The organism is Methylobacterium oxalidis, from assembly GCF_007992195.1.
Lineage (GTDB): Bacteria > Pseudomonadota > Alphaproteobacteria > Rhizobiales > Beijerinckiaceae > Methylobacterium > Methylobacterium oxalidis.
In genome coordinates this window covers 1-52983 of record NZ_BJZU01000019.1, presented here as the reverse complement: position 1 = coordinate 52983, position 52983 = coordinate 1, and the positions used below count along the sequence as shown (strand labels likewise).

Here is a 52983-nt window from a genome sequence, read left to right as displayed (position 1 = left end):
GGTGAGGGGTGCGACATCTCCGGATAATCCTGTGTCTCTCACCCAGTCCTCTTCCGAGGAGAGCGGACCCGCGCCCGGCGTCCGTGACGGCGGCATTCCTGTCGCGAGGTCCGGCTCCTCGTCTCATCCGGCAAGTTCTCGGTCGACGCGGCCCGCCGCCTCCTCGGTGACGTCGAGGGCCTCGGCCAGCATGCGCAGGAACTGGCGCTCCTGCAGCGTGTCCGCGTCGATGGCGAGGCGGGCGGCGGCGTAGATGCGGGCCGCCGCGTCCGGATCCTTCACGGCGTCGGCGATCTCGTCGATGTCGGCCGGCTCCGCGAGCTCGCGGTCGAGCCAGGCCCGGCCGTCCCTGTCGAGGCCAGCCCCATCGACGGCCGCGTCGAGCCGGCGCCGCTCCTCCGCGTCGACCATCCCGTCGGCGACGGTGGCCGCCACCATCGCCCGCAGCATCAGGCGCGCCTCGTCCTCGCCGACCTCGGCGAAGGGCGCTGCCGCCGCGGCCGGAGCGGCTTCGCCGCGCACGGCCCGGTAGGCAAGGCCGGCGACCAGCGCGAGGCCGCCGAGAGCGGCGCCCGTCGCGAGCCCGCCCGCCCGGGAGCGCACCAGCGCGTCCACCAGTCTCTTCGCATCAGCCATGACGTCAGATCTCCGAACTCGATCACAGGATCGGTCCGGCAACGACGGGAGGGCGGTCCCGGTTCAGTCCGGCACCTACTCCGCTGCGACGCGCGGGGGATAGATTCGGGGGTCGTTGGCGACGAAGCCCGGCGGCGCGAAGGGGATCTCGTCCTCCGGGTCGTCGCGCTCGCCCACGAATCGGCCGAAGACCCGCGCGAACAGGCGCGAGAGGTCGTCCATCAGCACGAAGAAGGCGGGCACGAAGATCAGCGAGAGCGCCGTCGAGACGATGAGGCCGCCGATCACCGCGATCGCCATCGGCGCGCGGAACTCGCCGCCGATGCCGAAGGCCATGGCGGAGGGCACCATGCCGGCCGCCATGGCGATGGTGGTCATCACGATCGGCCGCGCCCGCTTGCGGCCGGCATCGACGATCGCGGTCGTCCGGTCGACCCCGCGGGCCATCTCCTCGACGGCGAAGTCGACCAGCATGATGGCGTTCTTGGTCACCACGCCCATCAGCATCAGGATGCCGATGACGACGGGCATCGAGATCGGGTTGTGGGTGACGAGCAGCGCGAGGATCGCGCCGCCGATCGACAGCGGCAGCGAGAACAGGATCGTCACCGGCTGGAAGAAGCTGCCGAACAGGAGGATCAGGACGCCGAACACCATCATGATGCCGGCGCCCATGGCCAGGGCGAAGCCGCCGAACACCTCGCCCATGATCTCGGCGTCGCCGGTCTGGCTGATGGTGACGCCCTGCGGCAGATTCCTGGCGGTCGGCAGGCTCATCACGTTCTCGATGAGCGAGCCGAGCGCGTCCGAGCCGCGCATGTCGGCCTCCAGCGCCACGCGCACGGCGCGGTCGTAGCGGTCGATCGCGGTCGGGCCCTGGCCGAGGCTGAGGTCGGCCACCGTCGAAAGCGGCACCGCGGCCCCGCCCTTGACCGGCACCTTCAGGGTCGCGAGCAGCGCGAGGTCGCCGCGCAGGCGCTCGGGAAGCTGCACCCGGATCGGCACCTGCCGGTCCTTCGCGTTGAACTTGGCGAGGTTGGCGCCGATGTCGCCGATCGTGCCGACCCGCACCGTCTCGGCGATCAGGTCCGTCGAGACGCCGAGATCGGCCGCGACACCCGGCTTCGGGCGGATGCGGATCTCCGTGCGGTCGAGGGGCGCCGTCGAGATCACGTTGACGAGATGGGGCACGCCGGCCGCCTCGCGCTGCAGGCGCGCGGCGACCTCGGCCACCACCGCCTTGTCGGGGCCGGCGATGATGAGGGCGAGGTCGCGCTGGCCGCCCTCGCGCAGGGCCCAGAAGCGGATGTCGGGCTCCTCGCGCAGGATGTCGCCGATGATGACGTCGATCTGCTTCTGCGTCAGGTGGCGCGCGTTCTTCGGGGTCAGGTTGATGGTCAGGCTCGCGAGCCGGACCTCCTTCTTGCCCGGAAGCTGGCGGCCGCCGTCCACGAAGACGCTGCGGACCTCCGGCAGCGCGCGGATCTTCTCCACGAGCCTGTCCGTGACGCGGGTGGTGTCGGCGAGGCGGGCGCCCGGCGGCAGCTCCACCACGAACAAGGTGCGGGCCGCGTCCTCGGCCGGGATGAAACCCGCCGGCAGGAGCCCGGTGGACATGATCGAGGCGGTGAAGCAGCCGAGGCCCGCGACCAGCGTGATGTACTTGTGGCGCACCGACCACGCCACCGCGCGGGTGTAGGCGCGCATCACGATCCCGTCGCGCTCCTCCGGGTGTCCGTGGTCGCGCAGGAAGTAGGCGGCGAGCAGCGGCGTGATCAGGCGTGCCACGAGGAGCGACATGAACACCGCCGCCGCGATGGTCAGGCCGAACTGCTTGAAGTACTGGCCCGCGATGCCGCCCATGAACGAGACGGGGGCGAAGATCGCGATGATGGTGGCGGTGATCGCGATGACGGCGAGCCCGATCTCGTCGGCCGCCTCCAGCGCCGCGCGGTAGGGCGACTTGCCCATCCGGATGTGGCGGACGATGTTCTCGATCTCGACGATGGCGTCGTCGACCAGGATGCCGGTCACCAGCGTGATCGCGAGGAGGCTCACCGCGTTGAGCGAGAAGCCGAGCGCGCTCATCACCCAGAAGGTCGGCAGCACCGAGAGCGGCAGGGCGATCGAGGCGATCAGCGTCGCCCGCCAGTCGCGCAGGAACAGGAAGACCACGACGACCGCGAGGAGCGCGCCCTCGATCAGGCCCATCATGGCCGAGTGGTAGTTGCCGATCGTGTTGGTGACGGAGGTGTCGATCAGGTCGAAGCGCACGCCAGGATTGGCCGCGTGCAGATCCTCGATCTTGCGTGCGACGGCGTCGGAGACCTCCGCGTCGCTCGCCCCGTTCGCCCGCGAGATCGCGAAGCCGACCACGGGCTCGCCGTTGAAGCGGGCGAAGGTGCGCGGCTCCTCGGCCCCGTCGACCAGGGTGGCGAGCTCGTCGAGCCTCACCTTCCGATTGCCGGGAACGATGATGGTCGTGGACGCCAGCGTGTCGAGGCTCGCCGAGGCGGCGAGCGTCCGGATCGACTGTTCCTGACCGCCGACCTCGCCGCGCCCGCCCGCCATGTCGGCGGAGGTGAGGCGCAGCTGACGGTTCACGTCCGCCGCCGTGATGCCGAGCGCCAGCAGCCGGTCCGGCTTGAGGGTGACGCGGACCTCGCGGGCGACACCGCCGAGCCGCTCGACGCCGCCGACGCCCTTCACGCCCTGGATCTGGCGGGCCACCACGTCGTCGACGAACCAGGACAGGTCCTCCGGCGTCATGGCGGGGGCCGAGGCGCCGTAGATCATGATCGGCAGGCCCGCGATCTCGACCCGGTTGATGATCGGCTCGTCGATGGTGCGGGGCAGGTTCACCCGGATCTTCGAGATCGCGTCCTTGACGTCGTTCACCGCCCGGTCGGTGTTCACCTCCAGGCGGAACTCGACCGTCGTCACCGAGGAGCCCTCGGTGATGGTCGAGAGGATGTGCTTGACGCCCTTCACGCCCGCGATCGAGTCCTCGACCCACTTCGTCACCTGGGTCTGGAGCTCGGACGGCGCGGCGCCGGCCTGCGTGACCGTCACGGCGACGATCGGGATGTCGATGTTCGGGAAGCGCGTGATCGGCAGGCTGCGAAAGCTCACGAGCCCGAGCACGCCGAGCACGATGAACAGCACGATCGACGGCAGGGGCTTCCGGATCGCCCAGGCTGAGATGTTGAGCCGCATCGCGCGTCGTCCGATCCGTCAGCGGGGGGCGGCGTCGGCCGCGGCCTGGGGCTTCATCCCCTCGGGCGGCACGGCCCGCACCCGGTCGCCGTCCCGCAGGAAGCTGCCGGCGCGGGCCACGACCATGTCGCCCGCGGAAACGGTGCCCCGCACCTCCGTGACCCCCTCCGCCGAGAGCCCGGCCGTGACGGGACGGGCCTCGACGCGCCCGTCGCGCACGACGAGGACGCTCGCGCCGCCGTCGGTCGCGAAGAGCAGGCTCGAGACGGGTACGGCCACGCCCCGCCGCCGCGCCACCTCGACGGTGCCGCGGGCGAAGGCGCCGATGCGCAGCGCCGGATCGTCCGTGAGCGAGATGCGGACCTTGCCCAGGCGGGTCATGCGGTCGACCTCCGGGTAGATCCGTCGGACGCGGCCCTCGAGCTTGCGCCCCTCGTCGAGGTCGAGGGCGGCGGCGTCGCCCACGTGCATGCGCGGCATCACGGTCTCGGGCACCTCGCCCTCGAGCTCGATCTCGCCGCGGGCGATCAGGCGGAACAGCGGCTCGCCGATCGCCGTCGCGGTGGCGCCGACGCGGGCGGTGCGGCGGTTGACGATGCCGGACTCCGGCGCCCGGATCTCGGTGCGGGCGCGCCGCAGCGCGATCTCGGCGGCCTGGGCCCGCGCGGTCGCGAGGTCGGCCTCCGCGGCCTGGAGCCCGCCGCGGGCGGCCGCGAGCTTGCCCTCGGCCCCTTGCGCCGTCGAGACCCGCTGCTCCAGCGTGACGGCGGTGGCGTTACCGGTGCGGATCAGCGTCTGGGCCCGCTCCAGCGCCTGCCGCGCCTCGGTCTGGGCGGCCTCGGCCTGCACGATCTGGCTGCGGGCCTGCACGATGGCGGCCTCCGCGCGGGCGATGGCGGCGAGGTTGGCCGCCTCCTGCGTCTCGATCATCTCGCGGGAGAGGCGCGCCAGCACCTGGCCCCGGGCGACGCGGTCGCCCTCCTCGACGAGGAGTTCGGTGATGCGGTGACCCTCGATCTCGGGCGAGACCAGGATCTCGTCGCGCGGCACCAGGGTGCCGGTGACGATCGCCCGCTCGACGATCTCGCGATCCTCGGCCGGCACCACCGTGACGGCGGGCGCCAGCGCCTCGGCCGTCGGCACGGCCGCGGTCTCGGCGGCCCGTGCCGGCGCCAGGGCGATCGGCAGAAGCGCCGCGAGGAGGAAAGGAAGACGCAGGCCGGGCATTGCACTACCAGTCGCAGTCACGGCGGACCTCGTCGTGGCGGCTCCGCTCCGGGGGCCGCGGCCGGTCTCTCGCCGCTCAGGCCGGCGTTTTGATGGCGCATCATACACGCGCATCCGGCGCGGCGTCGCTGCGGCGCGCGGGCTCGCAGACATGGAACGCCGGCCGGCGCAACCAGAGACGCCGAAACTCGTTACCAATTCGTCAACGGCCGGCCGGCGAGCCGGGATGAACGGGGCGCTCGATGAGCATCTTCCAGATCAGGCAGAAGACGAGCGGCGCGATCCTGTGGACGGGATCGGCCGACGACGAACAGACCGCACTCGACGCCATGGCCCGCGAAGCCGGCTACCGCGACTTCGCGGCGCTTCCCGATTCGATTCGTGCCAGCGGTCTGGAAACGGCGAAGCTCGACATGATCTCCTGAGGCGGGAATTCACGGCCGCCGGGCGGCCGCGATCCCGCTCGAGGAGGGCCGAAAGGCCGGGGCGCCCGCATTCCGCGAGGCGCCCTTCGGCATGCCCGGAACCCATCTGTTCCGAGCAAGAAAAACACTTCTGCCGCGCTTCGGAGGGTCTTGTCAGCCTCCGCGCGGCCGGCCTACCATCCTCCCTGCGCGACAGGACCGGCGGTTCCCAGAGGGCTGCCGGGCACCGCCGCCCGATCGCAGATGAAGGAGGTTGGCCATGCACGCTCATGCCTCTCGCTCCCGCCCGGCGCGCACCGCCGACGGTGATCAGGACACGCCACCGGACCATCCGCGACAGGGATAGTGGCTCTCGGGAGGGCTGGAGGCGCCCGCCGCGACAGGAAGACGATCGCGGGGCCGGCGCCGAGACCCATCAGGAAACCCTCGAACCCGAGCGCGTGGACCCTGCCAGGGCCCGTCGGCACACGCCGCCGGGCCTTTTCTCTGCCCCGACACGACGATGCAGCCGCCCTCAATGCACCGGACCGGATCCTCCCGCAGGCAGGTTGAGAGCCTCCGAGAACGGAAACTCGAAGACGATCTCGTCGGCCTCGTCCGTCACGACCATGGACGCCGAGAGCAGGCGGGGATCGGCGCTCGTCGCCATCAGGTCTACGATCATGGCGCGGGCCGCCTCCCAGGCGGCGTCCGCATCGTCGAGGCTGCGGATGTAGGGTTCCGCCGGCGCGTCGGCGCCGATGATGACGGTGAAGGCGTAGCGGGGCATGGCGGCCTCGTCGGTGGGGCAGGCGCGGGCGGATCGCTGTCCCGGTCCGGGAGCCGCCGCCGTGCGCCACGGTACCGGTCCGCGCCCGCCGCGTCATCGGGCGCATTTGCGCCGGCCGGCGCCGGGGCGACCCGAGAGCAGCGTCCACCGCGACGCCGAAAGAGAGCCTGCCGGTGACCCCACAGATGAGTACCCCGACCGAGCGGCACCTCCGTCAGATCGCGCAGCACCTCGGTTTGCCGCTCTCCGACTTCTTCGACGAGGAGTGCCTCGTCCCGCCGGCCCTCCGCACGCCGCCCGAGCCCGACGCCGCTGCGCTGGAGATGCTCGGCCTGTGGTCGCTGATCCGCGACCCGAGAGACCGCGAGCGCTGCCTGAACATGCTGCGCTCCTGCGCGGCGCGGACCGAGTCCCCGCTGCGGCTCCTGCCGCCACAATTCTGAGCGGCGGCCTCACTCGGAATTCGGGCGGCCGACTTGGCGTTGCCGGCTTGCACAGACGGGGCGCGGCGAGTACAGCACGCCACCCGGCTCGAACGGACCGCCCGCGCCCTGCGCGCCGGCCCGTCCGCGCCGGCTCCGGAGGGGTGGCCGAGTGGTTGAAGGCGCACGCCTGGAAAGTGTGTATACCGGAAACGGTATCGCGGGTTCGAATCCCGCTCCCTCCGCCAGCCGTTCCTTCCCCCTTAGGTTATTCGCCGCGATCTGAGCCGGGCTGACGTTGCTCGGCTCGCCGCTGATCGCCGCGACCCGGACCGCGCCAGCTGAACCAAGTCGTGTTTCCGGCTCGGGACCGTCGATACGCGGTGTGCCGGCACATATCCGTGCAGGTACTTCCTGGAATGCTTCCGAATTATCTCGGTCCACTATCGTACCGATGATTTTCAGCTCGGCGCGGCGCGCGGGATGTTGTCTTCGTCGTGTATTGCTCACTGGCAACAGCGCCGGAGAAACTTGAGCATGACGGCCGTGGCCGGAAATCCCGCGTTGACGCTGCCTGATCGGCGACCGTAGGAGTGCTGCATGCGCGGTAGCCTGCCCTTGCCGGTTCACGGTCGCGCGGTCATCGCCGTGATCGCGCTCTACGCGCTGTTGATCCAAGCCTTCCTCGGCGGCCTCGCTCCCATCGCTCTCGGTCCCTCCGGGGGCGAGATCTGTGCGCATGACGGTACGCCGGGCGACGACGGAGCGGCCTGTCACCAGCACGCCTGCTGCACGCTCGCGCAGGCCGTCCAACTGCTCGCGCCGCACCTGTCCGTGTTCGCGGTCGTGCTCTGGGAGCAGGGAGCCGCCGCACCGGCCCCGTGGCGCGCCGCCGAGACGGTCCGCGCTCGGGCTCCTCCCGACCAGTCCGTCAGTCCGAGAGGTCCGCCGACACCCTGACCGATCCGTCTCCTCGATCGCTCAGACCCGGACCTGTCCCATGTCGCAATCCCTTCACGGCGACGCCGCGGCGTTCGATGCCGTCACGGCCGCGCGCCCGTCGCGCGACGCGGTCTACCGCGCCGTCTGGCGCTGGCACTTCTATGCCGGCCTGCTCTGCCTGCCGTTCCTGATCCTGCTCTCGGTCACCGGCTCGCTGTACCTTTTCAAGGACGAGATCAACGCGACCCTGTTCGCGCACCGGACCGCGGTCGTGCCCCAGGCCATCGCGCCGATGAGCCCGGACCGGCTGCTCTTCAACGCCACCGAGGCGGTTCCGAGTGCGACGCCGGTCGCCCTGACCGACCCGGCCGACCCGACCTCCACGGCGGTGGTGACCATGGCCGAGGGCTCCGGGAAGATCCTCGTCTACCTGAACCCCTACAACGGCGACGTGCTCGACCGCGTCTCGCGCGACGACGAGTTCATGATGGTGGTGCGGCGGCTGCACAGCCTCGCCTATTTCGGGCCCATCGCGAACGGCGTGATCGAGGTCGTGGCCGGGTTCGCCGTGATCCTCGTCGTCACCGGCACGTACCTGTGGTGGCCCCGCCAGCAGCGCGGCGGGGTGATCAGCCTGCGGGAGACGCCGCGCCGGCGCGTCTGGTGGCGCGACCTCCACGCGGTCACCGGCCTCTTCGCCGGCGCCGGCCTCCTCTTCCTCGCGTCGACCGGGCTGCCCTGGTCGGTCTGGTGGGGGCAGCAGGTGCGGACGTGGTCGAACGAGGCGGGCCTCGGCCAGCCGCGTGCCCTCTGGGCGGACAAGGCGGTCTCGAACGTGCCGATGCAGGAGATGCTGACCACCGCCGGCTGGGCGATGCAGGACGCGCCGGTGCCGGTCTCCCGGCCGTCGGCCGGGCCCGCGATCGGCCTCGGCCGCGCCGTCGCGATCCTGCGCGACCTCGGGATGCCGGCGGGGTTCGAGGTCTCCCTTCCGGTCGGCGAGACGGGCGTCTACGCCGCGGCGGCCTACCCCCACGACGTCGCCCGGCAGCGGATGATCTCGCTCGACCAGTACACCGGCAAGCCGCTGGTCGACGTCCGGTTCGGCGATCTCGGCGGCGTCGCGCAGGCGATCCAGTACGGAATCGGCATCCACAAGGGCGAGCACTGGGGCCGCGCGAACCAACTCGCGATGCTGGCCTTCTGCCTCGCCACGATCCTGCTCGCGGTCACGGCCGCGGTGATGTGGTGGAAGCGCCGGCCGGCCGGGCGCCTCGGCGCGCCGCCCTGGCCGCGCGACCGGCGCGTCGCCGTGACGGTGACGGTCCTCGTCCTCGGCCTCGGGGCGCTGTTCCCCCTCACGGGCCTCGTCATCCTCGCCATGGTCCTCCTCGACCTCGGCGTCCAGGCCGCCCGCACCCGTTCGACGTCCTGAGACGGGCGCCGGGCACGCTGGCCCGACCCGACCGAGACGTCATCCACCCTTCCGGGCCGCCCCGCGCGCGGCCGCACTCCGATCCGACGAGCCCCTGTCGTGCCCTTCTCCCTTCATACCGTCTCCGGTGCCCGCATCCTGGCCGGCGCTCTCGCCCTCACGCCCGCGCAGGCGCTCGCCCAATCCGGCGCATCGGTGACCCTGGAGGAACTGTCGGTCGCCGGTGAGGGCCGCGGCCTCGGCCAGGGGACCGGCCAGGGCGTGGGTCAGCCGGCCGGCGCACCGCCGCGGGCCGCCGCCCCGACGCCGCTCGACAAGCCGGTGGGTGAGGTCGTCACCAGCGTCGGGCGCGAGGGCGTGATCGACAACCGCGCGGCCACGACCGTCGCGGACATCCTGCGCAACAGCCCCGGCGTGACCGTCCGCCAGGGCAACGGCCCGCGCGACATCGTCGTCTCGATCCGCGGCAACAATGCCCGCTCGACCGGCGTGAACCGGAACATGGTCGTTTTGGAGGACGGCTTCTCGGTCACGCAGGCGGACGGATCCTCCCGCTTCGACCTGACCGATCCGCGCGCCTACAACCGCATCGACGTGTTCCGCGGGCCGCAATCACCCTTCTTCGGCAACTACGCGACCGGAGGCGCGCTGAACTTCGTGACGCGGCGGGGCGCCGAGATCAACGGCGCCGAGTACGGCGTCGATGCCGGCAGCTTCGGCTACCTCAACAACTACACGGCGATCGGCGGCGTCAGCGGGCCGTTCGAGTACAGCCTGTTCGCCAGCGACACCCGCGGCAACGGCTTCATCAGCCACAACTCGTTCAACACGCAGACCATCAACTTCCTGGGCACCTACACGCCCACGCCCGACAACCGCTTCACCCTCAAGATCATCAACAACACGCTCTTCACGCTGCTGCCCGGCCGGACCTCGTTGAACCAATTCGAGATCAACCCCTTCCAGCGCGGCTGCCTCACGGCGGCCACCGCCGCGCCGGGCTGCACGACCTTCAACCTGCTGGCGAACGGACGCTTCGGGGCGACGGTGCCGGTGACGGCCGACCAGGGCGCCTTCCTGCGCGACGACCGGCGCACCATCGTCGGGGCGCGCTGGGAGCACGACATCGACGCCTTCACGACCTGGCGCACGCAGCTCGTCTTCGACGATCGCAACATCAACCAGCCCTTCTACACGACGGCTGCGCGCGGCGATTTCCCGGGCTTCAACTTCCTCTCGGACGTGACCCGGCGCGGCGACCTGTTCGGCCTGCCGGCCACCGGCTACGTGGCGCTCGCCTACAACACGCTCGACAGTTTCAGCCGGACCTACAACCGGGTGCTCGGGGTCGGCCCGGCGCTCGGCGCGCTCATCGCCGATCAGGACACCGTGCAGGCCAATCTCGGCGGGCGCGCCCGGGCCGAGGTGCAGCTGAGCGACCGCTGGATCGCGGTGGCCGGGATCAGCGCCGAGAACACCACCATCACCGGATCGAACACGAGCTACACCTACACGGCGGCCCGCACCACGGCGGCGATCGCCAACGTGGACCGCAGCTTCCTCAACGTCGCGCCGGAGCTTTCGCTGCTCTACCGCCCGAGCGAGGCGTGGCAGCTCCGTGGGCGGGTCGCCACGGGCTACGGCACGCCGTCGGCCGGCAACCTCTTCGTCACGCCGGCGGGCGTGCCGGGCAACAACACGCAGCTCAAGACGCAGGAGAACCTCGGCTTCGATCTCGGCTTCGACTGGACGCCGGTCGAGACGGTGCGGCTGAGCGTGACCGGCTTCTACGAGTTCTTCCGCAACGAGCTGATCTCGCAGTCGCCCGGGGCAGGCCTCCTGAACTTCACCTTCAACGCGCCGGCCTCCGAGCATCGGGGCGTCGAGGTCGGCGCGACCTGGGCCTTCGCGCCTGGCTGGAGCGCGACCGCCGCCTACACCTATGACGACCAGTTCTATACCAAGTACGTCGAGCAACTGAGCGCGGGCACCCGCACGTCGCGCTTCAATCGCGCCGGCAACCAGATCCCCGGCGTTCCGGCCAACCAGCTTCTCGCCCGGGTCGGCTACGAGCAGCTGACCGGCCCCCTGGCCGGTCTCGGCGGCTATGTCGAGACGGTCTTTCAGGACGACTTCTTCATCGACAACGCCAACCTGCTGCCGGTGCCCGGCTACACCCTGGTGAACCTGAACCTGCACTACGCAACGGATCTCGTCGGCGGCTATGCGAAGCGGCTGAACCTGTTCTTCGAGGTGCGCAACATCTTCGACAAGACCTACGTGGCCTCGGCGCAGAACCTCTCGAACTCGATCAGCGCCACGACCGGCTTGCAGAACGGTGCCGCGGTGCTCGCCAACACGAACGGCTCGATCTTCGCGGGCGCCCCGCGCAACTTCGTCGGCGGCATGAAGCTCGCGTTCTGACGAGGCGGGCCTCGGCCCGACTCCCGCCGGCAGGGCAACCCGGTTCGCACAGGCGCCGTCAAATGTGATATGGGACGGCCCTGCCTCGGCGGTTTCGACCGGCCGCACGGTTGACAGGATAGCCCCCGCCTCGCCACATCCGCCGGATCATGAGCGCCGACAACACGAATCTCTCCGCCTCGGACGGGGCGCCCGCCACGGGGGCCAAGCCGCCCCTCGAGATCCTCCTCGCGGCACCCCGCGGCTTCTGCGCCGGCGTGGTGCGGGCGATCGACGTCGTCGAGCGCGCCCTCGCGATCTACGGGCCGCCGGTCTACGTCCGCCACGAGATCGTCCACAACAAGTACGTGGTCGAGAGCCTGAAGCGCAAAGGCGCCGTGTTCGTGCGCGAGCTCGACGAGGTGCCGGACGGCGGGGCCCCGGTGATCTTCTCCGCGCACGGCGTGGCCAAGACCGTGCCGGCCAACGCCGATTCCCGCGGTCTCACGACGATCGACGCGACCTGTCCTCTAGTCACGAAGGTCCATCGCGAGGCCGAGATCCATCACAAGCGCGGGCGCCACGTGCTCCTCGTCGGCCATTCCGGGCACCCGGAGGTCGTCGGGACGATGGGCCAGCTCCCGAAGGGCTCGATCACCCTCGTCGAGGATCTCGACCAGATCGCCGCCCTGACGCCCGAGAACCCGAACAACCTCGCCTGGGTGACGCAGACGACGCTCTCGGTGGACGACACCCGCCACATCGTCGAGGCCCTGAAGGCGAAGTTCCCGAACATCACCGGGCCGCACAAGGACGACATCTGCTACGCCACCACGAACCGCCAGGAGGCGGTCAAGCAGATCGCGCCGCTCGTCGATGCGCTGATCGTGGTCGGCTCCTCGAATTCCTCGAACTCGCAGCGCCTGCGCGAGGTCGCGGAGCGGGTCGGCTGCCCCATCACCCGCCTCGTGCTGCGCGCCGAGGAGATCGACTGGCCGGCCTTCGCCAACGTGCGCAAGCTCGGCCTCACCGCGGGCGCCTCGGCGCCGGAGGTGCTGGTGGAGGAGATCATCGACGCCTTCGCCGCCCGCTACGAGGTGACGGTCGACACGGTCTCGACGGTGGTGGAGGACATGTCCTTCCCGCTGCCGCGCGAGCTGCGCAGCGAGGCCGCGGAGTAGGGCTCGACCCCGCTCCGACCGATCCCGAGCAGGCCGGCAGGGGCGCCCGAGCGGCGCCCTTTTGCCGTGCTCCGAGCCTCGTCAGCAATCCCGAGACATCCCGAGCGCGACACGTGGCCGTCTACACCGAGGTATCCGACGAGGCGCTCACCGCCTTCCTCTCCGCCTACGAGATCGGCGGCCTGCTCTCCTACAAGGGCATCGCCGAGGGCGTGGAGAACACGAACTTCTTCCTGCACACCACGCAGGGCTCCTACATCCTCACCCTCTACGAGAAGCGGGTCCGCGAGGAGGACCTGCCCTTCTTTCTCAACCTGATGGAGCATCTGGCCACGCGCGGGCTCGCCTGCCCGCAGCCGATTCGCAACCGCACCGGCACCGCGCTCGGGCGCCTGTGCGGGCGGCCCGCCGTCATCGTCAGCTTCCTCGAGGGCGTCTCGGTCAAGCACCCGGGCGTCGACCATTGCCGGGCGCTCGGCGGCGCGCTGGCGCGCCTGCACGCGGCGGGCGCCGATTTCGGGATGCGCCGCGAGAACAACCTCTCGGTCGCGGCGTGGCGGCCACTCTTCGCGCAGGCCGAGCCGCAGGCCGACACGGTCTCGCCGGGCCTCGCCGCGCGCACGCGGGCCGATCTCGCCGCGCTGGAGGCGGGCTGGCCGCGGGGCCTGCCCGGCGGCGTCATCCACGCCGACCTCTTCACCGACAACGTGTTCTTCATCGGCGACGACCTGTCCGGCCTGATCGATTTCTACTTCGCCTGCACGGACGCCTTCGCCTACGACCTCGCCATCTGCCTCAACGCGTGGTGCTTCGAGGCGGACGGCACCTTCCACGCGAACATGGCCGCGGCGCTCATCGCCGGCTACGAGGGCGTGCGGCGGCTGGAGCCCGCCGAGGTGGACGCCCTGCCGATCCTCGCGCGCGGCGCGGCGCTCCGCTTCCTGCTGACCCGGCTCGTGGACTGGCTCGACGTACCCCCCGGCGCCCTCGTGCAGCCGAAGGATCCGCGCGAGTACGACCGCCGCCTGACCTTCCACCGAAGCGCGCGACACGCCCGCGATTACGGCTGGGCTCCGTGAGCGCGGTCTCGGACAAGCGGGTCACGATCTACACGGACGGCGCCTGCTCCGGGAATCCGGGGCCGGGCGGCTGGGGCGCGATCCTGATCTACGGCGACACGGAGCGCGAGCTCTCCGGCGGCGAGGCCCACACCACCAACAACCGCATGGAGATCCTGGCGGCCATCGAGGCGCTGGAGGTGCTCAAGCGCCCCTGCCGCGTCGACCTGTTCACGGACTCGCAGTACCTGCGCCAGGGCATCACCGAGTGGATCCACGGCTGGAAGGCGCGGGGCTGGCGCACCGCCGACAAGAAGCCGGTGAAGAACGAGGATCTCTGGCGCCGCATGGACACCGCCCGGGAGCGCCACGACGTGCGCTGGCACTGGGTCAAGGGTCACGCCGCCGACCCGCTCAACAACCGGGTCGACGCCCTCGCGGTGGCGGCGATGGCGCCGTTCAAGATAAGGGCCTGAGGCCGGGGGCTGTCGGCCCCCGGTGCGTGTGGCCCGAGAGGTGGGGTGCCGGCCCCGGCTCAGATGACCTTCAGGAGCGCCTCGGCGCCGGACGCCTCGGCCTTCGAGGGTGATTCCTCGACGTTGAGGACGCGCACGACGCCGTCCTCGATCAGGGCCGCATAGCGCTTCGAGCGGGTGCCGAGACCGAAGCCGGTGCCGTCCATGTCGAGGCCCGTGGCCTTGGCGAAATCGGCGTTGCCGTCGGCCAGGAACTCGATGCCCTCGGCGCCGGATGCCTTGGCCCAGGCATCGAGCACGAACACGTCGTTGACGGAGGTCACGGCGACCGCGTCGATGCCGCGGGCCTTGATCTCGGACAGGTTCTGCACGAAGCCCGGCAGGTGGTTGCGGTGGCAGCTCGGCGTGAAGGCGCCCGGCACCCCCACCAGGACCACGCGGCGGCCCTTGAACACGTCGTCCGTGGTCTTCGCCTGCGGCCCGTCGGGCCCGTTCACGCGGAAGGTCGCCTGGGGCAGGTGGTCGCCAACCTGAATCGTCATCCGCTCTTCTCCTCGATCGGCGTCGGGGCCGCGCTTCCGCCGGCTCGGCCGGGCTCGGAGCCCCGCCCGTCTAGCGTGGCCGCCCACCCCTGTCGAGGCGATCCGCACCGGACCGCACGATGGGTCGAACTGGACCGCTTTGTCCGCTGGACAACGGGATGGGGGGGCGTAGCATAGGCGCATGCACACTCCCCGGACCGGTGGCAGCGCCTATCTCGACGGTCAGTTCCTGGTTGCCATGCCGGGGCTTGCGGACAGCCGTTTCGCGCGCTCGGTGATCTACGTCTGCGCCCACTCGGCGGACGGGGCGATGGGCATCATCGTCAACAAGCCCGTCACCGACCTGAGCATGCCCGATCTCCTGGTGCAGCTCGACGTGGCGCCCGCCGCGGACGCGATCCGCCTGCGCGAGCGCGTCGGCCACATGCCGGTGCTGATGGGCGGGCCCGTCGAGGGCAAGCGCGGCTTCGTGCTCCACACCGACGATTTCCACATCGACCAGTCGACGCTGATCATCGACGACGGGATCTGCCTCACGGCGACGGTCGAGATCCTGCGCGCCATCGCCAACGGCGACGGGCCCGCGAGCGCCGTGCTGGCGCTCGGGTATGCCGGCTGGCAGGCCGGCCAGCTCGAGAGCGAGATCATGGCGAACGGCTGGCTCAACTGCCCGGCCGATCCGGAGCTGATCTTCCACCCGGCGCTCGACACGAAGTACGAGCGCGCCCTGCGCAGCAACGGCATCGACCCGGCGATGCTCTCCCTGAGCGCCGGCCGCGCCTGAGCCCGCCTCACTCGGCGATCGGGCCCCCGCCGGCCGCGTCCGGGTTCATCCCGTCCACCACGGGCTTGCGGCGCGGGCGCGGCGCCACGGCGGCGGTCGGCGCCGCGGTGTTCGCGCCGAGGCGCGTGGCGAGCGCCAGGGCCCGGGCCTCGGAGAAGCGCAGGTGGCAGAAGCCGTGCGAGCCCTCGCGGGCGTAGGTGCGGCAGACCTGCTCGCGGTCGGAGGAGAAGGCGGCCTGCTCGGTCACGATCGGGCGGATATCCTCGCGGCGCGCCCGCTGCGTCATCACCTTGTAGTTCTCGCGCACCGCCTTGTCGGCGACGCCGCGGGCGGTGTCGAACTCGGCCGAGCGCGGGATCAGCGTGGCGGCGCCCGGTCCCCACAGGCCGCTCGGCGTCGTCGCGCAGTCGGCGGCCGAGAAAGTGCAGACCGGGTTGCCGCCGAGCGGCGTCACCAGCACGCCGCCCTCCAGCACCTCGAAGCGCAGGGGGCACTCGGCCGCGGCGGCCTCGAAGCGCGCCACGCCGTCCGGCTTGCCCGCCGCGGTGAGCGTCACCGGCTGGCCGCCGGAGAGCGGCACGGAGCAGGATTCCGTCGGCTGCGAGACCTTGGTGCCCGGCAGGGTAATGCGGGCGGTCATGTTGGCGCCCGCGCGCTCCATCTTCATGCTACCGTTCAGGCCGTTGAGGAGGAGGTCCTGGCCCACCACGTTGTCGTCGGCCGGTGCCTTGAGGACGACCGGGCGCATGGGGGCGGGCGCGGCGGGCTTCTGCGCCTCGGCGTTGGGATCGAGCGGGGCCCCCGGCGCTCCGGGGGCGCCCGGCGGCACGGCGCCCGGCTGGGCGGGCGGCGCCGCGTTCGGAACCCCGCGCGGCGGCACCGGCGGACGGGCCGCCCGGCCGATGCCGAACAGCTCCTCGAAGAAGTTCTGCGCGGCCGCCTCCCCGGCGAGGGCGCCGAGGCCCGCGAGAGCGAGGAGCGGGGCGAGGAGAACGCGGGTCGGACGCATCGGGTCTATCGAGCCTTGGGGCTTGCACTGAACACCGCCCGCGCCGGCACCGGGCGGCAGGTCCGTCTCGTGGCGATCAAGTCTAACACGCGATCGATGGCGCGGGCGTGGCAGCGGAGCAACAAAATCTGGACCCCGCCGGCATGGGCCGAGGCGTCCGCCCGGCAGGTTAACCCAACGCCGCCAACGGGATAGCGGAGATCGCCCGGATCGCGGGGCTTCGCCTTGCGAGCCCGCTTTGACCTTCTTATATCCGGCAAGGCGCGGGATTAAGCGCCGGATCCGGCCGTTCCCGGCCGTCAATCCGGCCCTCGTCCCGACCTCAAATTTCCAATCCGCACCGCCATGGGCCGAGCTGCTTCGGGGCTCGGCGGTCTGCTTGAACAGAACAACAGAGGGATCCCACCATGGGTAAAGTCATCGGCATCGACTTGGGCACCACCAATTCCTGCGTGGCCGTCATGGAAGGCACGCAGCCCAAGGTCATCGAGAATGCGGAGGGCGCCCGCACCACCCCGTCCATCGTCGCCTTCACCGACGACGGGGAGCGCCTCGTCGGCCAGCCCGCCAAGCGGCAGGCCGTCACCAATCCGGAACGCACCTTCTTCGCCATCAAGCGCCTCATCGGCCGCACCTACGACGATCCGATGACGCAGAAGGACAAGGGCCTCGTGCCCTACAAGATCGTCAAGGGCGACAACGGCGACGCCTGGGTCGAGGCGGACGGCAAGAAGTACTCGCCCTCGCAGATCTCCGCCTTCACCCTGCAGAAGATGAAGGAGACGGCCGAGTCGTACCTGGGCCAGCCCGTCACGCAGGCGGTCATCACGGTCCCGGCCTACTTCAACGACGCCCAGCGCCAGGCCACCAAGGACGCGGGCAAGATCGCGGGCCTCGAGGTCCTGCGCATCATCAACGAGCCGACCGCGGCCGCGCTCGCCTACGGCCTCGACAAGAAGAAGGCCGGCACCATCGCGGTCTACGACCTCGGCGGCGGCACCTTCGACGTCTCGATCCTGGAGATCGGGGACGGCGTGTTCGAGGTGAAGTCGACGAACGGCGACACGTTCCTCGGCGGCGAGGACTTCGACAACCGCGTGGTCGAGTACCTCACGAGCGAGTTCAAGCGTGAGCAGGGCATCGACCTGACCAAGGACAAGCTCGCCCTCCAGCGCCTCAAGGAGGCCGCCGAGAAGGCGAAGATCGAGCTCTCGTCCGCGACGCAGACCGAGATCAACCTGCCCTACATCACGGCGGACGCGACCGGGCCGAAGCACCTCGCGCTGAAGCTCTCGCGCGCCAAGTTCGAGAGCCTCGTGGACGACCTCGTGCAGCGCACGATCGAGCCCTGCCGCAAGGCGCTCAAGGATGCGGGCGTCTCGGCCTCCGAGATCGACGAAGTCGTCCTCGTCGGCGGCCAGACCCGCATGCCGAAGGTGCAGGACGTGGTGAAGGCCTTCTTCGGGAAGGAGCCCCACAAGGGCGTCAACCCGGACGAGGTCGTGGCGATCGGCGCGGCCGTCCAGGCCGGCGTGCTGCAGGGCGACGTCAAGGACGTGCTGCTCCTCGACGTGACCCCGCTCTCGCTCGGCATCGAGACGCTGGGCGGCGTGTTCACGCGGCTCATCGACCGCAACACCACGATCCCGACCAAGAAGTCCCAGGTCTTCTCCACGGCCGAGGACAATCAGAACGCGGTCACCATCCGGGTCTTCCAGGGTGAGCGCGAGATGGCGGCCGACAACAAGCTGCTCGGCCAGTTCGACCTCGTCGGCATCCCGCCGGCGCCCCGCGGCATGCCGCAGATCGAGGTGACCTTCGACATCGACGCCAACGGCATCGTCAACGTGACGGCCAAGGACAAGGCGACGAACAAGGAGCACCAGATCCGCATCCAGGCGTCGGGCGGCCTCTCGGACGCCGACATCGACCGCATGGTCAAGGACGCCGAGGCCAACGCCGAGGCGGACAAGAAGCGCCGCGAGCTCGTCGAGGTGAAGAACCAGGGCGAGAGCCTGATCCACGCCACCGAGAAGTCGGTGAAGGAGTACGGCGACAAGGTCTCGGAGGCCGACAAGGGCGGCATCGAGACGGCGATGACCGCGCTGCGCACCGCGCTCGAGGGCGAGGACGTCGAGACCATCAAGGCCCGCACCACGGACCTGATGCAGGCCTCGATGAAGCTCGGCGAGGCGATGTACGCCGCGAGCCAGGCCGGCGGACCCGAGGCCGGGCCCGAGGCCGGCGCCGAGAAGAAGGACGACGTCATCGACGCCGACTTCCAGGAAGTCGACGAGAAGGATCAGAAGAAGCGGGCGTGATGCTTGCGAGCACGGGACCGGAGCGCTCCGGTCCCGTATCTTCTCACCAGATGATTCGATGACGGCGCGGTCCCCGGGTGCAAGACCCGGGGATCGGCTTATGAGGGACCTTGGGGCCGAGGAATGTCGAAGCGGGATTACTACGAGATTCTGGGCGTCTCAAAGACCGCGACCGACGGCGAGATGAAGGTGGCGTTCCGCAAGCTCGCCATGACCTATCACCCGGACCGCAACCCGGGCGACAAGGAAGCCGAGATCAAGTTCAAGGAGATCAACGAGGCGTACCAGACGCTCTCGGACGGGCAGAAGCGCGCGGCCTACGACCGCTTCGGCCACGCCGCCTTCAGCCAGGGCGCGGGCGGCCCCGGATTCGGCAACGAGTTCGGCGACTTCATGTCGGACATCTTCGACAACTTCTTCGGCGACGGGCGCGGCGCGCGCGGGCGCGGCGGCCAGCCTGGCCGCGAGCGCGGCTCGGACCTGCGCTACAACCTCGAGATCACGCTGGAGGAAGCCTTCAGCGGCAAGACCGAGACCATCAAGATCCCGACCACCATCACCTGCGACGTCTGCGCGGGCAGCGGCGCGAAGTCCGGCTCGAAGCCGCGAACCTGCCCGACCTGCGCGGGCTACGGCCGGGTCCGCGCGGCGCAAGGGTTCTTCGCCATCGAGCGCACCTGCCCGAACTGCCACGGGCGCGGCGAGGTGATCGACGATCCCTGCCCGAACTGCTCGGGCGCCGGCCGCGTCAGCCGCGAGCGCACCCTCTCGATCAACGTGCCGGCGGGCGTCGACGACGGCCTGCGCATCCGGCTCGCGGGCGAGGGCGAGAGCGGCATGCGCGGCGGACCGGCGGGCGACCTCTACGTCTTCCTGTCGATCAAGCCGCACGAGTTCTTCCAGCGCGACGGCGCGGATCTGTTCTGCCGCGTGCCGATCTCGATGGTGACGGCCGCCCTGTCGGGCGAGATCACCGTGCCGGTGATCGACGGCTCGCAGACGCAGGTGCGCATCCCGGCGGGCACGCAGACAGCCAAGCAGTTCCGCATCAAGGGCAAGGGCATGCCGGTGCTGCGATCGCGCGACGTCGGCGACCTCTACATCCAGGTCTTCGTCGAGACGCCGCAGAACCTGACCAAGCGCCAGCGCGAACTGTTGCAGGAATTCGACCAGACCGCCTCCGACGAGAACCACCCCGAGAGCGCCGGCTTCTTCTCGAAGATGCGCGACTTCCTGGGCGGGCTCAGCGGCGCGGCGCGGCAGTGAGCGTCGCCGGGATCCAACCGCCGGCAAGCCCGGTTATCGGTCGTGCGGCGGGGCGCCTCGGCCACCCGGAAGGTCGGCCGACTGTGCGCCATGCGCGCTGCGCGGCTTGACTGGGGTGCGGCTTTCGTCGTCTAGCCTGTTCACACGCCTGCCAATTCGAGGGACTTCGGTCTTGCCGCCGTTACGTCGTTCCAGGGCGAAAGCCATGGTTGCAACCGGTGTGGTGCGCGAGCGGCGCGATCCGCTGGAGGACGAGGCGCGGTTCCTGCGCTCGTGGTTCGAGCGCCCCCTCGTGACCGGGGCGGTGACGCCGTCCGGCAAGATGCTGGCGCGCACCATGGCCTCCTACGTCGACCCGCGGGTCGAGGGGCCTGTGGTGGAACTCGGCCCCGGAACCGGCCCGGTCACCGAGGCGCTGATCCGGCGCGGCCTGGCGCCCGAGCGCCTTGTCCTCGTGGAGTTCAACCCGGGGTTCTGCGAGCTGCTGCGCCGCCGCTTCCCGGGCGTCACCGTGATCCAGGGCGACGCCTACAACATCCGCCACACGGTCGGCGATCTCCTGCGGCGGCCGGCCGCCGCCACGATCTCGAGCCTGCCGCTCTTCACGAAGCCCCTGGACCAGCGCCTCGACCTGCTGAACAGCGCGCACGACCTGATGGTGCCCGGGAGCCCCTTCGTGCAGTTCACCTACGCGGTGGTGCCGCCGATCCCGGCCCGCTGCGAGGCGGGAAGCTACACCGCGAGCCGTTCCAACCGCGTCTGGCTCAATCTGCCGCCGGCCCGCGTCTGGGTCTATCGCCGGCCCTGACGCTGCTGCGCCCCGGAATTGCAACGAAATGTAGCGGTCCCCGTCAGGACGCATTCAGGCCGTGCGCGTTAAACCCGTACCGATCCGGCAATCCTGCCGGCCCATCGGAAGCAGGAGAACGTCCATGTCCCTGAGCAAGCGCTGGTCAGGCCGCGGCCTCGCAGCCGCCTTCGCCCTCGCCGGTGGCCTCGTCCTCGGTGCTCCGCTCGCCCAAGCCGCGCCCGTCGCGCCCGCGCCCGCCGTGGCCGGCGAGAGCGACGGCGCGCTGATCCAGGTGCGGGGCGGCCACCACCACCATCACGGCTGGGGTCATCACCGTGGCTGGGGCCACCGTCACCACGGCTGGGGCCACCGCCACCGCCACTGGGGCCATCATCACGGCTGGCGCCACCGCCACCATCACCACCATCACCGGCACTACCGCTGGTAAGGCGTTCGCCCTCCTCCGGATCGGGTCCGCCCGATCCGGAGGCAAGCCCCCATCTCGGCCAGCCGGAGCAGGGTGAGCCCCGAGGTCACCCGACGCGCTCCAGCACCGCCGGCCGCTCCGTCTCTCCCGCCTGTTCCCGCCCGAGCCCGTAGGCCGCGCGGAGCGCCGCCTCGGCCGTCTCGGCCGCCGCCTCGTCCCGGGCGTGCACGATGCCGAGGAGCCCGCTCGCGTCGCCCGGCCGCGCCAAGTCCGTGAAGCCGACCGCCGGGTCGATCCCGTCCTGCGGGCGGGTGCGCCCGCCACCGAGGCCGATCACGGCGAGCCCGATCTCCCGCGTCGCGACGGCGCGCACGACGCCCTCCGCGCGGACCTCCTGCACGATCGGTGCCTGAGGCAGATGCCGCTCGCAGCCCTCCAGGAGATCCGCGGGTCCCCCGAGCCGGGCGACCATGCGGGCGAACACCTCGGCGGCGCGCCCCGAGGCGAGAGCCTGCTCCAGCCGCCGAGCGGCCTCGTCCCGGTCGGCGCAGAGACCGGCGAGCACCAGCATCTCGGCCGCGAGCGCCAGCGTCACCGCGTGAAAGCGTGGCTCGCACTGTCGCCCCGTCAGGTAGTCGATGGCGTAGGCGACCTCGACCGCGTTGCCGGCCGCCGAGGCGAGCGGCGCGTCCATGTCGGTGATGAGCGCGCGGGTCGGCAATCCGGCTCCGTTCGCCACCGTGACGATGCTCTCGGCGAGCGCGCGGGCCGCGCCGAGATCCGGCATGAAGGCGCCCGAGCCGGCCTTCACGTCCATCACGAGGCCGCCGAGACCCGCCGCGAGCTTCTTCGAGAGGATCGAGGCGGTGATCAGGTCGAGGGATTCCACCGTGCCGGTCACGTCCCGGATCGCGTAGAGCCGCCTGTCGGCCGGGGCGAGATCCCCGGTCTGCCCGATGATGGCGCAGCCGACCGCCCGCGTGACGTCCTGGAAGCGTTCGAGCCCCGGCGCCACGTCGTAGCCCGGGATGCTCGCGAGCTTGTCGAGGGTGCCGCCCGTGTGCCCGAGCCCCCGCCCGGAAATCATCGGCACGTAGCCGCCGCAGGCCGCGACCATCGGCGCGAGCGCCAGGCTCACCGTGTCGCCGATGCCGCCCGTCGAGTGCTTGTCGAGGACGGGACCCGGCAGGTCCCAGGCGAGCACGGTGCCCGAGCCCGTCATGGCCTGTGTCAGCGCCACGCGCTCGGGCAGGGAGAGGCCGCGGAAGAACACCGCCATGGCGAAGGCGGCCGCCTGCCCCTCCGTGACGGACCCGTCCGTGAGCCCGGCGATGAAGGATGCGATCTCGGCATCCTTGAGCGCGGCCCCGTCGCGCTTGCGCCGGATGGTCTCCTGCGGAAGCGTCACGGGACGCGCGCCAGGGCCGCGGTGAGCTCACCGTAGAGGCTGCTCGCCCCGAGCCGGAAGGTCGCCGGTTGCGCCCAGTCCGGGCCCATCACGCGGTCGGCGAGGGCGAGATAGGCGGCGGCGTCCGCGACGCTGCGCAGGCCGCCCGAGACCTTCAGGCCGATCCGCCGGCCGGCCCCGAACTCGCGGATCGCGCCGAGCATCGCCTCGGCCGCCTCCGGGGTCGCCGAGACCGCGCTCCTGCCCGTCGAGGTCTTCAGGAAGTCCGCGCCCGCCGCGATGGCGAGGCGGGAGGCCTGCCCGATCCGCTCCGGATCGCCGAGGACGCCGGTCTCGAGGATCACCTTGAGGCAGGTCTTCCGGCAGACGTCGCGCACCGCCTCGGCGAGCCCGCTCGCGGTGGCCGCGTCGCCCCGCATCAGCGCGCGGTAGGGCAGGACGAGGTCGATCTCCTGGGCGCCGTCCGCGATGGCCTCGGCCGCGTCCTCGACGGCGCGCTCGACATCCTCGCCGCCGGCCGGAAAGTTGACGACCGTGGCGACGCGCACCGGCGTCCCCTTGAGAGCGCGCGCGGCCTCGCCGACGTATTGCGGCCAGACGCAGACCGCCGCCACGCCGCCGGCGCGCGCATCCCGGCAGAGTGCATCGATGTGGCTCGACGTGCAGATGTCGGCAAGGTTCGTGAGGTCGAGGAGCGGGAGCGCCCGACGGGCGATCTCCGTCGCGTCGGAGGGCGGCGCTGCCATGCTGTCATCCGTCATGCTGTCGTCCGTCCCCGTCTTCGAGGCGTTCCACGAAGGCCGCCGCCAGCCGCGCGAGGTCCGCGGCGGCAGCCGCCGCTTCGGACTTCGTCCCGGCGTGGTTCGGATCCCCGCCGCCGATCCCCGCCGCCCTGTTCGTCACCACCGAGAGCGCGGCGACCCGGAGCCCGAAGAAGCGGGCGAGGATCACCTCCGGCACCGTCGACATGCCGACGAGGTCGGCGCCAAGGCGGCCCGCCATGCGCACCTCGGCCGGAGTCTCGAAGCTCGGGCCGGAGAACCACGCGTAGACCCCCTCGTGCAGGGTAAGGCCGATGGAACGGGCGGCGTCACGCATCAGCGCGCGCAGGCCCGGATCGTAGGCATCGGTCATCGGCACGAAGCGCGCGTCGCTCGCCTCCCCGATCAGCGGGTTGAGGCCGGAGAGGTTGATGTGGTCGGCGAGCATCACGAGGCTGCCCGGCCCGGCCTCCGGCATCAGCGAACCGGAGGCGTTGGTGAGGAGGAGCGTCCCCGTGCCCACGCCTGCGAGCGCGCCGATCGCCGCGCGCATGGCGGCCGCCTCGCCCCGCTCGTAGGCGTGGGCTCGGCCCTCCAGCACCAGCACGGACCGGCCGCCGAGGCGCCCCCGGTGCAGGGTGCCGCCATGCCCGCTGACACCGTGCTGGGGGAAGCCGGGGATCTCGGCGTAGGGCAGGCTCACCCGCTCCGCCAAGCTCTCGGCCAGGAGGCCGAGCCCCGTACCCGTCACGACCGCGCAGGCGAAGGGCCCCGCGAAACCCGCCGCCCCCAGCGCGGCGACGGCGCCGTCCACGGCCGGATCAGCGCTCGCCACCGAGGGTCTCCGGGCCGAAGGAGTGGGGCAGAAGCTCGTCGAGGTCGAAGCTGCGGCGCAGGCCTTCCGGGCCGGCGACGAGGATCCGCGTCGCGTCGTCGGCGAACTCACGGATGCGCTGGCGGCAGGCGCCGCAGGGCGTGACCAGGGCCGCCCCGTCGCCGAGGACGAGGATCTCGCGGATGCGCCGCCCGCCGCCCGCGGCCATCGCGGCGATGGCGCCCGCCTCCGCGCAGGTGCCGACCGGGTAGGCGGCGTTCTCGACGTTGCAGCCGGCATGGACCGCGCCGGCCTCGTCGCGGAGCGCCGCGCCGACCCGAAAGCCGGAATAGGGTGCGTGTGCCCGCGCGCGCGCGGCGCCCGCCGCCCGGAACAGCTCCTCGATCTCCGGGCTCATGCGGGGAGGCCCGCGGCTCGGGGCCCGCGCGGGCCCGTCGTCTCAGCGCACATGCGCCGATCTTTGGCACCGGGTGGCCCCCGCGTCGAGGCCACATCGACAAGCGTCGACCGGGCTCCTATGAGCGGAGCGAGGATTTCTCGAACCGGGAGAGCGGGATGCTGGGCCGTTACGAGCGCGGGGCGAGCGGCGAGGCGGTGGTGGAGTACGGCGACGGCACCATGCGGGTGATCAAGCCGGGCAGCTACGTGCGCTGCGCGGTGACGGGCGAGCCGATCCACCTCGACGCCCTGCGCTACTGGAGCGTCGAGCGCCAGGAAGCCTATGCCACCCCGGAGGCCGCCATGCAGCGGCTGAAGGAAACCGGCGCCAGCTGAGGCCGCCTCAGCGCGCGGCGAGGAGCGCGCCGACCTGCCGGCTCAGGGCCTCCGGATCGGCGAAGCGCAGCGCGACCGGGAGCGTGCGCACGCGCGACCGGAACTCGGACGGCAACCGAACCGCGTCCTTCTCGGTGGTGACGAGTTCGACGCCGGGACGCTCGGCCGCGGCGGCGAGGGCCGCGAGATCGGCCGCGCGGTAGGGGTGATGGTCGGGGAACTCCCGGGTGCCGGCGATCTCGGCGCCGACCGCCCGCAGGCTGGCGAAGAACTTCTCCGGACGCCCGATCCCCGCGAAGGCGAAGACGCGCCGCCCCGCCAGACCCTCCCCCGCCGGCACCAGGGCGGCGCGGTGCACGGGCAGGCCCCGCCGCTCCGCCGCCTGCGCCGCAGCCTCGCCGGCCGCCCCGTCGCCCACCAGCACGAGGCCCCCGACATGGCGCCACTGCCGGTCGAGGGGTGCGCGCAGCGGGCCTGCCGGGAAGGGCAGGCCGTTACCGAGCCCCGCCTCCGCGTCGACCACGGCGAGGGCGAGGTCCTTGTCGAGGCTCGGATTCTGCAGCCCGTCGTCCATCACGACGGCGCCGGCACCGGCCGCGAGGCAGGCGCGGGCTCCCGCCGGACGGTCGCGCGCAACGATCGTCGGGTGCGCCCGTGCGAGGAGAAGCGACTCGTCGCCGACCTCCTCCGCACCGTGCCGGAGCGGATCCACCATGACCGGGCCGGCGAGGCGCCCGCCGTAGCCGCGGCTGAGGAAGGCGGGGCGGGTCCCCATCCCGGCCAGGAGGGCGGCGAGCGCCAGGGCCGTCGGCGTCTTTCCGGCGCCGCCGAGGGTGAAGTTGCCGACGCACAGCACGGGGCAGGGGAGGCGCTCGCCGGGCCGGTCCATCCGCGCGGCGGTGAGCGCCCCGTAGGCGCGCCCGAGCGGCGCGAGGATGCGGGCCGCCGGGTGCTCCGGCCGGGCCGACCAGAAGGCGGGGGGCCGCATCAGGAGGCGTTCAGGGCGGCGAGCTTCATCTGCGCGATGAAGGGGTCGAGCACGGCGAGCGTCCGCTCCACCGCTCCCTCGAAGGGGCGCAGCGCCCGCTGGCCGGCCGCCGCGATGGTGCGGACGCGGCGGGGATCCTCCAGAAGCTCGCCGACCGTGGCGGCGAGTTCGGCCCCGTCCGCGACGGCGACGGCGCCGCCCGCCTCGTCGAGGGCCCGGTAGACCTGCGCGAAATTGTGCGTGTGCGGGCCGTGCACGACGGCCGCGTCGAGACGCACGGGCTCGATCGGATTCTGGCCGCCGTGCGGCACCAGCGATCCGCCGAGATAGACGAGGGGGCTCAGGCGGTAGAACAGGCCGAGCTCGCCGATCGTGTCGGCGACGTAGACCTCGACGGAGGGGTGGGGGCGGCCTCCCGCGGCGCGGCGGGCCGTGCGCAGGCCCTCGGCCGCCGCACAGGCGGCCGCTTCCTCGCCCCGCTGCGGGTGGCGCGGGACGATGATGGTGAGGAGGCGCGGCAGGCGGGCCTTCAGGGCGGCGTGCGCGCGCGCCACCTCAGCGTCCTCGCCCGCGTGCGTGCTCGCCGCGACCCAGACCGGCCGCTCCCCGATCATGTCGCCGAGATACGCGATCTGCTGCCGGTCGGCCGGGGGCACGGCGGCGTCGTACTTGAGATTCCCGGCGACGCTGACGCGCGGCGCCCCGAGGCGTGCGAAGCGCTCCGCGTCCTCCTTCGTCTGCGCGAGGCAGATCGCGATGCGGGCGAGCAGCGCCTGCGCCGTGCGCGGCGAGCGCTCCCAGCCGCGGAACGAGCGCTCCGACATCCGCCCGTTGACGAGCAGCAGCGGGATGGCGCGCGCGTGGAGCGCCAGGATGGTGTTCGGCCAGATCTCGGATTCCGCCACCAGGGCGAGGTCCGGCTGCCAGTGGTCGAGGAACCGGCCGACCCAGCGCGGCGCGTCGAGGGGCATGTACTGGTGCACGGCTCCCTGCGGCAGGCGGCTGCCGATCAGGTCCGCCGCGGTGCGCGTGCCCGTGGTGACGAGGACGGAGAAGCCGCGCCGGATCATCCCGTCGACGAGCCCCACCAGGGAGAGCGCCTCGCCGATGCTCGCCCCGTGCATCCAGACGAGGGAGCCGACCGGCCGCGCCCGGCCGGGCAGGCCGCGGCGCTCGGGCAGGCGCCCCGGATCCTCCTTGCCGCGCCGGGCACGCAGCGCGAGCAGTCCCGCGAGCGCCGGCTCGCCGAGCAGGAGCCCAGCGCGGTAGGCGCGCAGGGGAAGCGTGAGCGGCGGCGCCCTCACGCGGGCAGCCCCCAGGACGGCAGCCCGACACGGTCCGGCCGTCCGACGAGCCCGTAGGCGTGGTCGTGCACGCGGTTCATCTCGGCCTCGACGCGCCGGCGCAGGCCCTCGAAGGTCTCGGGGTCGGCCTCGCGGGGCACGGAGATCGGCTCGCCGAACACCATCGCGCCCCGCCCGAAGGGCAGGCCGAGGCAGGCCCGGTCCCACGAGTTGAAGCGCAGGTGCCGGCTCGTGACGACGGCCACCGGCACGATCGGCCGGCCCGAGAAGCGGGCCAGCGTGATGATGCCCGCGTCGCAACGGCGCGAGACCTTCGGGACGTCCGCGCTGAAGGCCACCGACTCGCCGTCCTTGAGGGCGCGCAGCATGGCGCGCAGGCCCTCGGCCCCACCCTTGGCGCGGGCATCGCGCACGACCCGGCCGCGGGCGCCGGAGGCCCGCATCACGCGGATGCCGAGGCGCTCCAGCGCGATCGTGTTGATGTTGCCGTCGGGGTTGCGCGAGATGATCGTCGCCGCCCGGTCCCCGGGGCGGCGGATGAACGGGATCATGATGTGCTGGCCGTGCCACATGCCCACGATGAAGGGCGTGAGGCGGTCGAGCCAAGCGTCGGTCTCCTCGCCCGGCACCACGGTGAAGCGGTTGGTGCGCCGGACGAGCCGCAGGTAGTCGGCGGCAACGTGGCCCAGCGCGCTCTGGACGGCCGGCAGGCGGCTGATGCGTTTGGCGAGGCTCATGTCTCGTTTCTGCAGCCCGGCGGCTCGTCTGCCCGCTCCGCCCGAGCCTTGCGCTGACTGTCCGGCCGGAATGCGCCCGGGGGGACGCGTCCGCGAGCCGTGAGGGCGGTCGTCTCGAACCGCGGGCTGTCTTGCCCGGATCCTGGCGGAGCGGCAACCGCGCGGCCGCGCGGCAACCTTCACAGAGCCGTGGGTCTAGGCCCTTCTGCGGGCGAAAAAGCGGCACGACGCTTGTTTGGAGCTGTTCCAAATTATATATTGGAATCGGTCTAAAGAAGGCTTCCTGAATGCCCGCCGCTCTCTCCGCCACCGCCGCTTCCGATGTCGGCGCCGCCGAACGCCACCGGGCGTTCGTGCTGCAATATGTCCAGCCGGCCCTGGCCGGCCTCATCGACGGGTCCGTCTCGACGCTCGCCCCGATCTTCGCCGCGGCCTTCGCCACGCACAGCAACGGCGCGACCTTCCTCGTGGGCCTCGCGGCCTCCGTCGGCGCCGGCATCAGCATGGGCTTCACCGAGGCGCTGTCGGACGACGGGCAGGTCACGGGCCGCGGCTCGCCCACGATTCGCGGCGCGGTCTGCGGCGTCGCGACGGCGCTCGGCGGACTCGGCCACACGCTGCCCTACGCGATTCCCGATTCCTGGCCGAACGCCTTCCTGCTCGCGACCGGGCTGGCCGTGGCGGTGGTGGTTCTCGAGCTTCTGGCGATCTCGGCCATCCGCACGCGCTACATGGCGACGCCGTTCTGGCGCGCCTCCCTGCAGGTGGTGCTCGGCGGCGTGCTGGTGCTGCTGGCGGGCGTCTTCATCGGCAGCGCATGAGGCGCACCGCGCGCGTCCGTCGCGGCCCGGCCGCGCTTGACGCACGCGCCCCGAGCCGCGATGCGGGGCCCGCGCAATGCGCGCGGTGATCGCCCGGCTCCATGTTCCGTCTCGCCCATCTCACCGACCCGCATGTCGGACCGCTGGCCCGGCCCCGGCTGCGGCAGCTCTTCAGCAAGCGGGCCACCGGCTACGCCAACTGGCGCCGCGGGCGCTCGCGCAGTCACGACATGGAGGTGCTGGCGGCCCTCGTCGCCGACATGCGCGAGCAGGCGCCGGACCACGTCGCCTGCACGGGCGACCTCTGCAACATCGGCCTGCCGAGCGAGTGGGAGACGGCCCGCGTCTTCCTCGAGGCCCTCGGCGCGCCGGAGCGCGTCAGCTTCGTGCCCGGCAATCACGACGCCTACGTGCGCGGCTCGCTCGAGGGCCTGCTCGGCACCTGCGGCCCCTGGACGGCGGACGACGAGGGGGGCTGCGGCCTCTTCCCCTATCTGCGCCGCCGCGGCCCTGTCGCCCTTGTCGGCCTCTCCTCGGCGATCCCGACGAAGCCCTTCGTCGCCACCGGGCGGCTCGGAGAGGCTCAGATCGCGGCCGCGGAGACGCTGCTCGTCGGCTTGGCGCGGGAGATCGAGCCTCCGTGCCGCGTGGTGATGATCCACCACCCGCCGCACCCGGGCGGCGCCGCGGCGGGCCGCGAGCTCAAGGACGCGCAGGCCTTCACGGCGATGATCGGTCGGGCCGGCGCGGAACTCATCCTGCACGGCCACAACCATGTCGGCAGCGTCGCCTACATGCCGGGACCCGGCTCGGTCGCCGTGCCGGTGGTGGGCGGACCGTCCGCCTCGGCGCGCACGGGCGGCCGGCACGCGGACCTGCCCGGCCGCCGCGCCGCCTACTACCTCTACGATGTCACGCGGGAGGGCGGGCGGCACCGCATCACCGCGACGAGCCGCGGCCTGAACGGCAGCGGCCGCATCGAGGATCTGGGCCCGCTGACCCTGTCGGATCCCTGAGGGCGCCCGCGCGGACGCATCGGCTTCGCCGCTCCGGGACATCGCGGGAACGCCCGGAACCCGAACGCCGCAACGGAACGCGAGAGGGGCGGAGCCTGATGTCAGGTGTCCCGGGTTCCGCTCGCGCGGCGCTCCCGGGACGGGGTCATGGCGGGTCTCGGGAACCCCGCCTCAACCTTCCGGAGGCAGCAGGGCGTCACGGCGCTGGCGGGCGATGGTGGCCTCGTAGCGCTCGGCCTGCAGCCGTGTCAGCCCTGCGATCAGAGCGGTCGGCCCGCGGTAGACCGTGTAGGTGCCGTCCTGGGTCGGTTTCACACGAATCATCTCGGACATGGGAGCCACCCTGCCTTGGAGGTTGATCGTCGAACGCTGTCACGATGGCCCGACGTTAACCTGCCGTTCACACGGCGCAAGCCCTCCGCAGTACCTTCTACCTAAGTATTTCCGCTGCGCTGCGAAATGGAGGCCGGGCCCTGAACGTCCGCCTGTGCGGCGCCTCGATTGAATTCTCAAGCAAAAAGCGTGGCCGTTCGCGGCGTGCTGCGGCGCAGGAAGCGCCGCATTCGCAGCGCGCATTTTGCGTGGTGATCGGCTATGGTCCCCGCTGAGGCCGACCGGAAGAGGGCCGCAGAGGGGGAAATCCGTGGCGTGCCGGCATCGGCATCCGGTACGGGACTTGCCCGCTCTCCTTCGGTCGGAGAGGCTTCGCCTCGGCAACGTGACGACGCGAGACAGCGCCGAATGGATGTGTTCGTACAGCAGCTGATCAACGGGCTGACGCTCGGGGCGATCTACGGTCTGATCGCGATCGGCTACACGATGGTCTTCGGCATCATCGGGATGGTGAACTTCGCCCACGGCGACGTCTTCATGGTCTCGACCTTCATCGCGCTGATCGGCTTCCTCATCCTCACCACCTGGCTCGGCGTCGCCTCGGTGGCCGTGGCGCTGCTCATCGTCCTCATCATCACCATGCCGCTCACCGCGCTCTGGGGCTGGGCGATCGAGCGGGTGGCCTACAGGCCGCTGCGCGGCTCCTTCCGGCTGGCGCCGCTCATCTCGGCGATCGGCGTGTCGATCTTCCTGTCGAACTTCGTGCAGGTGGCCCAGGGCGCGCGCAACAAGCCGACCCCGCCGATGCTGAACGGCGGATTCACCCTGTTCGAGCGCGACGGCTACGCCGTCACCCTCTCCTACAAGCAGTGCCTGATCATGATCGTCACGGTGCTGCTGCTCGCGGGCTTCTGGTACCTCGTCCAGCGCACCGCCTTCGGCCGGGCGCAGCGCGCCTGCGAGCAGGACCGCCGCATGGCGGCGCTCCTCGGCATCGACGTCGACCGCACGATCTCCCTGACCTTCGTCCTCGGGGCCGCGCTCGCGGCGGTCGCGGGCGTGCTCTACCTGCTCTACTACGGCGTCGTCTCCTTCTCGGACGGGTTCGTCCCGGGCGTGAAGGCGTTCACCGCCGCCGTCCTCGGGGGCATCGGCTCGCTGCCCGGCGCCGTGCTCGGCGGGCTGATCATCGGCCTCATCGAGACCTTCTGGTCCGCCTATTTCTCGATCGAGTACAAGGACGTCGCCGCCTTCTCGATCCTCGCTATCGTCCTGATCTTCATGCCCTCGGGCATCCTCGGCCGGGCCGAAGTCGAGAAGGTCTGAGCGGCATGGCCGACGCGATGCGGGAGGGGACGGCGCGGGGCGCGGGCCTCGCGGAGATCCTGCGGGACGCGGGCCTCTACGCCCTCGTCACGCTCGGGCTGTGCATCCCGATCGTGAGCTACCGGACCGATCTCAGCCAGACGAGCGCCCTCGACCTGACCCCGCGCTGGGGCGTCGTCGCGGGCCTGTGCGGGGCGATCTTCGCGCTGCGCCTCGTGCAGCGAATGGTCCTGCTGCGCCGGGACGCCCGCCGCGCCCTCACGCCCGCGCCCCGCCAGGCCACGGAAGCGGTGGACGCGACGCCGAACGCGGGCCAGCGCATCTCCGGGCTCGCGCTGCCGCTCTTCCTCGGCGCCGCGCTGGCGCTCCCCCTGGTGGCGGCGCTGGCGAGCGGCGGCCTCGGGCCGGCGCGATACTGGATCGACCTCGGCATCCTGATCCTCACCTACGTGATGCTCGGCTGGGGGCTCAACATCGTGGTGGGGCTCGCCGGCCTCCTCGACCTCGGCTACGTCGCCTTCTACGCGGTCGGCGCCTACACCTACGCGCTGCTCGCCACGACCTTCGGCCTGTCCTTCTGGCTCTGCCTGCCGCTCGCGGGACTCGCCGCGGCGCTCTGGGGCATGCTGCTCGGCTTCCCGGTGCTGCGGCTGCGCGGCGACTACCTCGCCATCGTGACGCTCGCCTTCGGCGAGATCATCCGCCTCGTGCTGATCAACTGGGTCGATCTCACCGGCGGCTCGGCCGGGATCTCCTCGATCCCGCGGGCGACCTTCTTCGGTATCCCGTTCACGGCCGGCCCGAACGGCTTCGCGGCGACGTTCGGCCTGAGCTTCGACGCGATGCACCGGAACGTCTTCCTCTACTACCTCATCCTCGCCCTGGCGCTGATCACCAACGGCGTGACGCTGCGCCTGCGCCGCCTGCCGATCGGCCGCGCCTGGGAGGCGCTGCGCGAGGACGAGATCGCCTGCCGCTCGCTCGGCATCAACACCACCACGACGAAGCTGACCGCCTTCGCGCTCGGCGCCATGTTCGGCGGCTTCGCTGGCTCGTTCTTCGCGGTCCGCCAGGGCTTCATCAGCCCGGAGAGCTTCAACTTCCTCGAGAGCGCGATCATCCTGGCGATCGTGGTGCTCGGCGGCATGGGCAGCCAGGTCGGCGTGGCGGTCGCTGCCATCGCCATGGTCGGCGGGCCCGAGCTGCTGCGCAACCTCGGCTTCCTCAAGGCGGTGTTCGGCGAGGGCTTCGACCCGAACGAGTACCGGCTCCTGCTCTTCGGCCTCGCCATGGTCGCCATGATGGTCTGGCGCCCGCGCGGCCTCATCTCGGTGCGGATGCCCTCGGTGGCGCTGACGCAGCGCCGCGGTGTCTCCGGCGCCCTCGTGCGCGAGGGCCACGGCTGATGTCGGGCGTGATCGACCCGCGCGAGCCTGTCCTCACCGTCGAGCATCTCTCGATGCGCTTCGGCGGCCTGCTCGCCGTCAACGACCTCTCCTTCGAGGTCCGCCGCGGCGACATCACCGCGCTGATCGGCCCGAACGGGGCCGGCAAGACCACGGTCTTCAACTGCATCACCGGCTTCTACAAGCCGACCGAGGGCCGGCTGACGCTCGCCCACGCGGACGGCGCCCGCCACCTGCTGGAGCGGCTGCCGAACCACGCCGTCAACCGCCGCGCCCGGGTCGCCCGCACCTTCCAGAACATCCGCCTGTTCTCCGGCATGACGGTGCTGGAGAATCTCCTGGTGGCGCAGCACGCGCCGCTGATGCGCGCCTCCGGATTCACGGTGCTGGGGCTCCTCGGCCTCGGCGGCTACCGGGCGGCCGAGCGCGCCGCGATCGAGCGGGCGCGCCTCTGGCTCGACCGGATCGGCCTCACGCCCCGCGCCGACGACCCGGCCGGGGACCTGCCCTACGGGGCGCAGCGGCGCCTCGAGATCGCGCGGGCCATGTGCACGGAGCCGGTCCTGCTCTGCCTCGACGAGCCTGCCGCTGGCCTCAACCCCCGCGAATCGGCCGAGCTGACCGAGCTTCTGCGCCGCATCCGGGCGGACGGCACCTCCGTGCTGCTCATCGAGCACGACATGTCGGTGGTCATGGAGATCTCCGACCACGTCGTCGTGCTCGATTACGGCGTGAAGATCGCCGACGGCACGCCGGGCGCCGTGCGCACCGACCCGCGGGTCGTTGCCGCCTATCTCGGCGTCGAGGACGAGGAGGTGGAGGCGGTCGAGGCCGAGGTCGGCCTCGTCCTGCCGAGCGCGGGAGCCGAGGCATGAGCGTCGCCGGCATCAACGTCCTCGTCGAGGAGACCCGCGCCCGACAGGCGGCCGCCGCGGGCAAGCTCCTCTCGGTGCGGGGCGTCTCGGCCTATTACGGCAGCGTCGCGGCGCTCCGCGAGGTCGACGTCGAGGTCGGCGAGGGCGAGATCGTCACGCTGATCGGCGCCAACGGGGCCGGCAAGTCGACCCTGATGATGACGATCTTCGGCTCGCCCCAGGCGCGGACTGGCCGTATCGCCTTCGCGGGGGAGGACATCACGCGGCTGCCGACCCACGCCATCGCGCGGCTCGGCATCGCGCAGTCGCCAGAGGGGCGCCGGGTCTTCCCGCGCATGAGCGTGCAGGAGAACCTGCAGATGGGGGCGAGCCTCCACGGGGGGCGCCATTTCGCGCAGGATCTGGAGCGGGTCTGCGCCCTGTTTCCTCGGCTGAAGGAGCGGCTGCAGCAGCGGGCCGGCACCATGTCGGGCGGCGAGCAGCAGATGCTCGCCATCGCCCGCGCCCTGATGAGCCGCCCGCGCCTCCTCCTCTTCGACGAGCCCTCCCTCGGCCTCGCACCGCTCGTGGTGAAGCAGATCTTCGGCGCCATCCGCGATCTCAACCGGCGCGAGGGCATGACGATCTTCCTCGTGGAGCAGAACGCCTACCACGCCCTCAAGCTCGCCCACCGGGGCTACGTGCTCGTCAACGGGCGCGTCACCATGAGCGGCACGGGCCGCGCCCTGCTCGACGATCCCGCCGTCAAGGCGGCCTACCTGGAGGGGGGACTGGTGGAGGCGTCCGACATCGTGGAGGCGAAGGGCTAGGCCATGCCGGCGGACCTGTTCGAGGGCTCGCCCCTCCTCTTCCTCCTCGTCACCGTGGTGATGGGCGGCTGGGCGGCCTGGATGACGGCCCGCGGCATCGCGCGCACCTGGCGCCCGTTCTGGCAGTGCGTGCCGGCGCTGCTGGCGGTGGCGGGCGCCGTGCGCTTCATCCACTTCGCGCTCTTCGAGGGCACGCTGCTCTCCGGGCCCCGCTACGTCGCGGATGCCTGCGTGGTTCTGGCGATCGGGGCGGTCGCCTTCCGGTTCACCCGCACTCGCCAGATGACCACCCAGTACCGCTGGCTCTACGAGCGCACCTCGCCGCTGACGTGGCGGGAGCGGGTGGGGACACCTTAGAATTGCGTCCCGCGCCCTCCGGCGCGGGCAGGCACAGGAAGGGGACGTGAGATGAGGACGATGGTGCTGGCGGGCCTCGCGCTCGGCCTTCTGGTCTCGAGCGCGCAGGCACAGATCAAGATCGGCGTCGCGAGCCCGATCACCGGCGGCTCGGCCGCCTTCGGGGCGCAGATCCGCAACGGCGCCGTGCAGGCCGTGGAGGACATCAACAGGGCGGGCGGCATCAAGGGCAAGAAGTTCGAGCTCTCGACCGGCGACGACGCCTCGGACCCCAAGCAGGGCGTGTCGGTGGCCAACAAGCTCGCCTCCGAGGGCGTCACCATGGTGGTGGGCGACTTCAACTCCGGCGTCTCGATCCCGGCCTCCGACGTCTACCAGGATGCGGGCATCATCCAGATCACCCCGGCCTCGACGGCGGTGAAGTTCACCGAGCGCGGCAACTGGAACACCTTCCGCACCTGCGGCCGCGACGACCAGCAGGGCGCGGTGGCGGGCGAGTACCTCGCCAAGAACTTCAAGGACAGGAAGGTCGCCTTCGTCCACGACAAGACGCCCTACGGCAAGGGGCTGGCCGACGAGACCCGCAAGGTCTTCCGGGCCAAGGGCGGCAAGGACGTGGTCTACGAGGGCATCAACCCGGGCGAGAAGGACTTCTCGGCGCTCGTCTCCAAGTTGAAGCAGGCGGGCATCGACATCGTCTATTTCGGCGGCATCCACACCGAGGCCGGGCTCCTGATCCGCCAGATGCGGGACCAGGGCCTGCAGGCGACGCTGATGGGTGGCGACGGCATCACCGACAAGGAGTTCGTGCAGATCGCCGGCCCCGGCGCCGAGGGCACGCTGATGACCTTCTCGCCCGACGCCCGCAAGAACCCGAACGCCAAGGACGTGGTGGCCGCCTTCAAGGCGAAGGGCATCGATCCGGAAGCCTACACGCTCTACTCCTACGCGGCGGTGCAGATCCTCGCCAAGGCGATCGAGGCGACGGGCTCGACGGACGGCAAGGCGCTCGCCGACTACCTGCACCAGGGCAAGCCGACCCAGACGGTGATCGGCGACATCGCCTACGACAAGAAGGGCGACATCACCCGGCCGGACTACGTCATGTACGTCTGGAAGAGGAATGCCGCCGGCAACATCGACTACAGCGGCAACGAGGTGACGCAGTAGCGGACCGCCCGGCGCGGACGGCCGGCACGCCCGGCGCCGATGGGCGTCCTGTTCGTCCTGGCGGTCGGCCTCGTGGCCGGCGTGATCAGCGGGATCGTCGGCACCGGCTCCTCGATCATGCTGGTGCCGGTGCTGGCCGCCGTCTACGGGCCGAAGGCGGCCGTGCCGATCATGGCCGTCGCCGCCCTGATGGCGAACGTCTCGCGGGTGCTGGCATGGTGGCGCTCGGTCGACCGCCGCGCCTTCTTCGCCTACGGGGCGCCGGGGGCGCTCGCCGCCGCGGCCGGCGCCCGGACGCTCCTCGTGCTGCCTCCGCGCGCGGTCGATCTGGCGATCGGCGCCTTCCTCGTCGCGATGATCCCGGGCCGCCGCTGGCTCGCCTCCCATCTCGTGCGGCTGCGGCTGATCCACCTCGCCCTCGGCGGCGCCGTGATCGGCTTCCTCACCGGCATCGTGGTCTCGACGGGGCCGATCTCGGTGCCGCTCTTCGTGGCCTACGGCCTCGCCAAGGGCGCCTTCATCGGCACGGAGGCCGCCGGCTCGCTCGCCGTCTACGCGAGCAAGACCCTGACCTTCCGGGGCGCCGGCGCCCTGCCGACGGAGGAACTGGCGAAGGGGCTCGTGGTGGGCGCCTCGCTGATGGCGGGCGCCTTCCTCGCCAAGCCCTTCGTGCTGCGGCTCTCCCCCGAGACCTTCCGGTTCGCGATGGACGGGCTAATGCTGCTCGCCGGGCTCAGCATGGTCTGGAGCGGCCTCTCCCCGGGCTGAGGCCGAGCGGCGATTTCATCCCGCGTGCCGGCGCGGCCATCGGTCCCGCCGGCGCGTCCCGGGTGCCGCGGAGCCTCGTCTCGCGGGAAGACGGCGTGCGTCATCAATCGCTTGAGGGCTCTCTACAATGTCCGGCATCTTGAAGATGCCGCCGGCCGGGGCATTGCGTTCCGGCCCCGCTTCGGCAAAGTCTTGGGCGGAGAGGGGGCCTTGGCCCGAAGCAGCGTGATGGCCGTGCCGGAGAATCAGCTTTCCGAGTTCCAGACGACCGTGTCGGGTCTCGCCCGCGCCGCCGCGCGCGATGAGCGCCTCGCCACCGACTACGCGCGGCTCGCCGCCTACATGGCCCAGGACGGACGTCCGTCGGCCGTCGACCTGTTCGAGGGCCTCAGCCGCCACCACGCCATCCGCGCCCTGGAAGAGCGGGGTCAGCTGGAGGCGACCGTCCACGCCCAGCACGACCGGGCCGAGTAGGCCCGCTCCGCCTCAGGCGGCCGCCGGACGCGACACGCTGACGAGGCGCGAGGCCGTGACCGCGGGCCGCAGCGGCGGCATCGCCGCCATCGCCGCCGGCATGATCGTGGCCGGTTCGGCCTCGACCCGGTCGCGACCGGCGTTCTTCGCCCGGTAGAGGGCCGCGTCGGCGGCCCGCAGGAGCGCGTCGGCGGTCAGCCCCTCCGCGCGCCGGTCCGTGTGCGCGGCGCTCACGCCGACGCTCACGGTGACGAAGCCGTGGAGCCCGAGGCCCGGATGCGGGATGGTCATTCCGGCCACCGCCCGCCGCATGCGCTCGCCGGTCTCGCTTGTGCCGGCCTCCGTGAGGCCGGGCACCAGGGCGACGAACTCCTCGCCGCCGTAGCGCGCGATCAGGCCGCCCTGCGCCGCGATCGGGCCCCGCAGCGCCTCGGCGACCCGGATCAGGCAGGCGTCCCCGGCCGCGTGGCCGGCGGCGTCGTTGAGGAGCTTGAAGCGGTCGATGTCGACGATGAGGATGCCGAGCCACTCGCCGGCCTCCGCACCGGACTCCCAGTGCGCGCGCAGGCGCTCGGTGAAGAGGCGCCGGTTCGCCACGCCGGTGAGAGGGTCCGTCTCGGACAGGATGGTGAGGCGTGCATTCGCCTCGGCCAGGGCCTCGGCCTGCGTCTTCTCGCGCAGGTCGAAGAGGAAGCTGCGCTTGGTCTCCCATTCCCGGGAGTAGGCGAGCTTCAGCGGCACGAGGATCAGGCTGGCCACGAGGAGCGGCACGCCGGTGCCGCCGCTGTCGCTCAGCCCGAAGCCGACCGTCCCCACGACGTAGAGTGCGAAGCTGCCGAAGCAGAAGACGAGGCTGTGCCGGAAGGAAAGCGGCGCGATCATCCCGACCACCAGCGGCACGATGGCGGCGAGGATCAGGTAGGTGTGCGCGTGCTCGGGCGGAGCGATCCGCGCGCTGTTGAGCACGATCGCCATGTCGGCGAGCCCGGTCACAAGGACCGCGCCCATCTGCACGCGCGCCGAGGGGCGACCCCGCAGGATCACGATCGAGGCGACGGCGAGCGGCAGGAAGAGGCCGAGGGTGAGGCCGGCCGGAACGGCGATCGCCTCCGGGCCGAAGGCGTCGAGATCGACCTTCAGCGACAGGACGTTGAAGGCGATGAAGATCACCATCCACGACTGGAGATACCAGCCGGCCGGCGGCAGGGTCTCGGCGTGGTAGCGCGCCTCCAGCACCGCCGGCAGGCGGAGTTCGTACCAGCGCCGGTTCAGGCCGGCCTCGATCATCGCGTTCATGCGGCGGACGGCTTCATCCTTCCGGTCCGCGGGCACGATACCGTCGTGTTTCCTCACCGAGAGTAAAGATGATTGCCGAAGCGCAACTTCTGCAAGCGAAACCGGGCAAGCGAAACCGGGAAAGCCGCTGCATCAAGAGCGCTACGAACCCATCAGGCAACCAAGGTGCTGAACCAAATCACCGCATCGAAGACGATCCGCAGTCAGCATGAGAAAATATAATTCAGGAACGATGCGGTTTCAAAGCGTAATTTGACGAGATAAACTTATTGAACTCCGGACTGTAGGCAGAGATTTTGCATGTTTCGCAAAATTTTTGCTCTGGATGATTGTCGATTGTTGCGCCCATGGCAGCTCGGCTGCTGTCGAAGCTTGAGAGTCCATCGACCCCTACGCTCCTCACGGGGGATGGCTCCGCTCGACGGCCGCGCGTTCGATTCCCGCACCTTTTGGGTGGCATCGCGCACCCGCGACGGATTGGCTTGAGCCGATCACCGGCGTTCAGGCCGCGCGGTCGCCGACGGAACCGTCCAGCCTGCCCGTCGTTCGCTTGCCATGGGCGCCGCGTGCGCCGGTACAACTTCAGGAGGAAAACTTGGCTGTTGATAACGATCGCGTCGAAGGCTCCGCCACCAACCTCGGCGGCAAGGTCAAGGAAGGCGCCGGCCGCCTGACGGGTGACGAGAAGCTGAAGAACGAGGGCATCGCCGATCAGGTGAAGGGCAAGGTCCAGAACGCCGTCGGCAGCGTGAAGGACGTGCTCAAGGGCAAATAGCAGCCCTGTCGAACACCCCGCGCGTCCCTTACCGATCGCGCGGGGTGCTTCAGTAGCCGAGAGACATCAGAGTGAAAGCCGTCGCGAAGACGCCGCTCACGGTCACGTAGAGCGACAGGTTGAGCAGCGCGGCGGCGGGATCGGGAGATTGGCGGCGGGTCATGGCGTTCGGCTCTGCGGGTATTTCCCGAGGCGTTTCCTAGCGCCGGAGCGGCACGCAAGGGTTGCGTTGGCGCACATGCGCCGCCGGGGAGAGCGGGCCGGCCGCCATCATGGTCAACGGTTGGTGAAAGCCGGATCCGGTCAGTGGATGTCCGCGCTGGCGACGCCGTCGAGGCCGTGCGTCACCTGGCGGCTCACCTCGAAAGCGGCGAGCTCGACCGCCTTGCGAGCGGAGCGGCTGCTCGCCTGCAGCGTCCGCGCCTGCGCGGCCAGGATGTGCTCCGCCGCGATCTCCTGCCGCGAGGGCGGCAACCGCGAGAGGCCGGCCGGCGGCGGCAGGAGCCGGCCCACGAGGCCGTCGGCCCGCGTGCCGGAATCCAGGATCTCGTTGACGCAGCCGAGAAAGCCGAGAAAGCTCCCGCGATGCGGGTCGAGGCGCGGCATGGCGGCCGCGGCCACCCAGACGGGCCGCCCGTCGATGTCGATCAGCCGATAACGGCAGCTGAACTCACGGCCCTCGGCGACGGCGCGCGCGACGAGTGCGCGCACGAGCTCGACATCCTCCGGGTGCACGGCCCGCACCCAACCGTAATTCGCCGCGCTGCGCGCGTCCTGCCCGGTGATCTCGCCCCATCCCGGGCTCAGGTAGGCGAGTGTCCCGGCGGCGTTGGTGGTGAAGATCATGGATCGGATGCGGGAACGGGGGCCGCCACTTTTGCGTGCGTCGTCCGGATACTGCAATGGAAAATGAGCGCATCCACAGTCCAGCCGGACTGACACGGGCGCCTTGCCGAGGCGCGGTCCGGCCGTCAGAGGCCGCCGGCCGCCGGGCTTCAAGCCGGATGAAGGCTCTCCAGGGCGTCACAGGCGGCCGGCACGCCGTCGCTGCCCGCCATCCGCGCCCGCACCGCGGCGCAGGCGCCCGCCACCTGAGGAGCCGTGAGCAGACGGCGGATCTCGGCTGCCGCCCGCCGCGGGGTGAAGCGGCGCTGGCTGAGCGCGCTGCCGACGCCGAGGTGCCTCAGCCGCTGCGCCTCGTCGAAGTGATCGAAGGCGACGGGGACCACCAGTTGCGGGATCCCGGCGGCGAGGCCCTGGGCGACGGTGCCGATCCCGCCGTGGTGGATGAGCGAGGCGCAGCGCGGCAGCAGGCGGCTGAACGGCGCGTAGGAAACGTGCAGGATGTCCGCGGGCAGGCCGGGCGGAACCTGACCGTCCTGCGGCGCCAGGAGGACGCCGCGCCGTCCCATCCGCCGGCAGGTCCGCACCGCGGTCTCGAAGAATTTGCGGCCCTGACGCATGGCAGAGCCGTAGGTGAAGGCGAGGGGCGCCTCGCCCGCGTCGAGGAACGCGGCGAGGTCCGGGCTGAGATCGTCCGCGTCGCCGAACCGGTCGGCAAGCGGGAAGCCGACCTGCACGGCCTGGGCCGGCCAGTCGGGTTGCGGCGGCACGAACCAGTCGGCGAAGGTGAGGAGCACGCGCAGGGGAGAGTTCCACCAGTGGCGCAGGCGGCGCACCGGCGGAAGGCCGAGCCGTGCGCGGAACGCGTTGAGTTCGGGCAGGACGGCGGGCCCGATCACGTAGGTGTCCGCGCCGCGCCCGAGCCAGTGCCGGAACCGGGGCGGCAGGAAGCCGGGCAGGGGAAACCCGGGCAGGATCGGGGGCGCGTGGCGGCTCTCCACGAGGAAGGGCATGAGGTGCACCGTGGCGAGCGGCAGCCCGAGCTTGTCCTGCGCGACGCGGGCCCCGAGGCTCAGCGTCGAGCCGACGACGATGCCCTCGCCCGGGCGCCAGGTCTGCGCGAGCCACGCGTAGGTCGGCTCCGTCAGCAGGGAGACGTAGCGGAAGGCGGCCTTCACGCCCCGGCGCGGGTGCCAGAGTTCCGGCTCCGCCGCGAAGTCGGCGTAGTCCGCCCGGGTTCCGAGCGGGTGGAAGCCGAGCCCGGCCCGTTCCGCCATGGGCGCGAAGGGCGCGGGAGCGGCGAGCGTGACCGCGTGGCCGCGCCGGTCCAGTTCGGCGGCGAGGGCGAGGAAAGGCAGGACGTCGCCGTGGCTGCCGATCGCGACGAGAAGCACCCGCATCGGCGAGAGAAGACCGGGACAGCCCCGATTCCGCCTTCACATTTGTGTCGTCGTCCCCTCAGCCGCCGAGCGCGAAGGCGATGCGGGTGAGGAGCGTGTAGCTCGCCTCGAACGTCATGATGGCCACGAAGACCAGCAGGGCGGCGGGCGGTACGAGGATCGCGTAGACGAGGGCCAGGCGCTCCCAGGCCATGTGCATGAACACCGCCACGATCAGCCCGGCCTTCACGATCATGAACAGCAGGATCAGGAACCAGCGCAGGCCGCCCTGCAGATGGAAGTAGTCGACGAGGTAGGAGCAGGCGCTGAGCACGAAGAGCCAGCCCCAGACCAGGAGGTAGAGCCGGATCGGGTGGGACTGCCCCGTCTCGTGCGCCGCGCCGGCCGACATGATCCCACTCCCTACCAGAGATAGAACAGGGCGAAGATGAAGACCCAGACGAGATCGACGAAGTGCCAGTAGAGGCCGGCGATCTCCACGTTCTCGTAGCGGCCGCGCTGGCTCGTGAAGAAACCCCGCCGGCCGGTGTCGAAATCGCCGCGCCAGACCTTCCGGGCGATGACGAGGAGCGCGATCACCCCGATCGTGACGTGCGTGCCGTGGAAGCCCGTGATCATGAAGAAGGTCGAGCCGAACTGGTCGGCACCCCAGGGATTGCCCCAGGGCCGCACGCCCTCGTGGATCAGCTTCGTCCACTCGAAAGCCTGCATGCCCACGAACATGGCGCCGAGAAGCGCCGTCGCGAGCATCAGCAGGGCCGTCTTCACGCGCTCCTGCCGGTAGCCGTAGGCGACCGCCATCGCCATGGTGCCGCTGCTGGAGATCAGCACGAAGGTCATGATCGCGATCAGGATCAGCGGCAGCTCGGTGCCGCCGATCTCGAGGGCGAAGACCTTGCTGGGGTTCGGCCAGGGCAGGGTCGTCGACATCCGGACCGTCATGTAGGAGAGCAGGAAGCAGCCGAACACGAAGGTGTCGCTGAGGAGGAAGATCCACATCATGGCCTTGCGCCAGGAGGCGCCGCGGAAGGCCTGACGGTCCGCGGACCACTCGTCCGAGAGGCGCCGCCACTGGCCCGGCCGCGTCTGTGCGGCGGTGATGGATCGGAATGCGAAGCCGGTCATGCTCACCTCGCTCCTCAGGCCGGGCTGCACAGGGCGTAGATCCAGCCCGACCAGGGCGTCCGGAACAGGAGGCCGAACAGGACGAGCCAGATCCCCAGAAGGGCGTCGACGTAGAGGGCGCAGAGCGCGACGCCGAGGCGCGCGGTCTCGGTGCCGGGCGCGCCCGCGGCGCGGCGCGCCACCGCGCCGAGGGCAACGAGCCCGCCGCCCACGTGCAGGGCGTGGAGCGCCGTGAGCAGGTAGAAGAAGGCGCTGCCCGCCCCGGAGGCCGGGCCGGCGCCGAGCGCGAGGAGATTGCGCCAGGCCAGCGCCTGCCCCACGAGGAAGCCGAGGATCGCCGTGCCGGCGGCGGCGAGCCAGAGCAGCAGGGCGTCGCGCCCGCCGCGCTCCGCCGCGGCCCGGCCCGCGTGCAGGGCGAAGCTCGCGAGCACGAGGAGCGCGGTCGTCAGCCAGAGCAGGCGCGGGTCGGGCAGGATCTGCCAGGCGTCGCGCGGCACGCGCATCGCGTAGGCCGCCACGAGGAGCGCGAAGAGCAGCCCGATCGCCGCGAGCAGCACCGTCACGCCGAGCCGGGCGGCCGGGATCCGCGCGGGCTCCGGCGGCAGGTCGAGGGCCGAGCCGGTCTCCAGCCAGGGCTTGGCGCCGAGGCGCTGCCGCATCAGCCAGGGAGCGGAGAGGGCGGCCAGGGCGGCGAGATAGGCGAGCACGAGCGTCATGGCGCGCTCACGCGGGTGCCGCGACGGGACCGGGGGACCGGTCCGGACGGATGTCCGGCTGGTTCTGCGGGATGAAGTCCTGGGCGGCGCCCGGCACGCTGTAATCGTAGGCCCAGCGGTAGACCACCGGCAGCGCAGGCCCCCAATTGCCGTGCGGCGGCGGCGTCTGCGGGGTCTGCCACTCCAGGGTGGTCGCCCGCCACGGGTTGCCGCCGGCCGGCGCGCCGTGCCTGAGGCTGTGCGCGAGGTTGAAGAGGAACGCGATCTGGGCGGCGCCCACCAGGAAGGCGACGACGCTGACGAAGGCGTTCAGGGTCGCCACGGACGGCGTCGCGAAGCTCAGGCCCTCGATGTCGAAGTAGCGGCGCGGGACGCCCATCAACCCGAGATAGTGCATCGGGAAGAAGATCGCGTAGGCGCCGAGGAAGGTGGCCCAGAAGTGCAACTGGCCGAGCCGCTCGTCGAGCATGCGGCCGGTGACCTTCGGGTACCAGTGATAGATTCCGCCGAAGATGACGAGGATCGGCGCGACGCCCATGACCATGTGGAAATGCGCGACGACGAACATCGTGTCCGAGAGCGGCACGTCGACCACGACGTTGCCGAGGAAGAGGCCGGTCAGGCCGCCGTTCAGGAACGTCACGATGAACGCGATGGCGAACAGCATCGGCAGCGTGAGGTGGATGTCCCCGCGCCAGAGCGTCAGCACCCAGTTGTAGACCTTGATGGCGGTCGGGATCGCGATGACGAGCGTCGTCGTGGCGAAGAAGAACCCGAAGTACGGGTTCATGCCGCTGACGTACATGTGGTGCGCCCAGACCACGAAGCTCAGCGCGCCGATGGCGACGATGGCCCAGACCATCATCCGATACCCGAAGATGTTCTTGCGCGCGTGGGTGCTGATCAGGTCCGAGACGATCCCGAAGGCGGGAAGCGCCACGATGTAGACCTCCGGGTGGCCGAAGAACCAGAACAGGTGCTGGAAGAGGATCGGGCTGCCGCCGCCGTAGCGCAGGCGCTGCCCCGCCTCGATGATCGCCGGCATGAAGAAGCTCGTGCCGAGCAGCCGGTCGAGGAGCATCATCACGGCGCCGACGAACAGGGCCGGGAAGGCGAGGAGCGCCAGGATCGTCGCGGTGAAGATGCCCCAGATGGTGAGCGGCATCCGCATCAGCGTCATGCCGGGCGCCCGCGCCTGCAGTACCGTCACGACGTAGTTCACGCCGCCCATGGTGAAGCCGATGATGAAGAGGATCAGCGAGAGGAGCATCAGGACGATGCCCCATTCCTGCCCGGGCGTGCCGGAGAGGATCGCCTGCGGCGGGTAGAGGGTCCAGCCGGCCCCCGTAGGCCCGCCGGGCGCGAAGAAGCTCGCCACCAGGACGAGCACGGCGAGGAGGTAGATCCAGTAGCTCAGCATGTTCACGTACGGGAACACCATGTCCCGCGCGCCGAGCATCAGGGGGATGAGGTAGTTGCCGAAGCCGCCGAGGAAGAGCGCCGTCAGCAGGTAGATCACCATGATCATCCCGTGCATCGTGATGAGCTGGTAGTACTCCTTCGGCCCGATGAAGGAGACAAGGCCCGGAAACCCGAGCTGAAGCCGCACCAGCCACGACAGGACGAGGGCGACGAGGCCGATCGCCATGGCGGTCATCGAGTACTGAATCGCGATGATCTTCGCGTCCTGGCTGAAGACGTACTTCGTCAGCCAGCTATGCGGGTGGTAGAGTTCGACGTCGTCGATCCCGCCCTGGGGCAGGGGAGCGGCGCTCCCGAACTGCGCGTCGGCCATCGCTTCAGCCTCCTCACCGCACCGGCGGCGCCTCGCGGCGCGCGACCCTGCGTCCGCGCTCGCCGCCGCCGGCGAAGTTCGCGAATGTCGTCTGCTCTCGGAGCCAGGAGCTGTAGGCGGCCTCGCCCTCCACGACCACGCGGCCGCGCATGGCGTAGTGATTGGTGCCGCACACCTCGTTGCACAGGGCGTCGAAGGTGCCGGTGCGGGTCGGCGTGAACCAGAAATACGTGACCATGCCGGGGATGATGTCCATCTTAGCCCGGAACTCCGGCACGTAGAAATTGTGAACCACGTCGGTGGAGCGGAGCAGGACCTTCACGGGCCTGCCCAGCGGCAGGTGCAGGTCCGCGTCGATGACGAGGTCGTCGCGGGCAGCCGCGTCCTGCGGGTCGAGGCCGAGCGGGTTCTCGTCGCTGACGTGCCGGATGTCCGAGGCACCGAGGCGCCCGTCGGCGCCGGGCAGCCGGTAGGCCCACCGCCATTGCTGCGCGACGATCTCGATCTCGGAGGCGTTCTGCGGCACGCGCACGAACTGGTTCCAGACGAACAGCCCGGGTGCCAGCAGGGCGGCGACGCCGAGCGCCGTGAGCCCGGTGAGCCAGCCCTCCAGGCGCCTGTTCTCCGGCTCGTAGGCGGCCCGCCGGCCCGGGGCGTGGCGGAAGCGCACGAGGCAGTAGGCGACGAACAGCACGATCGCCGTAAAGACGAAGCCGGTGATCCAGAAGGTGATGATCAGCGTGGAGTCGATGTAGCCCCAGTTCGAGGCGATCGGTGTCCACCACCACGGGCTCAGGAGATGGAAGGCGATCGATCCGAGGGCGATCAGGACGAGAACCAGCGCCATCACGGTTGCCTCCCGCACCCCACTTCCCGCCCGGACCTCCGTCGGCGGAGGCGTGCGGCCTCACGATCCTCCCGTCCGGCCCGTATCCGCGCGCCGCCCGCCCCTCACGGGGCGACCGTGCGCCGGTACAGGTGCCACGTCGCGTGCCCGAGGATCGGGAGGGCGAGGGCGAGTCCCACGAAGAGCGGCAGCATCCCCATCACGAGGCAGCCCGCCACGATGCAGCCCCACAGCACCATTGTGCGCGGGTTGGTCCGCACCGCCTCGAGGGACGTCTCGATGGCGGTGTGCGCGTCGGCCTCGCGGTCGACGAGCAGCGGAAGGGAGACGACGCTCACCGCGAGGGCGAGCAGCGAGAAGGCGAAGCCCACGAGGTTGCCGATGATGATCAGCGTCCACCCGCGGCGCGTGGTCAGGACGTCCTCGGCGAAGGCGAAGATCGAGGCGAAGCGCTCGTCCCCGTAGATCGCCCAGTAGAGGCCCATCGCGGCGACGAGCCAGGCCAGGAAGATCGCCATCAGGACGAGCCCGACCGTGACGATCGCGCCGGCGGAGCGCGCCTTGAGGGGCCTGTAGGCGTGCGACCAGCTCACGTCGAGCCCCTCGGCCCGCCGCCGGCTCAGCTCGTACAGGCCGATGGCCGCGAACGGGCCGACCAGGGCGAAGCCCGAGGCGAGCGGGAACAGGAGCGGGATCAGATCCTGATCGAAGGTCACGGTGGCGATGATGAGCCCCGCGATCGGGTAGATCGCGATGACGAACAGCACGTGGGTCGGCATCGCCAGGAAGTCCTCGACGCCCTTCGCCAGGGCGAACTTGAGATCCTGCGTGCCGATCGTGCGCACGCCGGGGCGTGCCTTTGCCTGATGCGGGAAGATCGCCCGAAGCGTTGCCATCGCAAAGCCCTCCAGCGGAAGACCGCTACCGGCGGCGCAGCGAGAACCGAGCTCGCCGCCGAACTCAGCGCGACTGACAGGGACTATAACTTACTTTGGTCTCCTATTTCCAGAACTTTTCATAGTCACAAAGCCGAAGCCCGGCATTTTTGGAGCAAACAAGGGTTTGTGCTTCGATGAGAAGGCGTTCTGTGCGAAGCAGGACGGAACGCGATCTTGGCCGTGACGCGAACCGGACCGTTCGGTTGCTTCGGTGTGCCGGCCGCGGCACCCGCACATCGATGCGCTTGCGAGCCAGGCTCGCCCGCGAGCGCGCCGCGCGGGATGCCTCCGAGGCGCCTCCGATGTGCTTCTCAATACGCGTAGCGCTCGCGGGCGGGCACCATCCTGCTCAGCGCCGCCTCCAGATCGGCCGTCCGGTAGGGCTTCTGGAGCACGTCGAACTCGCTCGGGTCCTGGTCCTCGCGCAGGTAGCCGGAGGTCAGGAGCACCGAGATGTCCGGCCAGCGGCAGCGGATGATCCGGCCAAGCTCGAGCCCGGTGATGGCGCCCGGCATGTTCACGTCGCTGAAGACGAGGTGCACGTCGGGATTGCTCTCCAGCGTGTGCAGGGCGTCCTCGCCGTCCTTCGCGTCGATGACCCGAAAGGCGAGGGCTTCGAGCGCCGAGACCGCGATCTGACGGACGTCGGCGTCGTCCTCCACGACGAGCACGATCCGCCCGTCCCCGGTCACCGCCTGGGCGTCGGCGGGTTCGGCCAGATCGTCGAGGCCGGCGGCCTCGCCGAGGCGGGCCGGCAGGGTGATGGTGATGGTGGTGCCCTGGTCCGGCACGCTGTCGATCGCGATGGTGCCGCCGCTCTGCTGGACGAAGCCGTAGACCATGCTGAGGCCGAGCCCGGTGCCCTTGCCGACCTCCTTGGTGGTGAAGAAGGGCTCGAAGACGCGGGCGAGGACCGAGGGCGGCATGCCCGTTCCGGTGTCGGTCACGGCGATGTCCACGAGAGATGCCGGGGCGGCGCCGGAAGCCGGCACGTCGGTCCGGCCCCGCACGGTCAGGTCGAGGCGGCCGCCCTCCGGCATGGCGTCGCGCGCGTTCACCGCAAGGTTGATCAGGGCCGCTTCGAGCTGCGCGTGATCCACGAGAACGGGCGGCAGCGCCTCGTCGAGGGCCAGCGTCACGCTCACGCGCTCGCCGAGCGTGCGCTCCAGAAGCTTGATCAGGCCCGGCATGAAAGCCTCGAACTCCAGCACCTTCGGCTGAAGCGGCGAGCGGCGCGAGAAGGTGAGCAGGCGGCTCGTCAGCTCCGCGCAGCGCTGCGCGCCGTCGAGGGCGTGCTGGATGCGCCGGTAAGCCTTCTCGTCCGGCGGCAGCGTCCGCTGGAGCAGGTCGAGATTGCCGATGACGATGCCGAGCATGTTGTTGAAGTCGTGCGCGATGCCGCCGGTGAGCCGGCCCACCGCCTCGAGCTTCGAGGCGTGCAGCAGGCTGAGTTCCAGCTCCCTTCGCTCGGTCACGTCGAACCAGACGCCGAACAGCTCGGCGGGCACGTCGTCCTCATCCCGGTTCAGCACGACCTGATCGAGGATGTGGCGCTCCTCGCCGTCGGCGTTGCGCCAGCGGTACTCGATCGCGACCGTGCCGGTCTCCCCGAGGCTCTGCAGCGCGGCGAGCGCGCGGTCCCGGTCCTCGGGGTTGAGCCGCGATTCCCACAGGGTGCCGTCGGCGAAGGCCTCGCGCGGAAAGCCGGTGATCCGCGCGATGCTGTCGCTCGTGAAGCGCAGGCGCCGGTCCGCCGCGTCGGCCGAGGCCGTGTAGAGCGCGATCGGCAGCCCGCTCAGCACGGCCGTCTGCTGCTCCTCCTGCCTGCGCAGGGCCCGCTCGGCCTCGAGCTTCTCGCCGCGCACCCTCAGGTTCTCGAGGAGGAGCCGCTTCTCGGCGGCGGCCTTCCCCTTGATCTCCTCGGTCTTGCGGTAGAGGTCGACGAAGATGTCGACCTTCGATTTCAGGATGAGCGGCTGGATCGGCTTGAAGACGTAGTCGACGGCGCCGGCCGAGTAGCCGCGGAAGATGTGGATGTCGTCCTTGTTGTGCGCCGTCAGGAACACGATCGGGACGCGCGACGAGCGCGGCCGGCTGCGGATCAGCGCGGCGACCTCGTAGCCGTCCATGCGCGGCATCTGCACGTCGAGGAGGATCAGCGCGAAATCCTCCCGCAGCGTCCGGCGAAGCGCCTCCTCGGGCGAGTCCGCCAGGACGATGTCGAGGCCCGGCTGATCGATCACCTCCGAGGCCGCGAGCAGGTTGCGGCGGTCGTCGTCGACGATCAGGATCTTGGCGCGGATCAGCGTCTCCTCCGCCGGGGTCGGCGGCTGGCCGGCCGGCTCCTCGTGCGCCAGAGTCAGGGGCGAGCGATCCATCATGGGAGGAGCTTGCCCGCGTCCGTGGGGCCGTCCGCCCGCGCGCCGTCCGCCCCGCTTCCCCGCCGCCCGAGCTGCACGCGCAGCACGGCGAGGAGCTGGTCGATGTCGACCGGCTTCGAGACGTAGTCCGAGGCGCCCGCCTCCAGGCACTTCTCCCGGTCGCCCTTCATCGCCTTCGCGGTGACGGCGATCAGCGGCAGGGTCCGGAACGCGTCGTGACTGCGGATCTCGCGCATGGTCTCGTAACCATCCATGCCCGGCATCATGATGTCCACCAGCATGGCATCCACGTTCGGATTGGCCTTGAGGAGCTCGATGCCGTCGCGTCCGTTCTCGGCAAACAGAACCTCGAGGTCGTACTGTTCCAATGCGCTCGTGAGCGAAAAGATATTCCGCAGGTCGTCGTCGACAAGGATGATTCTGCAGCCTTCGAGCGAGGCGGTTTCTTTTCGAGGGACGATGATTTGTTCGTCCGCCGGCACGGCGCCGATCGTGCGGTGCAGGAAGAGGGCGGTCTCCTCCAGCAGACGATCGGGCGAGGTCGTGTCCTTGAGGATGACCGTCGAGGCGGATTGCTTCAGGTGCTTCTCCTCGGCGGCCGTCAGGTCCTGTCCCGTGTAGACGATGATCGGCAGCTCCTCGCCGCCGTCGACGCCGCGGATCTGCTCAATCAGGTCGGCGCCGCGCATGTCCGGCAGGCCGAGATCGATGATCGCGCAGTCGAAGCGGCCGCCGTCGACGGCCTCCAGGGCCGCCGACGCCGTCCCGAAGCCGCAGACGTTCACGTCCTCGTCCTTCAGGAGGGCCGTGATGCTCGCCCGCTGGTTCTCGTCGTCCTCGACGAGGAGGAGGTTGCGCACGGGCCGCGTGATGAAGTCCTTCGAGCGCTCCAGCGCCTTCAGCAGGCCCTCGCGGTCGACGGGCTTCTCCAGGAAGCCGAACGCGCCGGCGCGCAGGCCGCGCTTCTTCTCGTCGTTGACGGAGATGACGTGGATCGGGATGTGCCGCGTGCGGGCATCGTTCTTGAGGAGGTCGAGCAGGGCCCAGCCGTCCATGTCGGGCAGGCCGATGTCGAGCGTGATGGCGTGCGGCTTGTAGCGGTGGGCGAGGGCGAGGGCCGCCGCCCCGTCCTGCGCGATCAGGCCCTTGAAGCCGCGCTCCCGCGCGAGTTCGAGGAGCACGGAGGCGAACATCGCGTCGTCCTCGATGATCAGGACGATGTAGTCGCCGTTGCCGACCGCGTGGCGGTCGTCGGCCGAGGCCGAGAGGGCGGTCGCGCCGGAGAGCTGGCGGGCGATGGCGATCCCGTTGCCCTCGCCGAACTCGGCGAGCCGCCCGGCGCCCGCCGAGGCCGGCGGCTCGAAGGGCAGGAACAGGGTGAAGGTGCTGCCCTCGCCGGGCCGGCTGTCGAGCACGATCTCGCCGCCGAGGAGGCGCGCGATCTCACGGCTGATCGCGAGGCCGAGCCCGGTGCCGCCGTACTTGCGGCTCGTGGTGCCGTCGGCCTGCTGGAACGCCTCGAAGATGATCCGCTGCTTGTCCTCGGGGATGCCGATGCCGGTGTCAGCCACCGCGAGCGCCAGCCACTGGCTTCCGGCCCGCAGCGGCGAGCCCTCGGCCGAGGCGATCGTCAGGGTGACGCCGCCCTTCTCGGTGAACTTGAAGGCGTTCGACAGGAGGTTGCGCAGCACCTGCTGCAGCCGCTTCGAGTCGGTCCGCACGACCCGCGGCAGGCCGGGGGCGAGCGCGATCTCGAAGGCGATGCTGCGCTCCACCGCGAGGTGCCGGAAGGTCCGCTCCAGGTGGTCGACGAGATCCTGCAGGGCGATGTCGCCGAGTTCGAGGGACACGGTGCCGGACTCGATCTTCGAGAGGTCGAGGATGTCGTTGATGAGCGAGAGCAGGTCCGTGCCCGCGGCGTTGATGGTCTTGGCGAATTCCCGCTGCTTGTCGCTGAGGTTGCCGTCCCGGTTCTCGGAGAGGAGCTTCGAGAGGATCAGCAGGCTGTTGAGCGGCGTGCGCAGCTCGTGGCTCATGTTGGCGAGGAACTGCGACTTGTAGCGCGATGTCAGCGCGAGCTGCTCCGCCTTCTCCTCCAGCGCCGTCTTGGCGATCGAGACCTCGCGGTTCTTGCCCTCGACCTCCTTCTTCTGGATCTCAAGGAGGCGCGCCTTCTCCTCCAGCTCCTCGTTCGTCAGCTGCAGCCGCTCGCGCTGGTTCTTCAGCAGGTCCTCCGATTGCTGCAGCGAGGCGGCCTGGAGTTCGAGCCGGTCGTTGGTCTTCTTGAGTTCCTCCTGCTGGCTCTGCAGCTCGCTCGTGAGGAGCTGCGACTGCTTGAGCAGGCCCTCGGTGCGCATGTTGGCGGCGATCGTGTTGAGCACGATGCCGATCGACTCGGTGAGCTGGTCGAGGAACGACTGGTGCGTCTCGCTGAACCGGTTGAACGAGGCGAGCTCGATCACGGCGCGGACCTCCTGCTCGAACAGGACCGGCAGCACGATGATGTTGAGGGGTGCCGCCTCGCCCAGCGCCGAGCCGATGGTGATGTAGTCGCCCGGCACGTTGGTGAGCAGGATGCGCTTCTTCTCGAAGGCGCACTGCCCGACGAGGCCCTGGCGCATCCGGTAGCGGTTCGAGAGGTTCTTGCGCTCCGTGAAGGCGTAGCTCGCCACGAGCTCGAGGGTCGGCTCCGTGCCCTCGTTCTCCACCATGTAGAAGACGCCGCGGTGCGCGCTGACCAGCGGCGCGATCTCGGACAGGATCAGGTTCGAGACCGTGGCGAGGTCGCGCTCGCCCTGCAGCATGCGGGTGAACTTGGCGAGGTTCGTCTTCAGCCAGTCCTGCTCGGCGTTCTTCAGCGTCGTGTCGCGCAGGTTGCGGATCATCTCGTTGATGTTGTCCTTCAGCGAGGCGACCTCGCCGGAGGCCTCGACCGAGATCGAGCGGGCGAGGTCGCCCTTGGTCACCGCGGTGGCGACCTCGGCGATGGCGCGGACCTGCGTCGTCAGGTTCGCCGCGAGCTGGTTCACGTTGTCGGTGAGGTCGCGCCACAGGCCCGCCGCGCCCGGCACCCGGGCCTGGCCGCCGAGCTTGCCCTCGACGCCCACCTCGCGGGCCACGTTCGTCACCTGATCGGCGAAGGTGGCGAGCGTCTCGATCATCTCGTTGACGGTGTTGGCGAGGGCCGCGATCTCGCCCTTGGCGTCGACCGAGAGCTTCCGCTTCAGGTCGCCCTGGGCGACCGCGGTCACGACGCTGGCGATGCCGCGCACCTGTCCGGTGAGGTTCGCGGCCATCATGTTCACGTTGTCGGTGAGATCCTTCCAGGTCCCGCCGACGCCGCGCACCTGCGCCTGACCGCCGAGCTTGCCCTCCG

At 70.9% G+C, this 52983-nt stretch carries 50 protein-coding genes, 1 tRNA gene and 1 pseudogene; 27 read left to right on the top strand and 25 right to left on the bottom strand.

Features of this window, described 5'->3' with window-relative positions; translation table 11 throughout:
- Nucleotides 1–123 precede the first annotated feature (123 nt).
- The 3 genes from MOX02_RS06570 to MOX02_RS06560 form a co-directional block, all read right to left on the bottom strand.
- Nucleotides 124–636 (bottom strand): DUF533 domain-containing protein, encoded by a 513-nt coding sequence (locus MOX02_RS06570; RefSeq protein ID WP_147025007.1) that lies wholly within the window; start codon nt 634–636, stop codon nt 124–126.
- A gap of 75 nt (nt 637–711) precedes the next feature.
- A complete protein-coding gene (locus MOX02_RS06565; protein ID WP_147025006.1) occupies nt 712–3852 on the bottom strand; it encodes an efflux RND transporter permease subunit in 3141 nt (1046 codons plus the stop codon).
- A gap of 18 nt (nt 3853–3870) precedes the next feature.
- Nucleotides 3871–5079 carry an efflux RND transporter periplasmic adaptor subunit gene (locus MOX02_RS06560; protein ID WP_147025005.1) on the bottom strand — a complete coding sequence of 403 codons (1209 nt, stop codon included), beginning with the start codon at nt 5077–5079 and terminating at the stop codon, nt 3871–3873.
- A gap of 242 nt (nt 5080–5321) precedes the next feature.
- On the opposite strand from MOX02_RS06560, the gene MOX02_RS06555 reads away from it, so the two are divergent.
- On the top strand, nt 5322–5504 hold the full coding sequence (locus MOX02_RS06555; protein WP_147025004.1) for a hypothetical protein: 183 nt from the start codon (nt 5322–5324) through the stop codon (nt 5502–5504).
- Between the two features lie 514 nt (nt 5505–6018).
- Here the strand turns inward: MOX02_RS06555 and MOX02_RS06550 are convergent.
- Nucleotides 6019–6273 carry a DUF6894 family protein gene (locus MOX02_RS06550; RefSeq protein WP_147025003.1) on the bottom strand — a complete coding sequence of 85 codons (255 nt, stop codon included), beginning with the start codon at nt 6271–6273 and terminating at the stop codon, nt 6019–6021.
- A 185-nt stretch (nt 6274–6458) separates the two neighbouring features.
- Between MOX02_RS06550 and MOX02_RS06545 the strand changes: the two genes are divergently transcribed.
- From MOX02_RS06545 to rnhA, 8 genes are all read left to right on the top strand, one after another.
- The gene (locus MOX02_RS06545; RefSeq protein WP_147025002.1) at nt 6459–6716 is read left to right on the top strand and encodes a hypothetical protein; all 258 of its coding nucleotides are present in this window, start codon (nt 6459–6461) and stop codon (nt 6714–6716) included.
- 137 nt (nt 6717–6853) lie between these two features.
- Nucleotides 6854–6943, top strand: a tRNA-Ser gene (locus MOX02_RS06540).
- A gap of 352 nt (nt 6944–7295) precedes the next feature.
- Nucleotides 7296–7655, top strand: coding sequence for a hypothetical protein (locus MOX02_RS06535; RefSeq protein WP_147025001.1), 360 nt, complete (start codon nt 7296–7298; stop codon nt 7653–7655).
- A 40-nt stretch (nt 7656–7695) separates the two neighbouring features.
- Nucleotides 7696–9072, top strand: a complete 1377-nt coding sequence (locus tag MOX02_RS06530) for a PepSY-associated TM helix domain-containing protein (protein ID WP_147025000.1) — start codon at nt 7696–7698, stop codon at nt 9070–9072.
- A 99-nt stretch (nt 9073–9171) separates the two neighbouring features.
- On the top strand, nt 9172–11496 hold the full coding sequence (locus MOX02_RS06525; protein ID WP_147024999.1) for a TonB-dependent receptor family protein: 2325 nt from the start codon (nt 9172–9174) through the stop codon (nt 11494–11496).
- A 149-nt stretch (nt 11497–11645) separates the two neighbouring features.
- Nucleotides 11646–12656 (top strand): 4-hydroxy-3-methylbut-2-enyl diphosphate reductase, encoded by a 1011-nt coding sequence (gene ispH / locus MOX02_RS06520; protein WP_147024998.1) that lies wholly within the window; start codon nt 11646–11648, stop codon nt 12654–12656.
- A 113-nt stretch (nt 12657–12769) separates the two neighbouring features.
- Entirely contained in the window at nt 12770–13735 is a 966-nt protein-coding gene (gene thrB, locus MOX02_RS06515; RefSeq protein ID WP_147024997.1) for a homoserine kinase, read from the top strand.
- A complete protein-coding gene (gene rnhA / locus MOX02_RS06510; RefSeq protein WP_147024996.1) occupies nt 13732–14190 on the top strand; it encodes a ribonuclease HI in 459 nt (152 codons plus the stop codon). The genes thrB and rnhA overlap by 4 nt, the downstream gene beginning before the upstream one ends.
- Nucleotides 14191–14249: 59 nt before the next feature.
- Here rnhA and MOX02_RS06505 read toward each other — a convergent pair whose 3' ends face one another.
- On the bottom strand, nt 14250–14732 hold the full coding sequence (locus MOX02_RS06505) for a peroxiredoxin (protein WP_147024995.1): 483 nt from the start codon (nt 14730–14732) through the stop codon (nt 14250–14252).
- 181 nt (nt 14733–14913) lie between these two features.
- Here MOX02_RS06505 and MOX02_RS06500 point away from each other — a divergent pair, with 181 nt between their 5' ends.
- Nucleotides 14914–15516, top strand: a complete 603-nt coding sequence (locus tag MOX02_RS06500) for a YqgE/AlgH family protein (RefSeq protein ID WP_147024994.1) — start codon at nt 14914–14916, stop codon at nt 15514–15516.
- A 7-nt stretch (nt 15517–15523) separates the two neighbouring features.
- Here the strand turns inward: MOX02_RS06500 and MOX02_RS06495 are convergent, their stop codons facing one another.
- Entirely contained in the window at nt 15524–16525 is a 1002-nt protein-coding gene (locus tag MOX02_RS06495) for a cupin domain-containing protein (RefSeq protein ID WP_147024993.1), read from the bottom strand.
- Between the two features lie 407 nt (nt 16526–16932).
- On the opposite strand from MOX02_RS06495, the gene dnaK reads away from it, so the two are divergent.
- The 4 genes from dnaK (at nt 16933) to MOX02_RS06475 (ending at nt 21350) form a co-directional block, all read left to right on the top strand.
- Complete coding sequence (gene dnaK, locus MOX02_RS06490; RefSeq protein ID WP_147024992.1) at nt 16933–18846, top strand: molecular chaperone DnaK; 1914 nt, start codon at nt 16933–16935, stop codon at nt 18844–18846.
- Between the two features lie 123 nt (nt 18847–18969).
- Nucleotides 18970–20112, top strand: coding sequence for a molecular chaperone DnaJ (gene dnaJ, locus MOX02_RS06485; protein ID WP_147024991.1), 1143 nt, complete (start codon nt 18970–18972; stop codon nt 20110–20112).
- A 172-nt stretch (nt 20113–20284) separates the two neighbouring features.
- Nucleotides 20285–20920 (top strand): class I SAM-dependent methyltransferase, encoded by a 636-nt coding sequence (locus tag MOX02_RS06480; protein ID WP_147024990.1) that lies wholly within the window; start codon nt 20285–20287, stop codon nt 20918–20920.
- Nucleotides 20921–21044: 124 nt separating this feature from the next.
- The gene (locus MOX02_RS06475) at nt 21045–21350 is read left to right on the top strand and encodes a hypothetical protein (protein ID WP_147024989.1); all 306 of its coding nucleotides are present in this window, start codon (nt 21045–21047) and stop codon (nt 21348–21350) included.
- Nucleotides 21351–21435: 85 nt separating this feature from the next.
- On the opposite strand, the gene deoA is transcribed toward MOX02_RS06475, so the two are convergent.
- Genes deoA through MOX02_RS32075 form a run of 4 tightly spaced genes read right to left on the bottom strand, consistent with a single transcriptional unit; the run spans nt 21436 to nt 24730 of the window.
- Entirely contained in the window at nt 21436–22737 is a 1302-nt protein-coding gene (deoA, locus tag MOX02_RS06470; RefSeq protein WP_147024988.1) for a thymidine phosphorylase, read from the bottom strand.
- On the bottom strand, nt 22734–23498 hold the full coding sequence (gene deoC / locus MOX02_RS06465) for a deoxyribose-phosphate aldolase (protein WP_244948431.1): 765 nt from the start codon (nt 23496–23498) through the stop codon (nt 22734–22736). The genes deoA and deoC overlap by 4 nt, the downstream gene beginning before the upstream one ends.
- Nucleotides 23488–24333 carry a purine-nucleoside phosphorylase gene (locus tag MOX02_RS06460; RefSeq protein WP_147024987.1) on the bottom strand — a complete coding sequence of 282 codons (846 nt, stop codon included), beginning with the start codon at nt 24331–24333 and terminating at the stop codon, nt 23488–23490. The genes deoC and MOX02_RS06460 overlap by 11 nt, the downstream gene beginning before the upstream one ends.
- Nucleotides 24320–24730 carry a cytidine deaminase gene (locus tag MOX02_RS32075; protein WP_147024986.1) on the bottom strand — a complete coding sequence of 137 codons (411 nt, stop codon included), beginning with the start codon at nt 24728–24730 and terminating at the stop codon, nt 24320–24322. The genes MOX02_RS06460 and MOX02_RS32075 overlap by 14 nt, the downstream gene beginning before the upstream one ends.
- A 158-nt stretch (nt 24731–24888) precedes the next feature.
- Between MOX02_RS32075 and MOX02_RS06450 the strand changes: the two genes are divergently transcribed.
- Nucleotides 24889–25107, top strand: coding sequence for a DUF2093 domain-containing protein (locus MOX02_RS06450; RefSeq protein ID WP_147024985.1), 219 nt, complete (start codon nt 24889–24891; stop codon nt 25105–25107).
- Between the two features lie 7 nt (nt 25108–25114).
- Here MOX02_RS06450 and lpxK read toward each other — a convergent pair whose 3' ends face one another.
- From lpxK to MOX02_RS06435, 3 genes are read right to left on the bottom strand one after another with little or no spacing between them, the layout of a single operon-like run.
- Nucleotides 25115–26095 (bottom strand): tetraacyldisaccharide 4'-kinase, encoded by a 981-nt coding sequence (gene lpxK / locus MOX02_RS06445; RefSeq protein WP_147024984.1) that lies wholly within the window; start codon nt 26093–26095, stop codon nt 25115–25117.
- Nucleotides 26095–27399 carry a 3-deoxy-D-manno-octulosonic acid transferase gene (locus tag MOX02_RS06440; protein ID WP_147024983.1) on the bottom strand — a complete coding sequence of 435 codons (1305 nt, stop codon included), beginning with the start codon at nt 27397–27399 and terminating at the stop codon, nt 26095–26097. The genes lpxK and MOX02_RS06440 overlap by 1 nt, the downstream gene beginning before the upstream one ends.
- A complete protein-coding gene (locus MOX02_RS06435) occupies nt 27396–28136 on the bottom strand; it encodes a lysophospholipid acyltransferase family protein (RefSeq protein WP_147024982.1) in 741 nt (246 codons plus the stop codon). Before MOX02_RS06435 ends, MOX02_RS06440 begins: the two co-directional genes overlap by 4 nt.
- 338 nt (nt 28137–28474) lie before the next feature.
- On the opposite strand from MOX02_RS06435, the pseudogene MOX02_RS06430 reads away from it, so the two are divergent.
- Both MOX02_RS06430 and MOX02_RS06425 read left to right on the top strand, forming a co-directional pair.
- Nucleotides 28475–28957, top strand: a pseudogene (locus MOX02_RS06430) (VIT1/CCC1 transporter family protein); the annotation flags it as partial.
- Between the two features lie 101 nt (nt 28958–29058).
- Nucleotides 29059–29973 (top strand): metallophosphoesterase family protein, encoded by a 915-nt coding sequence (locus MOX02_RS06425; protein WP_147024980.1) that lies wholly within the window; start codon nt 29059–29061, stop codon nt 29971–29973.
- Nucleotides 29974–30144: 171 nt separating this feature from the next.
- Here the strand turns inward: MOX02_RS06425 and MOX02_RS31045 are convergent, their stop codons facing one another.
- Entirely contained in the window at nt 30145–30306 is a 162-nt protein-coding gene (locus MOX02_RS31045) for a hypothetical protein (RefSeq protein ID WP_170267705.1), read from the bottom strand.
- Between the two features lie 408 nt (nt 30307–30714).
- Here MOX02_RS31045 and MOX02_RS06420 point away from each other — a divergent pair, with 408 nt between their 5' ends.
- The 8 genes from MOX02_RS06420 to MOX02_RS06385 all read left to right on the top strand — a co-directional run bounded on the left by MOX02_RS06420 (nt 30715) and on the right by MOX02_RS06385 (nt 37491).
- Nucleotides 30715–31632 (top strand): branched-chain amino acid ABC transporter permease, encoded by a 918-nt coding sequence (locus MOX02_RS06420; RefSeq protein WP_147024979.1) that lies wholly within the window; start codon nt 30715–30717, stop codon nt 31630–31632.
- Nucleotides 31633–31637: 5 nt separating this feature from the next.
- Nucleotides 31638–33038: a high-affinity branched-chain amino acid ABC transporter permease LivM gene (gene livM / locus MOX02_RS06415; protein ID WP_147024978.1), complete on the top strand. Its 1401-nt coding sequence runs from the start codon at nt 31638–31640 to the stop codon at nt 33036–33038.
- On the top strand, nt 33038–33913 hold the full coding sequence (locus MOX02_RS06410; protein ID WP_147024977.1) for an ABC transporter ATP-binding protein: 876 nt from the start codon (nt 33038–33040) through the stop codon (nt 33911–33913). Before livM ends, MOX02_RS06410 begins: the two co-directional genes overlap by 1 nt.
- Nucleotides 33910–34722 (top strand): ABC transporter ATP-binding protein, encoded by an 813-nt coding sequence (locus MOX02_RS06405; RefSeq protein WP_147024976.1) that lies wholly within the window; start codon nt 33910–33912, stop codon nt 34720–34722. The genes MOX02_RS06410 and MOX02_RS06405 overlap by 4 nt, the downstream gene beginning before the upstream one ends.
- A 3-nt stretch (nt 34723–34725) precedes the next feature.
- Nucleotides 34726–35079, top strand: coding sequence for a DUF6867 family protein (locus MOX02_RS06400; RefSeq protein ID WP_147024975.1), 354 nt, complete (start codon nt 34726–34728; stop codon nt 35077–35079).
- Nucleotides 35080–35130: 51 nt separating this feature from the next.
- Nucleotides 35131–36249, top strand: a complete 1119-nt coding sequence (locus tag MOX02_RS06395; protein WP_174804884.1) for a branched-chain amino acid ABC transporter substrate-binding protein — start codon at nt 35131–35133, stop codon at nt 36247–36249.
- A gap of 39 nt (nt 36250–36288) precedes the next feature.
- Nucleotides 36289–37017 carry a sulfite exporter TauE/SafE family protein gene (locus MOX02_RS06390; RefSeq protein WP_147024974.1) on the top strand — a complete coding sequence of 243 codons (729 nt, stop codon included), beginning with the start codon at nt 36289–36291 and terminating at the stop codon, nt 37015–37017.
- Nucleotides 37018–37227: 210 nt separating this feature from the next.
- Nucleotides 37228–37491, top strand: coding sequence for a hypothetical protein (locus MOX02_RS06385; RefSeq protein WP_147024973.1), 264 nt, complete (start codon nt 37228–37230; stop codon nt 37489–37491).
- Nucleotides 37492–37503: 12 nt separating this feature from the next.
- Here MOX02_RS06385 and MOX02_RS06380 read toward each other — a convergent pair whose 3' ends face one another.
- The gene (locus MOX02_RS06380) at nt 37504–38787 is read right to left on the bottom strand and encodes a GGDEF domain-containing protein (protein WP_147024972.1); all 1284 of its coding nucleotides are present in this window, start codon (nt 38785–38787) and stop codon (nt 37504–37506) included.
- 68 nt (nt 38788–38855) lie between these two features.
- Here MOX02_RS06380 and MOX02_RS31040 point away from each other — a divergent pair, with 68 nt between their 5' ends.
- Nucleotides 38856–38999: a hypothetical protein gene (locus tag MOX02_RS31040; RefSeq protein WP_170267702.1), complete on the top strand. Its 144-nt coding sequence runs from the start codon at nt 38856–38858 to the stop codon at nt 38997–38999.
- A gap of 383 nt (nt 39000–39382) precedes the next feature.
- Nucleotides 39383–39562 carry a CsbD family protein gene (locus MOX02_RS06375; protein WP_147024971.1) on the top strand — a complete coding sequence of 60 codons (180 nt, stop codon included), beginning with the start codon at nt 39383–39385 and terminating at the stop codon, nt 39560–39562.
- Nucleotides 39563–39865: 303 nt separating this feature from the next.
- Here MOX02_RS06375 and MOX02_RS06370 read toward each other — a convergent pair whose 3' ends face one another.
- From MOX02_RS06370 to MOX02_RS06325, 10 genes are all read right to left on the bottom strand, one after another.
- A complete protein-coding gene (locus tag MOX02_RS06370; protein ID WP_147024970.1) occupies nt 39866–40408 on the bottom strand; it encodes a PAS domain-containing protein in 543 nt (180 codons plus the stop codon).
- Nucleotides 40409–40557: 149 nt separating this feature from the next.
- A complete protein-coding gene (locus MOX02_RS06365) occupies nt 40558–41805 on the bottom strand; it encodes a glycosyltransferase (protein WP_147024969.1) in 1248 nt (415 codons plus the stop codon).
- 58 nt (nt 41806–41863) lie between these two features.
- Nucleotides 41864–42196: a cytochrome C oxidase subunit IV family protein gene (locus MOX02_RS06360; protein ID WP_147024968.1), complete on the bottom strand. Its 333-nt coding sequence runs from the start codon at nt 42194–42196 to the stop codon at nt 41864–41866.
- Nucleotides 42197–42207: 11 nt separating this feature from the next.
- The gene (locus tag MOX02_RS06355) at nt 42208–42930 is read right to left on the bottom strand and encodes a heme-copper oxidase subunit III family protein (RefSeq protein ID WP_147024967.1); all 723 of its coding nucleotides are present in this window, start codon (nt 42928–42930) and stop codon (nt 42208–42210) included.
- A 14-nt stretch (nt 42931–42944) separates the two neighbouring features.
- A complete protein-coding gene (locus tag MOX02_RS06350; protein ID WP_147024966.1) occupies nt 42945–43646 on the bottom strand; it encodes a cytochrome c oxidase subunit 3 in 702 nt (233 codons plus the stop codon).
- 7 nt (nt 43647–43653) lie between these two features.
- On the bottom strand, nt 43654–45441 hold the full coding sequence (ctaD, locus tag MOX02_RS06345; protein WP_147024965.1) for a cytochrome c oxidase subunit I: 1788 nt from the start codon (nt 45439–45441) through the stop codon (nt 43654–43656).
- Between the two features lie 13 nt (nt 45442–45454).
- Nucleotides 45455–46288 (bottom strand): cytochrome c oxidase subunit II, encoded by an 834-nt coding sequence (locus tag MOX02_RS06340; protein ID WP_147024964.1) that lies wholly within the window; start codon nt 46286–46288, stop codon nt 45455–45457.
- Between the two features lie 104 nt (nt 46289–46392).
- A complete protein-coding gene (locus tag MOX02_RS06335; protein ID WP_147024963.1) occupies nt 46393–47184 on the bottom strand; it encodes a DUF2189 domain-containing protein in 792 nt (263 codons plus the stop codon).
- 353 nt (nt 47185–47537) lie between these two features.
- A complete protein-coding gene (locus tag MOX02_RS06330; protein ID WP_147024962.1) occupies nt 47538–49607 on the bottom strand; it encodes a response regulator in 2070 nt (689 codons plus the stop codon).
- Nucleotides 49604–52983 (bottom strand): response regulator (locus MOX02_RS06325; protein ID WP_147024961.1); only part of this gene is annotated, 3380 nt, incomplete at its 5' end. The genes MOX02_RS06330 and MOX02_RS06325, both read right to left, overlap by 4 nt.

What these genes read in the sequence shown, in the direction of transcription:
- MOX02_RS06330 (WP_147024962.1), bottom strand. Translation starts at nt 49,607, where the DNA reads ATGATGGATCGCTCGCCCCTGACTCTGGCGCACGAGGAGCCGGCCGGC.
- MOX02_RS06555 (WP_147025004.1), top strand. Translation starts at nt 5,322, where the DNA reads ATGAGCATCTTCCAGATCAGGCAGAAGACGAGCGGCGCGATCCTGTGG.
- MOX02_RS06370 (WP_147024970.1), bottom strand. Translation starts at nt 40,408, where the DNA reads ATGATCTTCACCACCAACGCCGCCGGGACACTCGCCTACCTGAGCCCG.
- MOX02_RS32075 (WP_147024986.1), bottom strand. Translation starts at nt 24,730, where the DNA reads ATGAGCCCGGAGATCGAGGAGCTGTTCCGGGCGGCGGGCGCCGCGCGC.
- MOX02_RS06420 (WP_147024979.1), top strand. Translation starts at nt 30,715, where the DNA reads ATGGATGTGTTCGTACAGCAGCTGATCAACGGGCTGACGCTCGGGGCG.
- MOX02_RS06355 (WP_147024967.1), bottom strand. Translation starts at nt 42,930, where the DNA reads ATGACCGGCTTCGCATTCCGATCCATCACCGCCGCACAGACGCGGCCG.
- MOX02_RS06425 (WP_147024980.1), top strand. Translation starts at nt 29,059, where the DNA reads ATGTTCCGTCTCGCCCATCTCACCGACCCGCATGTCGGACCGCTGGCC.
- deoC (WP_244948431.1), bottom strand. Translation starts at nt 23,498, where the DNA reads ATGACGGATGACAGCATGGCAGCGCCGCCCTCCGACGCGACGGAGATC.
- MOX02_RS06500 (WP_147024994.1), top strand. Translation starts at nt 14,914, where the DNA reads ATGCACACTCCCCGGACCGGTGGCAGCGCCTATCTCGACGGTCAGTTC.
- MOX02_RS06435 (WP_147024982.1), bottom strand. Translation starts at nt 28,136, where the DNA reads ATGAGCCTCGCCAAACGCATCAGCCGCCTGCCGGCCGTCCAGAGCGCG.
- MOX02_RS06360 (WP_147024968.1), bottom strand. Translation starts at nt 42,196, where the DNA reads ATGTCGGCCGGCGCGGCGCACGAGACGGGGCAGTCCCACCCGATCCGG.
- lpxK (WP_147024984.1), bottom strand. Translation starts at nt 26,095, where the DNA reads ATGCGGCCCCCCGCCTTCTGGTCGGCCCGGCCGGAGCACCCGGCGGCC.
- MOX02_RS06365 (WP_147024969.1), bottom strand. Translation starts at nt 41,805, where the DNA reads ATGCGGGTGCTTCTCGTCGCGATCGGCAGCCACGGCGACGTCCTGCCT.
- MOX02_RS06340 (WP_147024964.1), bottom strand. Translation starts at nt 46,288, where the DNA reads ATGGCGCTGGTTCTCGTCCTGATCGCCCTCGGATCGATCGCCTTCCAT.
- dnaJ (WP_147024991.1), top strand. Translation starts at nt 18,970, where the DNA reads ATGTCGAAGCGGGATTACTACGAGATTCTGGGCGTCTCAAAGACCGCG.
- dnaK (WP_147024992.1), top strand. Translation starts at nt 16,933, where the DNA reads ATGGGTAAAGTCATCGGCATCGACTTGGGCACCACCAATTCCTGCGTG.
- MOX02_RS06410 (WP_147024977.1), top strand. Translation starts at nt 33,038, where the DNA reads ATGTCGGGCGTGATCGACCCGCGCGAGCCTGTCCTCACCGTCGAGCAT.
- MOX02_RS06475 (WP_147024989.1), top strand. Translation starts at nt 21,045, where the DNA reads ATGTCCCTGAGCAAGCGCTGGTCAGGCCGCGGCCTCGCAGCCGCCTTC.
- ctaD (WP_147024965.1), bottom strand. Translation starts at nt 45,441, where the DNA reads ATGGCCGACGCGCAGTTCGGGAGCGCCGCTCCCCTGCCCCAGGGCGGG.
- MOX02_RS06335 (WP_147024963.1), bottom strand. Translation starts at nt 47,184, where the DNA reads ATGGCAACGCTTCGGGCGATCTTCCCGCATCAGGCAAAGGCACGCCCC.
- MOX02_RS06535 (WP_147025001.1), top strand. Translation starts at nt 7,296, where the DNA reads ATGCGCGGTAGCCTGCCCTTGCCGGTTCACGGTCGCGCGGTCATCGCC.
- MOX02_RS06395 (WP_174804884.1), top strand. Translation starts at nt 35,131, where the DNA reads ATGAGGACGATGGTGCTGGCGGGCCTCGCGCTCGGCCTTCTGGTCTCG.
- MOX02_RS06505 (WP_147024995.1), bottom strand. Translation starts at nt 14,732, where the DNA reads ATGACGATTCAGGTTGGCGACCACCTGCCCCAGGCGACCTTCCGCGTG.
- MOX02_RS06405 (WP_147024976.1), top strand. Translation starts at nt 33,910, where the DNA reads ATGAGCGTCGCCGGCATCAACGTCCTCGTCGAGGAGACCCGCGCCCGA.
- MOX02_RS06350 (WP_147024966.1), bottom strand. Translation starts at nt 43,646, where the DNA reads ATGACGCTCGTGCTCGCCTATCTCGCCGCCCTGGCCGCCCTCTCCGCT.
- MOX02_RS31040 (WP_170267702.1), top strand. Translation starts at nt 38,856, where the DNA reads ATGATTGCCGAAGCGCAACTTCTGCAAGCGAAACCGGGCAAGCGAAAC.
- MOX02_RS06390 (WP_147024974.1), top strand. Translation starts at nt 36,289, where the DNA reads ATGGGCGTCCTGTTCGTCCTGGCGGTCGGCCTCGTGGCCGGCGTGATC.
- MOX02_RS06550 (WP_147025003.1), bottom strand. Translation starts at nt 6,273, where the DNA reads ATGCCCCGCTACGCCTTCACCGTCATCATCGGCGCCGACGCGCCGGCG.
- livM (WP_147024978.1), top strand. Translation starts at nt 31,638, where the DNA reads ATGGCCGACGCGATGCGGGAGGGGACGGCGCGGGGCGCGGGCCTCGCG.
- ispH (WP_147024998.1), top strand. Translation starts at nt 11,646, where the DNA reads ATGAGCGCCGACAACACGAATCTCTCCGCCTCGGACGGGGCGCCCGCC.
- MOX02_RS31045 (WP_170267705.1), bottom strand. Translation starts at nt 30,306, where the DNA reads ATGTCCGAGATGATTCGTGTGAAACCGACCCAGGACGGCACCTACACG.
- MOX02_RS06565 (WP_147025006.1), bottom strand. Translation starts at nt 3,852, where the DNA reads ATGCGGCTCAACATCTCAGCCTGGGCGATCCGGAAGCCCCTGCCGTCG.
- MOX02_RS06545 (WP_147025002.1), top strand. Translation starts at nt 6,459, where the DNA reads ATGAGTACCCCGACCGAGCGGCACCTCCGTCAGATCGCGCAGCACCTC.
- MOX02_RS06560 (WP_147025005.1), bottom strand. Translation starts at nt 5,079, where the DNA reads ATGCCCGGCCTGCGTCTTCCTTTCCTCCTCGCGGCGCTTCTGCCGATC.
- MOX02_RS06570 (WP_147025007.1), bottom strand. Translation starts at nt 636, where the DNA reads ATGGCTGATGCGAAGAGACTGGTGGACGCGCTGGTGCGCTCCCGGGCG.
- MOX02_RS06530 (WP_147025000.1), top strand. Translation starts at nt 7,696, where the DNA reads ATGTCGCAATCCCTTCACGGCGACGCCGCGGCGTTCGATGCCGTCACG.
- MOX02_RS06495 (WP_147024993.1), bottom strand. Translation starts at nt 16,525, where the DNA reads ATGCGTCCGACCCGCGTTCTCCTCGCCCCGCTCCTCGCTCTCGCGGGC.
- MOX02_RS06400 (WP_147024975.1), top strand. Translation starts at nt 34,726, where the DNA reads ATGCCGGCGGACCTGTTCGAGGGCTCGCCCCTCCTCTTCCTCCTCGTC.
- MOX02_RS06380 (WP_147024972.1), bottom strand. Translation starts at nt 38,787, where the DNA reads ATGAACGCGATGATCGAGGCCGGCCTGAACCGGCGCTGGTACGAACTC.
- MOX02_RS06450 (WP_147024985.1), top strand. Translation starts at nt 24,889, where the DNA reads ATGCTGGGCCGTTACGAGCGCGGGGCGAGCGGCGAGGCGGTGGTGGAG.